We start from the raw sequence: 48,893 nt of genomic DNA, 5'->3' as shown, positions 1-48,893 counted from the left end.
TTAGCGGTAGTCGGAAACGTAGTGCGGTTGGCAGACCATTCAGCGCGTCTTTAGACGTGGGCCAGTAACCCAGCGTTTCACGCGCAGAGAAAACCACCAGTTCGACTGGTGGTTTTTATTAATACAATAACCAATCGAAATTATTGAACATTTGATGGCAAATGTATCTAATAACTGGATAATAATTATCGAAAAAACATATGTTATTTTTCCTAACATCACATTGCAATGAGACATAACATATATTAATATAAAAACATGAAAGGGAGGAGATACTAATGAGTCGAGAGTTTCGAAGAGCCATGCCGTTACTCCCTATAAGCATGGTAATGAAATTAACGGAGTTGAGTGCGCGGCAAATTCGCTACTACGAGGAACATAAACTTATAGAACCGGCAAAATCAGAAGGTAATAGAAGGATGTTTTCGTTAAATGATGTCGATGCACTGTTAGAAATTCGAGACCTCCTCAACCAAGGAATTAACATAGCTGGGGTCAAGAAGGTATTTGACATGAGAAGTACTGGTGGTGTCAAAACAGCTGACAAAGTATCGATTTCGGATGCACAACTTCGTTCAATATTGCGTGAGGAAATACAACAAGCGCAAATATTGGAAAAGGTTTCTTTAAGAAATGGGGATTTACCTCGCATTAAGGATGAATTTTAATTAATTAGGAGAGTGGATGTAATGGCTAAGTACACAAAAGAGCAAATTAAACAAATCGTAAGTGAAAAAGAAGTTAAGTATATTCGTCTACAATTCACGGATATCTTAGGAACAATTAAAAACGTTGAAATTCCAGTAAGTCAATTAGATAAAGCGTTAGACAATAAAATGATGTTTGATGGATCATCAATCGAAGGATTTGTACGTATCGAAGAATCAGATATGTATTTAAAACCAGATTTAGATACTTTTGTAATCTTCCCATGGACAAATGAAAAAGGTAAAGTAGCACGTTTCATTTGTGACATTGCAAACCCAGATGGCACACCATTTGCTGGTGACCCACGTTCAAACTTAAAACGCATCTTAGCTAACATGGAAGAGTTAGGCTTCACTAGCTTTAACTTAGGGCCAGAACCAGAATTCTTCTTATTCAAACTAGATGAAAAAGGGAACCCTACTTTAGAGTTAAATGATGATGGTGGTTATTTCGACTTAGCACCAACAGACCTTGGTGAAAATTGCCGTCGTGACATCGTGTTAGAATTAGAAGAAATGGGCTTTGAAATTGAAGCATCTCACCACGAAGTAGCACCTGGACAACACGAAATTGACTTTAAATATGCAAATGCAGTTGAAGCGTGTGATAACATTCAAACGTTTAAACTAGTAGTAAAAACAATTGCACGTAAACACGGCTTACATGCAACATTTATGCCAAAACCATTATTTGGTGTGAATGGTTCAGGAATGCACGCAAACCTTTCTCTATTCAGCGGTGATAAAAACGTATTCTTTGATGAAACTGCTAATTTACAATTATCAGATACAGCTCGTCAATTTATGGCTGGTATCATTAAACATGCTAAAGGATTCACAGCAGTTACAAATCCATTAGTAAACTCATATAAACGTTTAGTACCTGGCTATGAAGCACCTTGTTACATCGCATGGTCAGCTCAAAACCGTTCACCTTTAATTCGTATCCCAGCATCTCGTGGTCTTTCAACTCGTATTGAGTTACGTTCTGTAGACCCAGCTGCAAACCCATACTTAGCATTAGCTGTATTATTAGAAGCTGGTTTAGATGGAGTTCGTAACGGTTTAACACCACCAGCACCAGTTGACCGTAATATTTATGTAATGAATTCTTCTGAACTAAAAGAAAATGGTATCGAAAGCTTACCAGGTTCTCTATTAGAAGCATTAGCAGAATTAGAGAAAGATGAAGTAATCAAAGCTGCTCTTGGAGAACATATCTATTCTAACTTTAAAGAAGCAAAAGAAATTGAGTATGATATGTTTAGAACTGCTGTTCACCCTTGGGAGCGCGAACAATATATTAGAATGTATTAATATTTTCAAAGAGACATCCTTAGTGGTGTCTCTTTTTTCATAGACTCATATTTTCTTCATAAACTATAAAAGAAAAGGAGAGAAATATGGGTAAAAAAATATTATCGATTAGTTTATTACTAGTAATCTGTTTTGCGCTTATCTATTCTATATATTCACATATAAATGAACGGCAAATAACGGAATCGGAATATATGGATGAAGAATTGTTTATGAAATTATTACAAGAGCCTCCGAATGAACAGGATCAAGAACAGATAGAAAATCAACAAGTGGAATTACGTTACATTGATGAGGAAATATATGTTGAGGAGGGTGATCATGACCATATTCATTCTCATGAAGAAAGTGAACCAGATGTCATTGCGGCAAAGGGTAAAGCGATTAATTTTAATTTAACAACATTAGATGGGGAAAAGGTTAAGTTAAGTGATTACCTAGGTAAAAAAGTATTGATTAATTTTTGGGCAACATGGTGTCCCCCTTGTAAAGATGAAATGCCACATATAGAGGAATATTATGAAAAATATGCTGAGAAACATAACGTAGTCATACTCGGAATAAATACAACAGACCTCGAGAGTAACGTGAAAACGGTACAAAAATTTGTACAAGACCACGAAGTTACTTTTCCAATTTTGCTAGATGAAGAGGGAGAAGTTTCAACGAAATATGAAATTTTAACTCTCCCAACAAGTTTCATAATTGATGAGAATGGAAATTTGGTGGAACAGATTATTGGACCTGTTACGGATGAAATGCTTGTAGAGAAGTTCGGGTAAACAATAAAAAGGAGGTGTCCAAAAAGTAATAATTTTTGGACACCTCTTTTCTTTCTTGATAAATATCTCTTATGAATTATTGTTCCTGCGGTGGTTGTCACCATCCTCGTCACAAAGGAGTTGTCTCAAAATGAATTTTCAGACAACTCCTTCATTTTTTATCCCATAATATTGTAACCACAATCTACATAAATTGTTTCACCTGTAACACCACGAGATAGGCTACTTAACATAACAATTGTCATATCAGCAACTTCTTCTTGGTTTGTGTTGCGTTTTAATGGTGAATTTTCTTCAATTTGACGAAGGATTGTATTAAAGCTTGGTACACCTTTCGCAGCTAATGTACGAATTGCACCAGCAGAAATTGCATTAACTCGAATATTCTCAGCACCTAAATCAGAAGCTAAGTAACGCATAGCTGCTTCAAGTGCAGCTTTGGCAACACCCATTACGTTATAACCTTCAAGAACGCGTTCAGCACCTAAGTAACTCATTGTTACAATCGAACCGCCCTCTGTCATGTATGGACGAGCTGCATTTGCAACTGCTACTAATGAATAAGCACTTGTATCTTGTGCAAAGGCATAACCTTCACGAGTTGTTTCAACAAATCGATTTTTTAAATCTTCTGCGTGGGCAAAAGCAACGGAATGTACAATTCCGTGAATGACACCAAATTGTTCTCCAATTTGTGAGAATGCTTGTTGAATGCTTTCGTCACTATTTACATCACATTCGACAACAGCAGTTTTATATTCTGTATAATCAGCTAATACTTTTTCAATTTTACTTTTTGAACGTTCTTTTCGGTATGTGAAAATGACGTTTGCTCCTACTTCTAAAAGACGTTTTGCTACTCCCCAAGCAATACTACGTTCATTTGCAACGCCCATTACGACAATGTTTTTATCTTTTAATTGTAAAATGTCCATGTCATTCGTCCCCTTTTATATCAGTTATTAGTACCAACTACTAAATAAAAGTTTAACAGTAATTCCTGTAAAAATCAATCTTAATAGAAAACTGCGAAAGTTGTTTTTTGGGTGGTTGGCAAATAACTTGAGTAGAACGACAAATAATTGTTGTAGAAAGGCAAATAACCTTTCTGGAAGAGCAAATAGTTATTGAATCCAGGCAAATAACTTTCGGTAATACATCATACTTCATCAGTTTAAATAAGATTTTTCAAGGTGCACTTTTAAGTAGAAATTCATTTTTCTAATTTTGCAAATTTCCCTTGAAATTATGTACAGTGTTTTCAAGGAGGCGGAAAAATGATTTCGATAGAAAGAAAATATCCAAAGAAATTACTTATACTCGAATCTATACTCAGAAGACTACCTCAAGATAATCCTGAGTACGAAAAATATTTAAGACAATACAAAATTGCTAAACATGGATATGAGGGCGAACTTCGAGTTGATAGAGAATGGAAGGACATACAATTAGAATTGAAACATTTTTTATTACATAGTTATCAAACGATAAATGAACATGGCACCATACATCAGATTGACACGATATTTTTATCATGTCAGTTTGTTTTGTTATTAGAGATAAAAAATATTAGTGGTACTCTTGTATTTGATGAAGATAAATATCAATTTCTTCGTACGCAAGTAGATAATACAATAGAGAGTTTTTATAATCCAATTGATCAAATTGAAAGGCATGCAATACTCATTAAAACTATAATGAATAAAATGGATTTGTACATACCAATTGAAATAGCTATTGTGATTGCTAATTCTGCAACAATTATTGGTGTTAAACCGAGGGATACTTTGATTTTTCATGTAAGTGGGTTGCGTTCAAAAGTAAATAAATTAATCTTAAAACATCCTAAACCCCGAATTACTTTAGAGCAATTGGTAAGCTTCAAAGAAACTTTGCTTGAAATGTATTGTGATGTTGAATTGTTACCCAAGTTTGAGAAAAGTAATCTAGTAAAAGGAGCAATTTGTTCAAATTGCAATTCAAGTGTTCCTATGAAATATACACGGGGTGTTTTTTGTTGTAACCGATGTAATTTTACTAGTAGAAATGCTATTTTTGAAAGTCTTCATGATTATCGTCTATTATTCGATGAGTGGATTACAAATAATAGGGTGCGTCAATTTTTTGGCATAGAGTCCATTTATTCTGCTAATAAATTGTTGAAAAGAGCGAACTTAGTATCGTACGGAAATAATCGAGGAAGAAAATACCTTATACCAAATGATATTTTGGAGAAAAGCAAATAAATTAAATTAAAAAGCAAATAAGTCAACCATAAAAGCAAATAACTCCCATAAAAAAGCAAATAAAAACCCCGTTACTTAAGAACGGGGAATTAAAAAATACATTATTCAAATTTTAGTGGATCGCCATCAAATGATTCATCAGATACTTTGATAGAATCTGTTGGGCAACCTTCAAATGCGTCTTGCATGTCTTCTAATAGATCTTCTGGAACTTCTGCTGTTCCCATGTTATCATCTAAAATAACGAAGGCAATACCTTCATCATCGTAATCGTAAATGTCTGGGGCAGCTGCACCACAAGCGCCGCAAGCAATACATGTATCTTTATCAACAATTGTATATTTTGGCATTTCTTTCTCTCCTTTTTTGACCTGCTACATCAAAGCTTCTTTTTTATTCTAAATCTGTTTAAACTACTTTTCAACATAATACTACGAAATTGGAGGATTTGATATTGATTTTTCAACAAATTATTTGGCAAATTTTCCACAAATTAAAAGAAGAACGGACGATTTCAGCGCCATTCCATTTGCTGCGTGGTAAACGTTCAGGTCAAACAATTCAAGATGTTGGAATTTTTCACCTACATCAATATTTTGGTATTTTACCGAAACTATCTCGAAAAAAATATGATGAAGAGATTAATAAATTAATTGAACAGAATTTTATTACCGTTTTTGAAAATGGCGATTATACATTAGCAAATAACTTTATCAGTGACAACTTGTTACCCTTTGATGGCTGGCATTATCGAGGAAATGAACATCTATTTTTTGCGCGGCTCTCATTAATTGTTCAAAGTCTTTCCCATAAAGAAGCGGGTGTGATGGCATTTATCCCAATACAAAAAGACCCACAAGTTCAAAAATGGGTAAGAAATTTTCTTATTTCGAATGAATATCAAGGGGGGACACTTCAACAGCAATTATTGAATGAAATACTAATCAGTCTTGAACAAGCTGAAGCCGATACAATTGTAAAAGAGGTTTTAATAAAACGGCTTGCAGGTTATAAAATCCCGGGTTACACATGGCAGCAATTAAGTATTTACGAAAATAAAGATGAGATGGATATCCAATTGCTTTATATTTCTTGTTTACATACTTGGTTAAATATTATTACATTGAATGAAAAAGACTTTCCATTATTACATAAGATAGCCGAAGATATACGGATTCATATTCCTTTAAGTGACTCTGCTTTTCAGACAGCACAACTTTTCAAAGAAGGGCACTCGCTAGAGAATATTAGCCAATACCGAAGATTAAAAATGAGTACGATAGAAGACCATATTGTGGAATTAGCAATGAATGATCCACATTTTTCAATTAACCAATTTATTTCTAATGAAGAAATGGAGCAAGTATTAACTGCAGTAGAAGATTATGATACAAGAAAGTTGAAAGTATTGCGTGAAATTTTGCCACATCTATCTTACTTTCAAATTAGATTAGTTCTTGCAAGGGGGGATACGACTAGTGCAACTTGAATCCATATTACAACAACGATTTGGTTATTCCTCTTTCAGATCGGGACAAAAAGAAGTGATAGAACAAATCCTTAACGGAAAAGACGTAATCGCGTTATTGCCTACTGGAATGGGAAAATCATTATGCTATCAACTGCCAGGCTATGTACTAAATAAGACCGTTCTTGTAATTTCTCCTCTATTATCATTAATGCAAGATCAAGTGGACCAAATGAAATTATTTGGAGAAAAGAGAGTAATTGCACTTAACTCATTTTTAAATAAAGAAGAAAAAAACCGTGTAATTAATGGGCTAGAGCAGTACCGTTTTATTTTTATTTCTCCTGAAATGCTTGCACAAAGGCAAGTGCAACAAAAATTAAATCGTATAGAATTGTCTCTAATAGTAGTGGATGAAGCCCATTGCATATCACAATGGGGATTTGATTTTCGACCAGATTATTTACGGATTGGAGAAATGTTCGGAACCTCAAGATCACCAATACTTGCTTTAACTGCAACTGCTACAAATAAAGTGTTAGAAGATATTGAGCTATATTTAAATATGAAAGAACCGTTTAAATACATACATTCTGTAGACCGACCGAATATTCATCTCAGTAAAATGTCTTTTTCGAATCGGGAAGAGAAATTGGAATGGTTATTTCAACATGTGTCCAATACTGCGGGACCAGGGATTATCTATACTCAATCTCGTTCAAAAACACATAGTATAAGTGAAACATTATTGCAAAATGGTATTTCAGCTGCAAGTTATCATGGGGGAATGGACCTTTTAGATAGACAATTTATCCAGCAACAATTTATTGAAGGAACATTGGATTGGATAGTTGCAACGAATGCTTTTGGGATGGGGATACATAAACAAGATGTAAGGCAAATCATCCACGAATCAATTCCAAGTAATATGGCCAATTATATGCAAGAAATTGGACGAGCCGGTCGTGATGGGAATGATGCCGTTGCAATTTTACTTTATTCAGAACATGATGAAGAGCTTGCGAAATTTGTAGGAATAGATGATTTGCCACTGGAACAACATGTTGATATTTTTGAGGAGTATCAGAGAAATGGGCAAGATGCTACACAAATGCTAAAACAAGGAGAAATTTCAGAGACAGCATTCCGAGTATTAAATTATTGGATGGAACAAAAAACTCCAAACGAAGTAAAAACAATTTTTCAAAATATGAAGATTGAAAAGATGCAAAAAGTTGAAGAAGTGATGAAACTTATAACTTCAGATACTTGTATGAGAGAAACGTTAGTTCACTATTTTGGACAAACTTTAAATGACAAGCCAGAGCAATGTTGTATCAATTGTGGTCTTGATTTAGCACAGTTATTAATAGCAAAAGAAGAAAAAAATCTATCTTCTTTTTCTATGACTTGGCAAGAAAGAATTACAAATTTATTAACAAAAAAATCATAAACTTTGTTTAGTTTTCATGAATTGTCGACAAAAATCTATTAAAATATCAATTACCATCATTTACTTTTTCATGAAATTTCGTCATAATTATATAAGAAGTTACTATTTACACGAATATTATTGATACAATTCGGGTTTGAGAATTTTTACTGTTTGTTTTTGCGGGCTTAGATTGTTGGAGGTGGTATTTGTGAGTAAGGAAGATTATCGAGAAAAAATTGAAGAACATCGTCAATTAATCGAAATTGAAGAGAAAAACTCAAGAATGTCTCGTACACGCCGGAAAGTAAAAAAGAAAAAACGTAAAAACCCATTAATGTCTATTCTATTATTTATATTTATTGTTATCCCAGTGATGGTATTAGTTTATGTTACTTTCCTTTATAAACCAGGTGAACAGGAAGTTGCCAAAGTTGATAATGGCGGTTCTATCGTTGAGGTTCAAAAGAATGATTCACTCGCTTCGGGTGGTAAGGAAGATAAAAAGCCAGCCATTGAAGAGAATGAAGATAAAGAAGAAAGCAAAAAACAAACTGATAAAGAAAAAGAAAATGCTAAAACTGAAGATGCAAAACAAGCAGAACTTGAGGCAGCTAAAAAAGCTGAACAAGAAAAACAAAAAGCGTTAGCGAAAGAGAAAGAATTAGCGAAGCAAAAAGAGTTAGCAAAACAAAAAGAGATTGAAAAACAAAAAGAACTTGAAAAGCAAAAACAACAGGAACAGCAAAAAGCGTCTCAGCAAAGAGTACATACGGTTCAATCTAATGAAAATCTATTTAGAATCGCGCTGAAATATTATAACGATCCAAGTGGTGTTGAGAAAATTAAGGCTGCCAATGGGTTAGGTTCAGATAGCATTTCAGTAGGACAAACATTAATTATTCCGGAATAGTGTAAATATTTTCTTTTAAACATAAAATAAATTACAATGATTTCATTCGTTTGTGTGAATGAACCGGTTGAAGACGAAGGTTATTCAAAAAGCCTCGTCTTTTTGTTTTGGAACGGAGGAAATTTATGATTGTTCTACTTTTATTTCTTGTCGTTTGCTTAGGATTCCTTTTATACATGTTCAAGCAAGCGTTCGAAAATCATGTGTTGTATCATGAACTTCAATTATCATCCGGTAAGGAAGAACAAGTCACACTTTTTTTTATATCAGATATACATGTACGAAAAATTAACAGTAAGATGATTAAAAGCATTAACAAAAAGATTGATGCAGTCATTGTTGGAGGCGATTTTGCCGATAAACGTACACCCATTACTCGGATAAAAGAAAATATTGAATTACTTAAAACGTTGGGGCCAGTTTTTTTTGTGTGGGGAAATAACGATCGTGAAGTTGGGGAGGAAACTTTACGCCAAATTTTTGATGAAAAGGAAGTCCAAATTATTGAAAATGATGCGGTAAAGCTCCCTAATATTACAAATCGTTGTTGGCTAAGCGCGGTTGATGATACTTCATCAAGAAATGTACGGATTCATGACGCTTTAAAAAAATGTTCAAATGACGAGCTTGTTATATTTATTTCCCATAATCCAGAACAATTTGTGAAAGTAAAACAAGAAGAAAATATTAAGTTGAAGTTGGGTGGTCATTTTCATGGAGGGCAAATTCGATTTGGTCCCTTTGGAATGCATCAGCCTGGGTCTTTCAAAATAGAAAAAGGTGTGGCCACTTTAATTAGTAATGGGTATGGAACAACAATGATACCATTAAGACTTGGTGCAAAACCCCAGTGTCACATAATTGACTTAAATATTATGTAGTGAAAAAAGCCAATTTCCTATTATCTAGCTGTATAATTGATTTTGTGTAGTCGTTTTTAAGGAGATGTAATTATATATGCAAACTGTAGATGCAATTATTGTTGGTGGAGGTCCATGTGGTCTTTCTGCTGCAATTGAACTACAAAATATTGGTCTAAAACCTATCGTTATTGAAAAGGGGAATGTTGTGAATGCCCTTTACAATTATCCAACACATCAAACCTTTTTTAGTACTAGTGAAAAATTAGCGATTGGTGATGTACCATTTATTATCGAAGAACGTAAACCTAGAAGAAACCAAGCGCTTGTTTATTATCGAGAAGTTGTAAAAATGAAAAATATCCAAGTAAATCGTTTTGAAAAGGTAGAATCCGTTGTAAAAAAACAGGATGGAGCATTTGAAGTTCAAACTGATAAAGCAATTTATTCAACGCCGTACGTGATTGTGGCAACTGGTTATTATGATCAACCAAACTATATGAATATTCCTGGTGAAGATTTACCAAAAGTATATCATTATTTTAAAGAGGCACATCCTTTCTTTGATACTGATGTATTAGTAATTGGTGGCAAGAATTCAGCAGTTGATGCAGCCCTTGAGTTAAATAAAGCTGGAGCGCGCGTAACAGTTGTTTATCGTGGTAGTGAGTATTCTCCAAGCATCAAACCATGGATTCTACCAGAGTTTGTAGCCCTTGTACGTAATGAAGAAATCACGATGCATTTTAATTCCCATGTGAAAGAAATTCGTGAAAAAGAAGTGGTTGTTGAAATAAACGGTGAAGAATCCACTATTAAAAATGACTTTGTTTTTGCGATGACAGGTTACCATCCAGATCATGGTTTTATCCGTGCTATGGGTGTAAACATTGATGAAGAAACGGGAAGACCAACATATGATCTGGAAACAATGGAAACTAATGTAGAAAATTTATATATTGCAGGTGTCCTAGCAGCAGGAAACAATGCCAATGAAATTTTTATTGAGAATGGGAAATTCCATGGTGGATTCATCGCCGCAGATATTTTAAAGAAAATGAAATAATGGTTGTATATGGAGATAATCTCAGGTATGGGGTTATCTCTTTTTATTATCAAGTCTATGAAGGTCACTAGAATCACATTCAAGCAGATTTTGGCTTTCATCAATTCCAAGAAGTTTGCACTATAAAATCACTCTATCCAAGCATCCTAACAAAAAATCGACACGCCTCAACGTGCCGATTTTTCTTCAACATCAATTAAAAAACTCTTTTAAATCTAAACTTTCATTTTGTTGATTTAAGCCAATTAATAATTTAAGTCGTGCTTTTTGGCCACTAATTCCTGTTGCAAAAATAACACCTAAATCTTCTAAACTTTTCCCACCGCCGACATAGCCATATACACCTTCTGCAATTCCATTAAAACAACGGGAAACAAAGATGACAGGTAATCCCGCATCCAACAACTTTTTAATCGCTGGTACAACATCTGGAGGGATGTTTCCTTGACCTAATCCTTCTATCACTACGCCATCATAGTTACAATGTAAAATGGATTCGACTAAATCGCCTTCCATCCCAGCATATGCTTTTAATAACGCTACACGTTTTTCAATAGATTGAACTTCAACGTATCTTCTTCTTATTGGTGTTTGATGGAAATGGACCATTTTCTTTGTGATTAATCCAATAGGCCCGTATTGCGGACTTTGGAAAGTATTTACCGATGAGGTCGATGTTTTTGTACAATTAAATGCCTGATGCACCTCATCATTCATTACAACCAGCACGCCTTTTTCCCTCGCATCTGGATGGATTGCCACTCGGACTGCCTCAACTAAATTGTAGACCCCGTCTGCTCCTAATTCATTCGAAGAGCGCATAGCTCCCGTTAATACAATAGGAAAGTCAAAACGAGTCGTTAAATCTAAAAAATAGGCAGTTTCTTCTAAAGTATCTGTACCATGGGTAATGACAATTCCATCCACTTCATGTTGCTTTACAAACTCAACGATTTCGTTACGTAATATTAACATTTCCTTAGGCGTAATATGAGGGGATGGTAAATTGAATATTTCTTTTTCCGTAATTTTCGCCAATTTTGAAAGGTCATTACTAATTCCGAGGATGGCATTTCTCTCATTCGGGAGTACTGCTCCGGTTTGGTCATTTAAATTCATTGAGATGGTGCCACCTGTATGAAGCAATAATATATGTTTCATCGCTATAATTTCTCCTTAAACAATCAATTTATAAGGTAATTAATGTTATAATATCATTAATCTCTAACGAAAGGAGCGTATTCAAATTGATTTTACTCTTTTCTGCTGCTGTTGCTCCAGGATTAGCATTATTTAGCTACTTTTATTTACGTAACCAAATGGCAACAGAGCCGAGAAAAACATTATTTCAAGCATTTTTATTTGGTGCGCTCATTACGTTCCCGATTATGTTTATTCAATATGTGTTAAAAGAAGAGGCAACAATTACAAACCGTTATTTAACCGAAGTACTCGTATCTAGCGGGTTAGAAGAGTTCTTTAAATGGCTTGTTATCTTGTTAGTAATCTTTCGGCATATTGAATTTGATGACCCCTATGACGGAATACTCTATGGGGCAAGTGTTTCTTTAGGATTTGCAACAGTTGAAAATGTATTATATTTATTATCTTTCGGTATTGATACAGCAATTTTAAGAGCAATCTTACCGGTATCTAGCCACGCACTATTTGGTGTTGTGATGGGCTATTATTTTGGTAAGAGTAAGTTTGCAAAAAATGATAAAGAACGGGAATATTTATTCTTATCTATTTTTGCTCCGCTTATATTACATGTTACGTATAATTCCATTTTAAGATTTGAAGGATATTGGGTTTATTTAATAGCTCCATTTATGTTTTATTTATGGTGGTTAGCACTAAGGAAAGTGAAATTAGCCCACCAACATTTAGTGCAACATTTATATGAACAAAAATATCAATAAACAACTTTTATTTCTTCACTATTTATCGTGAAGAAAATAAAAGTTGTTTTTTTTCTTGAATTTTAGGAAGTCTCTCTAAATTAAAAACGTATAAAAGTTTTTGAATTTTACATGCTATGAGAAAGGAGTGAAATAAATGGTAAGAAGTATCTTTATGACAATCATTTTAACACTTGGTACTTTTGCTATTGTGAAACCAAGCGAAACAAGTGCATTTTCAAGTCAACTTATTGAACGAGGATCATTTGGAGATGATGTAATTGAATTACAGGCGAGGTTACAGTGGTTAGGGTATTACAATGGGAGAATTGATGGGATTTTTGGTTATGGTACTTACTGGGCCGTCCGTAATTTCCAAAAAGAATTTGGTCTTGATATAGATGGTGTAGTTGGTAGTTCAACGAAAAAGAATTTAGTGAATTCTACTGAGTATCATGAAGATTGGGTAAAACAACAAATTGATAGAGGAAATCAATTTACTCACTATGGTGGAACACCACTTTCTCAACAAGTAAAAGGTGGAGGTGGCGGTAGCGGTCAATCCAAAAGTTCGGATATGCAGTTACCAGTTAAGTATTCTGAACGAGACCTTCAACTAATGGCAAATGCAGTTTATGGTGAAGCGCGTGGTGAACCATATGAAGGTCAAGTTGCAGTAGCCGCAGTTATTCTAAATCGACTTGAATCGCCTGATTTCCCAAATACAATTTCAGATATCATCTTCCAACCAGGTGCCTTCACTGCAGTAGCAGATGGTCAGATTTGGTTGACGCCAAATGAACGTGCAAAACAAGCTGTATTGGATGCAATGAATGGGTGGGATCCAACTGAAAATGCTCTCTATTATTTCAATCCTCAAACAGCAACAAGTAAATGGATTTGGTCTAGACCACAAATTAAACAAATCGGTGATCATATATTCTGCTATTAAAGGAGGGAGAACATGAAAAGCGCAATATACTTACTATCCATCGCAGTTTTAGCTTTAGGTTTGTACTCTTATGAAGTAAGGCAAGAAAATACCAACTTACAACAAACAGTACATGCACAATATACAAATGCTCTTACAAATGCATCGGAAAGATTAACGAACCTTCAAGAAGCAATATCTCAATCTTTACTTTTCCAAGACCAAGTAGCATTAGAGGCTCAACTCGATAATATTTGGAGAATGAGTAATGAGTTTCGTTCATCGATTAGTAGTTTACCTTTAAGTACAGAAGTAGCGAACGATTGGTTACGGTATGTTGGAAATATTGGAGAAGAAGCAAAGTATGTTGCAGACAATGGTGATTTTGAAGAATGGCATAAAAAAATGGGTAAAATAAATGAGAATTTAAAAGCATTGTCTGATGAATGGACAGTGGCAACGACTAGATTTTATGAAAATGATGGAGATTTTAAAAAATGGGCTTCCGTTGCTACACAAGAAACAAAGGAATCACCATTTAAAAATGTTTCTGCAAATTTAAAATCCTACACAGAAACAGATTTTCCTTTAACAGCTAGTGAATCGGATTGGAAAAAGAAACAAGAGTTACAAAACTTAACAGATAAAGAATTAACGAAGGAACAAGCAATTGATAAGTTAGAGTTGCTTATCCCTGGAATTAAAGATGCTACGTATACAGTTACAAAGAGTAAAGAGACTGCTCCATACCCGTTCTATCATATTCAATTTGTAAAAGGAAGCAGAATTGGGTATGCAGATATTACTGTAAAGGGTGGGCACATATTATCCTTCTTATCTGAGCGACCTGTTCAAGAGCATACGGGAATTACTCAACAACAAATTAAGGATCGAGTATATCAGTTTTTAGGTAGAGCAGGCTATAAAGATTTACAACTAGTAGAAATGCGTGAAAACCATGAAGCATGGCATATCTCTTTAGCAAGAGTAGTAGGGAAAGATAAAGCCCTAGTATATCCGGATGGTGTTCAATTAAAGGTATCTAAAGACAGTGGTGAGCTGCTTGGCTTTAATGCAATGGAATACGTTCAGAAGGAAACTGTTGATGAAAGCCAACCAGTAAACCCTATCGATTGGGAGACGTTCTTCCGTCCAGGTACAATTGTTGAAGAAGAAAGATTGATTTATACAGAAAACGATGCATTCCAATTAAGAAAATGCTATGAGGTAATTGCACGTTTCGACAATAAATTAAATGAAACATTTAGAGTAGTAGTGGATACAGATAACCACGATGTAATCAAAGTTGAATATATGCCATAATTTTGAAAAAAACCTAGAACCTCCTAGAAAAATCACTCGTTTCGTGCAATAATTATATTATCTTATTGTGCGAGGCGAGGAATATGAAACTAAAAATCGGGACTTCATTAATCTTAGAAGCGACTAACACAGACAAAGATGTTGATAAGTTACGCTGTAGGGTTGTCGAACAGGTTGACAATGTAATTTATATTGATTATCCAGTTAATACAATTACAAATAAAACCGCTTTTTTAGTGGATGGTGCCCAATTCCGAGCGACTTTTACAACGGAAGATAAAGTTAGCTATGCATTTAATACTGAAGTGATAGGAAGAAGAAAATGGCACATTCCTACAATCATGCTTTTGTGTCCTCCCGCTGAGGAATTTGAAAAAATGCAACGCCGTCAATATGTTCGCATACGTACTGCTGCTGATGTTGCTGTCGAATACAATAATATCTTCTATCAATATGTTACAGAAGATATTAGTGCAGGTGGTATGGCTCTTAAATTAACATCTGCTCCACCCTTTGAAGCTGGTGAGCGAATCCATACAACTATTGTCCTTCCATATAACAATGGGGATATAAAATATGTAAAAACAGATGCAAATGTTATAAGAATTTTTGAAAAAAATAATCAAACATTAGCCTCACTTCAATTCACTGATACAGACGATATAGACAAGCAATATATTGTACGTTTTTGCTTTGAACGCCAACTTGCAATGCGTCGAGTAGAAGCGCAAAAAATATGAATTTAAAAAGCCCTATTTTCATAATAGTGGCTTTTTTTGTAGACAAGAAAGATACGATTTCCGTAAACGAATGGGAAAGCATAGAGAAAGAAAATTTATTACTTCCGGTCGGAGCTACGTAAATCAAAAAATCTTCCCATTATGGTACAATGTTGTAGGAAAGTAGGGATTTTATGGCTAAAAAAATTCAAATTGCAATCGATGGTCCTGCTGGGGCTGGGAAAAGTACAATTGCCAAAATTGTTGCTGAAGAATTAGGCTTTACTTATATCGATACAGGGGCAATGTATCGAGCAGTAACGTATAAAGCAATGAAAGAAAACATAGGATTAAGTGATGAAAAATCTTTAGAAAAAATGTTAATGAATACTTCAATTGTATTAAAGCCATCTCCAAATGGACAACTTGTCTTTTTAGATGGGGAGGATGTTTCTCAACAAATTCGTTCGAATGAAGTAACTGCAAATGTTAGTGAAGTGGCAGCACATCCAATTATCCGTGAAATCCTTGTAGCTAAGCAACAAGAGTTAGCAGCTAATGGAGGAATTGTCATGGATGGACGAGACATTGGTACCCACGTTTTGAAAGACGCTGAATTGAAAATTTTTATGTCTGCATCTGTAGAAGAACGTGCGAAAAGACGCTTCATTGATAATGAAAAACGAGGGATTCCTTCATCGATTGAAAGTTTAAAAGAAGAAATTGCAAAACGAGATAAACTGGATAGTGAAAGAGAAGCCTCTCCTTTAATTCAAGCTGAAGACGCAATCTATCTTGATACAACTCATTTAAATATAGAAGAAGCGGCTAATGAAATTTTAAAACTTGCAAATGAAATTATGGGATAGACTTACTTTTATAGGAAATAGTTATATATTTGTTTATATCAGAGGAAAATTTTTGTTTTTATAAACAATTTCGAATAAAATAGAAATTGGAAGATGCGAAGGAGGGTTACATATGTCTGAAGAAATGAACTTAGGATCAAACCAAGAATTTCGTGAAGGAGATATTGTGAAAGGTGTTGCTGCACAAGTAGATGATAAAGCAGTAACCGTATCTATTGAAGGTGCACCTTTTGATGGTATTGTGCCGATAAGCGAACTTTCAAGCTTGCATATCGAAAAAGCTTCTGATGTAGTATCAGTTGGTGACAAGTTAGAGTTAATGATTACTAAAGTGGAAGAAGAAAACTTTGTCTTATCTAAACGCAAAGTGGATGCATTAAAAGCTTGGGATAAACTCGAGGCACAGTTTGCATCAGGTGAAATTTTTGAAGCGGAAGTAAAAGATGTTGTGAAAGGTGGCCTAGTTGTTGATTTAGGCGTACGTGGCTTCGTTCCTGCATCACTAGTAGAAGATTATTTTGTAGAGGACTTCGAAGATTATAAAGGCAAAACATTAACATTTAAAATTACTGAACTTGATAAAGAAAAAGGTAGATTAATTCTTTCTCACCGTGCTGTTTTAGAAGAACAAAAAGCTTCTAAAAAGAAACAAGTAATTGAAAATATTAAGGCAGGAGACGTTCTTGATGGTACAGTTCAACGTTTAGTACCATTTGGAGCTTTCGTAGATATCGGTGGCATTGATGGATTAGTACACATCTCGCAAGTTTCCCATGAACATGTGACTGATGTAAGTACTGTACTTTCAGAAGGGCAACCTGTAAAAGTGAAAGTATTATCTGTTGATCCAGCTAACGAACGAATTTCTTTATCAATTAAAGATACATTACCTGGACCTTGGGCGAATGTTGAAGACAAAGTATCAAAAGGTTCTGTATTAACTGGTACAATTAAGCGACTAGTATCATTTGGTGCTTTTGTTGAAGTATTCCCAGGTGTTGAAGGATTAGTTCATATTTCTCAAATTTCACATAAACATATCAATACACCTCATGAAGTATTAAAAGAAGGTCAAGAAGTTGAGGTAAAAGTATTAGATGTAAATGCGAATGAGAAACGACTTTCTTTAAGTATTAAAGATCTTCAAGAAAATCCTGCAAAAGAAGAAGTAATTGATTACGAACTTCCAGAAGAAACAACAGGTTTTTCATTTAGCGATGTTATTGGAGATCAATTAAAACGTTTTTCTGAAAAATAATATTTAAACACGTAATGAAGTTCATTACGGGGCTGTAGTTGACGTATTCTAGTTGGCTACAGTTTTTTATTTTTATTGAAATTGTCGCTCTACAGATCCCTCTTAATCAATGAATTTCCTCCAAGTCACAATCCAGTCCTTCTGAATGTTCGATTCAAGATTCATAGAAACCAATAGTATACCTAATATGAAATGACTTAATATTGCCACGTTTATATATCCAAATAAATGTGAAAAAATGATATTGGCAATAATTTCGTGTATAATACAAAAGATAAGAATTTGGAAGGATGAAGTACAGATGACAAAACCAGTAATCGCCATCGTAGGTCGTCCGAACGTTGGAAAATCAACAATATTTAATCGTATTGTTGGAGAACGCGTATCAATCGTGGAAGATATTCCAGGTGTAACACGTGACCGCATCTACAGTTCGGCAGATTGGTTAACCCATGAATTTAACATTATTGATACAGGCGGGATTGAAATTGGTGATGAGCCATTTTTAGATCAAATTCGCCAGCAAGCAGAAATTGCAATCGATGAAGCAGATGTCATTATTTTTATGACAAATGGTCGTGAAGGTGTAACGTTAGCAGATGAACAGGTTGCTAAAATTTTATATAAAACGAAAAAACCTGTTGTCCTAGCTGTAAATAAAATTGATAACCCTGATATGAGAGAATTGATGTATGATTTCTATTCCCTTGGGTTTGGAGAACCTTTCCCAATTTCAGGGTCCCACGGTTTAGGACTAGGGGATTTACTTGATGAATGTGCGAAACATTTCCCGAAAGAAGACGAAGAACAATATCCGGACGATACAATCAAATTTAGTTTAATCGGCCGTCCAAATGTAGGGAAATCATCCCTTGTAAATGCCTTTTTAGGACAAGAACGCGTTATCGTAAGTGACGTAGCAGGTACTACTCGCGATGCGATTGATACACCGTATTCATATAATGGACAAGAATATGTGATTATTGATACAGCGGGTATGCGTAAAAAGGGGAAGGTGTACGAATCTACAGAAAAATATTCTGTTTTACGTGCATTAAGAGCAATTGAACGCTCCGATGTTGTGTTAGTTGTTTTAAATGGTGAAGAAGGTATTCAAGAACAAGATAAGAAAATTGCTGGATATGCCCATGAAGCAGGTAAAGCGGTAATCATTGTTGTAAATAAATGGGATGCAGTAGAAAAAGATGAAAAAACAATGAATCATTATACACAACAAATCCGTGAACATTTCTTATTCTTACACTATGCGCCGATTATTTTTGTTTCGGCAAAAACGAAACAACGTGTACATCAAATTTTAGATATCGTACAACGTGTAAGTGAAAACCACGCAATGCGTATTCAATCTTCTATTTTAAATGAAGTCATTGAAGATGCAGTTGCACGTAATCCAGCTCCAGCTGATAAAGGTCGTCGTTTACGTATTTACTACACAACACAAGTAGCTGTAAAGCCACCAACATTCGTTACATTTGTAAATGACCCTGAATTAATGCATTTCTCTTACGAACGTTTCTTAGAAAATCGTATCCGCGAAACGTTTGACTTTGAAGGTACGCCAATTCGTTTAATCGCACGTGCTCGTGAGTAACGAAATGAAGGGGGAATTGAAATGGAAAATGTAACGGTGTTAGGTGCTGGTTCTTGGGGAACTGCTCTTGCCATTGTTTTAGCTGAAAATGGACATCATACGCTTTTATGGACACATCGAGAAGAACAAGCAGTTGAAATTAATGAACACCATACAAACCAAAAATACTTGCCAGAAACAAACCTTCCTAACAATTTAGTTGCAACAAGTCACTTAGAAAAAGCGATTGACCATAGTGATGTTGTGGTAGTCGCTGTACCGACAAAAGCAATCCGTGAAGTTTGTGAAAAGATGATGACGTTTCTAAATAAAAAAGTTTTATTTGTTCATGTCTCTAAAGGGATTGAACCAAATTCATTAATGCGTATTTCGGAAATGTTGCAAGAGTCACTATCGGCTGATGTCATTGAAGAAATTGTGGTTTTATCAGGCCCAAGTCATGCCGAGGAAGTAGTTTTACATCACCCGACAACCATCACAGCAGCAAGTAAAAATTTATCTGCTGCTGAAAAAGTTCAAGATTTATTTATGAACCAATATTTCCGTGTTTATACAACGGATGATGTTGTGGGAGTGGAACTTGGCGGTGCATTAAAGAATGTTATTGCATTAGCTGCTGGGATTTCAGATGGGTTAAATTACGGTGATAATGCAAAAGCAGCCCTCATTACACGTGGTTTAGCTGAAATCACTCGTTTAGGTGTAAAAATGGGTGGTAATCCTTTTACATTTTCAGGTTTAACTGGAATGGGCGATTTAATTGTTACATGTACAAGTGTTCATTCCCGAAACTGGCGTGCTGGAAACATGCTTGGTAAAGGGATGAAATTAGAGCAAGTGCTTGATCAAATGGGAATGGTAGTTGAAGGCGTAAGAACAACCAAGGCCGCTTATCAGCTTTCTCAAGAGTATAAAGTTCCTATGCCGATTACTACTGCTCTCTATGACGTGTTATTTAATGATAAAGAGCCAAAAATTGCAGTGGACGAGTTAATGATTCGCACGAAAAAACGTGAAATAAACGATTTACAATAACAAGTGATAATTGTGGAGGTATGCAAGATTGTACCTCCTATTATTTTGATACTAATTTTTTTGAATACATAAAGTTTATCGAAAGGTGGTTTTCGTCAATGGATTATTTAATGCTTGCTTCAGCAAGAGGACCACTTGCAAGTATGCATGCCCTTGATGTGATGTGGGTTTCCTTTTATTCCATTGGTGCCATGTTAATATCCGTGTTAATCGTTACAGCAGCGCGGAAATGGGTGAATAATGGAGTATTATCATTTATTATTAGACTTTTTGCGTTTGGCTTATTTTCAGTAGGAACAATTTTAATGCTACTCGTTGTTCTTACATGGCCAAATTAATAAATAGAGGTGGAATATCTATGAGTAGAAAATGGAGCATGTTTTTAATGCTCATCGTTGCTTCTGTTTTACTTTCAGCGTGTATGTACCCGGAAGAAGAAAAGGCTGGGGCAAACATTCCATATGAAGACCAATTAGCTGACGTTCAAAGCGCAGTTGAAAAATACCAAGCTGATACAGGTGTTTTACCGATTCAAGACAGAGATATGGATACGGATATCTATATTAAGTACCCAATCGATTTCTCAAAATTAGTTCCGAAATATATGGCGAAACCACCAACGAATTCTTACGAAAAAGGTGGAATATTCCAATATGTTATTTGGGATGCTGAAAATAATCCAACTGTAAAATTAGTAGATTTACGTTCGGCAGAAACGATTCGTGATTTAAATATACGTTTTACAACAACAACATACCCGACTTATAAAGAACCAATTACAAATTATATCTATACAATTGATTTTAAAAAAGTTGGTTATAAAGAAGATGTAACGGTACCAAGTCCATATTCAAACAATCAACTTCCGTTAATCGTGACTACGGCCGGTAAAGTATATGTAGACTATTCAATGGATTTAAATCAATTTATTATGGACAATAACTTAACGCCTAAGCCAGGTGAAGATATTCGAAATCTATTAGTTGAGGCTTATCCGGTTCTTCCTGCTTATTCATTACCTTATACTGTCGATGAAAATAATGAACCTGTTTTTATGTATGAACCTACTAAAAAATAAACATGAACTAAAGCGTTTTCTACTAAGGTAGAGGCGCTTTTTTTACTGTCCAATCCGTAAAACTCAAGATGAGTTTCTCCCTTTTTAAAAGAAAAAATTTTTCTCTTAGTCTTATTATTGTTATATGCACATATACATTAAGAGAAATCTTATTATCTACTTCTTAGTTTTTGTCCATTGGCATTTCATATTTGATGATTTACACACATAAACTTAATTACGTAAAGGAGGAGCTACAATAGGCGAAGAAATCTTTCATCAAATAGCAGAGCGTACGAATGGGGATGTATACATTGGTGTTGTAGGGCCTGTGAGGGTGGGTAAGTCTACGTTAGTGAAGAAAATGATGGAGTCAATTGTACTCCCGAACATCACAAGTGAAGAAGACCGCAAAAGAGCACTGGACGAGCTGCCACAAAGTTCACCTGGTCCTGTTATAATGACAGCTGAACCTAAATTTGTTCCTGCACAAGGAACTGAAATTACAATTGGGGAAAGTGAAATTCCTTTCCGCATTCGTTTCGCAGATTGTGTTGGGTATATTATCGATGGGGTTAAAGGGTATGAAGATGAAAATGGTCCAAAATATGTTCACACACCTTGGCATAATGAAGCGATTCCATTCCAAGAAGCTGCAAAGATTGGAACTGATAAAGTAATTCGTGATCATGCGAACATCGGAATCGTTGTAACAACAGATGGTACTGTAAACGGTATTCATCGCGTAGCTGCTGAAGTGGCAGAGGAACAGATTGTGGATCAATTAAAGGAAATTGGAAAACCGTTTGTCATTGTATTAAACTGTCAAATGCCAAGCCATAGTAATACACAAGCATTGCGCAACCAGTTGCTAGAAAAATACAATGTACCAGTTATTCCAGTAGCAGTTGATCAAATGAATGCGAAGGATATGGAATACATTCTTCAAGAGGCACTTTATGAATTCCCGATTGAAGACATTGAAGTTGAAAAACCAGATTGGCTTGATGTGTTAGATTCTACACATCCATTAAACTTAACTTTAACAGATGCTGTAAGTAATGTATTAAATTCAGTAACAAAAATACGAGACGTTTCCCAAGCAGCAAACGAGCTTCGTGAAATTGATTTTGTTGAAGAAAGTGAAATCGAGCGAGTAGATGCTGGTCTTGGTGTTGCCACTGTTCGCGTTACATTAAAACCAGAAATTTATAAAGCGGTGTGTAATGAATGGCTTGACTCTCCGATTGACACGAAAAAAGACTGGCTGTTATTCATTAAAGAAGCAGCTGAAGCAAAACAAGCGCATAAACGTTTCCGTGAGGCTATTGAGGAAGCTAGTGAGCATGGCTATGGTGTTACTCTACCGACTATGGAAGAGTTCGAACCAAGTGAGCCAGAAATTATTAAACAAAACAACTTCTATGGTGTTCGAATGAAAGCATCGGCACCGTCCTACCACATTATTCGTGTGGATATGGAAACAGAGTTTGCTCCATTAATAGGTACAGAGTTTTATAGCCAACAGTTATTAAAAGATTTACAATATGCTTATAAACATGATCGTGAGCAACTATGGCAAACGCAACTCTTTGGTACAACTTTGCATGAGGTACTAAAAGAAGGTATTCGTTATAAAATGAATGCTGTACCTCTTAATGCGAAGAAAAGAATGCGTCAAACGATCGAAAGAATGGTTAATGAAGGTGAACGTGGTTTAGTAACTTTCATTATCTAAAATTGTATAAATTAACAAATTTTAGGTTAATCTAATAACAGGAACTTTTCATTTTTCGGGTGAAAAGTCCTGTTATTTGTTTTTTGTATGAAAAAATACATTTTTATAGCGAAAAACATGGACAAATACAGTTGCACCAAGGATTTCTATATGTTACTCTTTTTACATGATTTAGCTTCTACCCTTTGAGAGGAGGTGAATGGTGTGAATAAAACAGAATTAGTAAACTCTGTTGCTGAAGCTGCAGGTCTTTCTAAGAAAGACGCTTCTAAAGCAGTTGAAGCTGTATTTGATACAATTCAAGATGCTCTTGCAAAGGGTGACAAAGTACAATTAATCGGTTTTGGTAACTTCGAGGTACGTGAACGTGCAGCTCGTAAAGGACGTAATCCACAATCAGGTGAAGAGATCGAGATAGCTGCAAGTAAAGTACCTGCTTTTAAACCAGGTAAAGCTCTTAAAGATGCTGTAAAATAATTCAGTATTCGCAGTTACATAGGGCAGTCGTCATGGACAAGCATGATGACTGCTCTTTTTAAATGTTATTAGATTTAGTACTTACATAATAAATACATAGTCATCAGAACAAATTATTTACATAACAATTGATTTGAATTTTTCTATTAACTTAATAACCCCTTTTTGCGAATATAGAAGGGATATGCTACGATTCATTTTGACGATCATTGCATCATAGGTTTAGGAGGATATAATAATGTCGAATGTCGATTTAAATAAAATAGAAGAAGCTGTAAAAATGATTTTAGAAGCTGTTGGAGAAGATGTTAATCGTGAAGGATTATTAGATACACCATCACGCGTGGCAAAAATGTATGAGGAAATGTTTAGTGGCTTAAACGAAGATCCAAGAGAATATTTCAGCACAGTATTTAATGAAAATCATGATGAATTAGTACTAGTAAAAGATATCCCATTTTATTCAATGTGTGAACATCATTTAGTCCCTTTTTACGGTAAAGCCCATGTTGCTTATCTACCTAAGGAAGGAAAAGTAGCTGGCTTAAGTAAGCTTGGAAGATGCCTTGAATCCGTTGCACGTAGACCACAACTTCAAGAACGTATCACAGCAACTGTTGCAGATTCAATTATGGAAATGTTAGATCCATATGGTGTGTATGTTGTTGTAGAAGCAGAACACATGTGTATGACAATGCGCGGATTAAAAAAACCTGGTTCTAAAACAGTAACATCTGCGGCGCGTGGTGTTTACGAAACAGACGATGTTTTACGACGCGAAGTGATTTCATTTATTCAAATGTCTTAAAACTAGCTTTTGATTATGTTATGATGTACAAGAATATATTTAATGAGGAGAAAAGAATATGACAAATCCTGATTATATTATTATCGAAGCTGAAGAGGATGGCGTTCACGTTATCGGTTTAACAAGAGGCACAGATACGAAATTCCATCACTCTGAAAAATTAGATGCTGGCGAAGTCATGATAGCACAATTTACAGAGCATACTTCAGCAATGAAAATTCGAGGAAAAGCTAAAATTATTTCGGCTCACGGTATTGTAGAAAGTGGTTCGAAAAAATAATTATTTTATGACCAAGTTTTGATGCAATTGTACTGTTCAATTGCACTTAAAGTAGAATGGAGTAATATCTATGGATGCAACATACATTCAAGAGTCAATCGAACAATTAAAAACAAACATTTTCATGCATGTTCGTCATAGAACATTACTGCAATATACTGGAGAACCAGTTTTAGATGAAAATCAATTGTTTTATTTGTTAATGCCATTTTTAAATGGAGAAAAATGGAATGAACAAATTCATAAAAGTGCGATTACAGTTGGAATTGTACATGCCTCACTTTCTGAGCATGATAAAATAGATGAAACGAATGCAACGAGTAAAGAGCAACAATTAACAGTTCTCTCTGGTGACTATTATAGTGGTCGTTATTACGAGATTTTAGCTCAAGCTGGCAATATACCGCTGATAAAACAGTTATCGGAAGGTATAGCAGTTCGTTGTGAGCATCAAATTAAAGTATATGAAGTTAATTCATTAACTTTAGACAATTGGTACGAATCAATCTCAGTAGTAAAAACAGAGCTAATCAAACGTTTCTATCAAGTTTATGGATTTGAACAATATAGTACATTTATGCATACTAGCCTACTATTGATTCAATTACAAAAAGAACTCCGCAATTTACAACATGGGAATAAGTCTTTGATACTAGAGAAAATGGTAGAAAGTGCAGCAAAAGAAGGGCAACCTCTTGAGTTATTGTTACAGCAAAAAATAGATGTGCTAAATGATTTACTCCATGAATATCTTCGTTCGTCTACCATTAAGGACGAATTAAAGTTATACATAGAGCAACAAATTAGTAGTTGATGTGTAGAAAGGTTCTGAAAAAATGGCTAAATCAAAAGAAGAACACGTACACGAAGTTTTTGAAAGCATTTCCGAAAATTACGATAAAATGAATTCGGTGATAAGTTTTCAACTGCACGTAAAATGGCGTGAAGATACAATGAAAAGAATGAACGTAAAACCTGGTTCAAAATGTTTAGATGTTTGTTGTGGAACAGCAGATTGGACTATTGCTTTAGCACAAGCTACAGGTGAAAAAGGGGTAGTAAAAGGACTTGACTTTAGTAAAAATATGCTAAAAGTTGGAGAAAAGAAAGTTCAGCCATACCCTCAAATTGAGTTAATTCATGGAAATGCAATGGAGCTTCCATTTGAAGATAATACATTTGACTATGTCACAATCGGTTTTGGATTACGTAACGTGCCAGATTATATGCAAGTTTTACGTGAGATGAACCGTGTGTTAAAACCTGGTGGAATGGCGGTTTGTTTAGAAACAAGTCAATCTGAAATTCCAATCTATCGACAACTATTTCGTTTTTACTTTAAATATATCATGCCATTATTTGGTAAGCTAATTGCGAAAAGTTATAGAGAATATTCTTGGTTACAAGAATCTGCAAAAGATTTTCCGGGTATGAGAAAATTAGCGAAAATGTTTGAGGAAGCAGGTTTCCAAAAAGTAAGTTATAAAGGGTATAGTGGTGGCGCTGCGGCTATGCATATGGGCTTTAAAAAAGAAAACTAGGGGGAGAAGGTTTCACGCGTGGAAAAGATGAAGTTAAAATTGCTATATTCCGATTTAAAAGCGGATATAGACATCATCGAAAAAGAATTAGAAATAGCGTTAAACTCGTCTTCGCAATTGATAAATGATGCCTCTCTCCATCTACTACAAGCGGGCGGTAAGCGAATTCGCCCTGTTTTTGTTTTAATTAGTGCAAAATTTGGGCAATATAATATTGATCAAGTCAAAAATATTGCTGTACCGCTTGAATTAATTCATTCAGCGTCTCTAGTACATGATGATGTAATAGATGATTCTGATTTGAGAAGGGGAAGACATACTGTAAAAGCGCAATGGAATAATCGAGTTGCCATGTATACTGGTGACTTTATTTTTGCCCGGGCTTTGGAGTATGTCACATCGATCGAAAACCCACGTGTCCATCAAATTTTAGCCAAAACAATGGTTGAAATTTGTAATGGCGAAGTGATTCAAATAGAAGATAAGTTTCGTAGTAATCAAAACATTAAAGATTATTTCCGACGTATTAAACGAAAAACAGCTTTACTTATCGAATCTAGTTGTGAACTAGGTGCTGTAGTTAGTGGCTTGGATGATAAAAATGTGAGGCATTTAAAACAATTTGGCTATTTTGTTGGAATGAGTTATCAAATTGTTGATGATATTTTAGATTTTACTGCCACGGATAAAGAACTAGGTAAGCCTGCTGGAAGTGATTTATTACAGGGAAATATTACCTTGCCAATATTATTATTAAAGGATCATCCAACTATCTCAAAATTTATTGAGTTGGCAGCAAACGGAGAAGTTACTGAACAACAACGACTTGAAATGCTTTCAATCGTTCGTAAATCAGATGCAATTAAACAATCGATAAATGTTAGTAATCATTATTTGCGTAAAGCTTTGAAAGAAGTTGACGCATTGCCAAATCATCCTATGAAGAAAAAATTAAGAGACATCGCTTTATTTATTGGAAAACGAAAATTTTAATAAATTATGATGGCGTAAATTGTAAATAGTTGATGAATGAATGTTATTCTGGTAATATTTATCGGTAGGTGTAATACCTTATTCAAACTTAAGGAGTGTATATAGAAATGGCAATCGAAAGAACATTTTTAATGATTAAACCAGACGGAGTAAAACGTCAAGTAATCGGAGACATCGTAGACCGCTTTGAACGTCGCGGTTTTGAATTAAAAGGTGCTAAACTTATGGTAGCAACACGCGAAATCGCTGAAGCACACTATGCAGAACATGCTGACAAACCATTCTTTGGTGAATTAGTTGACTTCATCACTTCAGGTCCAGTATTTGCTATGGTATGGGAAGGCGAAAGCGTAATTTCATTAGCTCGTATCATGATGGGTGCTACAAAACCATCTGAATCACAACCTGGTACAATCCGTGGTGACTATGCAGTAACAATCTCTGAAAACGTAATCCATGGTTCAGATTCACCAGCTTCTGCTGAACGTGAAATCAGCTTATGGTTCGCTGGAGAATTAGTTTAATTTTCATTTTCATACAACAACGAGTAGCTATTACGAAAAGTGGTAGTTACTTTTTTTTTGGAAACTTTTAATGAGTTCGTACGTATTAAGGACAAAGGGGGATTCATATGGCAGATTACGTAATATTAGTTTTAGGTATCGTTTCCATTTCTTCATTAATTTCGATTGCTGGAATTGTATCCGCTCACATTAATAAACAGTCAAAACTGAAGTTAGAAGTGTTAAAACAAGAAATCGAGTTAGAAAAAATTCGTAAGGAAAGCTATATTATTGAAACGGAAAAATTACGATTAGAAATCGAACAAACAAGACTTCAATTATCTCTAGATTCACCTACCATTCAATCATCCTCTCAGCATTTTATAGATGATAAAACAAATTAAATTTATATGAAATCTCTCGAAATGATTTATTTAAGATTTCGTAATTTTCAGCTATAATAACATTAGGACAATGCTCTGTAACATATAATGGATGTTGCAATCGAGGGGAAAGATGGAGAATGTCAGACTATGTACAGTTTATCGAAGGTATAAAAAGAAAAACGGGAATTGACCTCGCCCTATACAAAGAAGCACAGATGAAGCGACGTTTAACATCGCTGTATGAGAAAAAAGGGTATCGAAATTTTATTGAGTTTTTACACGCACTTGAAAAAGATAGAGATTTATTAAATGAATTTCTAGATCGTATGACGATTAACGTATCAGAATTTTATAGAAACGGGAAGCGATGGGAAGTATTGCAAAACAAAATTTTCCCTTTACTTCTTCAATCAAATAAAAGACTGAAAATTTGGAGTGCTGCATGTTCTACAGGGGAAGAACCGTATACTATTGCAATGGTTTTATCCCATCATGTGCCACTTTCCCAAGTTCAAGTGTTGGCAACAGATATCGATGAAAATGTCATTCAAAAAGCAAAACTTGGCCTTTATCCTGATCGATCTTTAGCTGAAGTGCCAGTGGATGTGAAAAACAAATATTTTAATAAAGAAGGTCAGTTTTATAAAGTAAAAGATGAAATTAAAAGAACAGTAACATTTAAAAAACATAATTTGTTAAACGATCGCTATGAATCGAATTGTGATTTAATTGTTTGCCGAAATGTGATGATTTACTTTACTGAAGAAGCAAAGGATCAAATCTATCATAATTTTAGTAACTCCTTGCGATCGGGTGGTATTTTATTTGTTGGTTCAACAGAACAAATCTTCAATCCTGCACGTTATGGGTTTGAAGTGGAAGATACATTTTTCTATAGGAAAAAATAGACGAGAAAATACATTTAAATGTACTGACGCTTTTCGTTTACAAACGGGAAGCGTATTTTTTTAAATTCGTCTTTATACCTTAATTTTCTAGAATTTCAGAATATTCGATACTATATTGAATTACTTATCAAAAGACACTGTTTTTTAGGCTATAATATATGTTATGATAAAAAATACATACTTTAGCGAGTTGAAGGGAGAAAGTGTTTTATGCGTTACCTAACAGCAGGAGAGTCTCACGGGCCTCAACTAACAACAATCATTGAGGGATTGCCGTCTCTTTTACCAATAAGTGCAGAAAAAATAAACTATGATTTAAAACGTCGTCAAGGTGGACATGGCCGTGGAAGACGTATGCAAATTGAAACGGACACTGTAGAGATTGTAGGAGGTGTTCGTCACGGGAAAACACTTGGTTCTCCAGTAGCATTGGTTGTAACAAATGATGATTGGAAACATTGGACAAAAATTATGGGTGCAGAACCACTTCCAGAAGATGTGGACCCAAATGAAATTAAACGTCAAATTTCTCGTCCACGTCCTGGACATGCCGATTTAGTAGGTGGTATGAAGTACGGTCACCGTGATTTACGTAATGTACTAGAACGTTCAAGTGCACGTGAAACAACTGTACGTGTTGCGGTAGGTTCTGTAGCAAAAGCTTTACTAAATGAATTAGGTATTTCTGTAGTTGCTCATGTAACAGAAATTGCAGGTATCAAAGCAGATACTTCAAAGGTTGAAGGCAAATCAGCTGATGAAATTCGTGCAATTGTTGAAGAAGATCCATGTTATTGTGTGGACCCAGAGGCTTCAGAAAAAATGGTGCAAATGATTGACGATACAAAAAAAGCAGGAGATTCTATTGGTGGTGTAGTAGAAGTAATAGTAGAAGGACTTCCTGCAGGTATCGGCTCTTATGTTCATTACGACCGTAAATTAGATGGTCGTCTTGCTCAAGCAATGTTATCAATTAATGCTTTTAAAGGTGTAGAGTTCGGAATTGGATTTGAAATGGCTCGTCGTAAAGGGTCTGAAGTTCATGATGAAATATTATGGGATGAAGAAAACGGCTATACACGCGCGACTAACCGTTTAGGTGGATTAGAAGGTGGTATGTCTACTGGTATGCCAATTGTTGTACGTGGTGTAATGAAGCCAATCCCTACTCTATATAAACCATTACAAAGCGTAGACATTGAAACAAAAGAACCGTTTAAAGCAAGTGTAGAACGTTCTGATAGTTGTGCAGTTCCAGCTGCTTCCATTGTTGCGGAAAATGTCATTGCATGGGAGATTGCCAATGCAATTGTTGAACAATATCATAGTGATCAACTTCCTCAATTAAAAGCACAAATCGATGCAATGCGCGAGTACGCAAAGGGGTACTAAAAATGAGAATTCCTGTAAATACAGCATCACATCAATATGAAGTTGTCATTGGAAATGATATTTTAAAATCTGCCGTTCTTTCTTTTGAAGATAAGTTGCAAAAAGCTGACCAATTAGTCGTTTTTACGGATAAAAACGTATGGGAAGCACAAGGGGAGTATTTTAAGCAAAACTTCCCTTATGACTTTAAAGTATTCATTATGCCAGCAGGTGAAGAATGTAAAGGGTTTGAAAATTTCCAAAACTCTCATACATTCTTAATTGAAAACAATTGTACCCGTAAAAGTTTCCTTTTTGCCTTTGGTGGTGGCGCAGTTGGAGATTTAACTGGATTTGTCGCAGCTACTTTCATGCGCGGTATTCCATTTATACAAATTCCAACAACGATTTTAGCTCATGATTCAGCAGTTGGTGGTAAAACAGCGATTAATCATCCACTTGGTAAAAATTTAATCGGCGCTTTCTATCAACCTGAAGGAGTAGTTTATGATACAAATCTTCTACATTCTTTAAGTAAACGTGAGATTCGTTCAGGAATGGCTGAAGTGATTAAACATGCTCTCATTTCCAATGAAAATTGGTTGAAAGAGTTAATGAATACTCCTTCTATTACTGGAATTGATAATGATCAATTAGCCCTTCATTTAAAGGCCGGTATTGAAGTGAAAGCTGATATCGTTTCTAAAGACGAGACAGAACAATCTGTCCGAAAATTCTTGAACTTAGGGCATACGTATGGTCATGCAATTGAAGCTGCAGCAGGTTACGGAGGTTTAGCTCACGGTGAAGCTGTAGTCATTGGTATTGTTTATGCATTACTTTTAAGTGAACGATATGGTCAAATTAATAGACAATTTACAAAAGAATTTTTACAGTTCGCTCATCAAAATGGATATCCATTTGAGAAGCTTGAAGAATTCTCATTTGAAACGCTGGAGCAGTATTTAGTAAAGGATAAAAAGGTAGAATACGGGGAATTACAATTTGTGTTACTAAACAAAATTGGCGAACCATTTATTCAACCAATCGAACTATCAGAATGTAAAGAAGTAGATCGTGAATATCGTTCTCTTCTAATGGAGGTAAGTAAATGATACGTGGTGTTAGAGGGGCAACAACAGTAGAAGAGGATAAACCAGAATTAATATATAATGAAATTACTAGATTAGTATTACAAATTGTGGAGGAAAATAATATCCAACCTGAAGATATCGCTTCAGTACTGATTTCCACTACACCAGATATTACATCTGCCTTTCCTGCAAAAGCAGTCCGTTCTATCGAAGGTTGGCAATATGTACCAACTATGTGTACCCACGAAATGAGTGTTCCTGGGGCACTACCTTTGTGTATTCGAGTATTAATGCACGTGAATACACAAGTTCATCAAAAAGATATTCAACATATCTATTTAAACAATGCAGTTAGTTTACGACCTGACTTAGTCAAATAGCGGTTTAGGAGGAGAAATTTATTATGAAATGGAAACAACAACTTTTTGGCATGAAAGCATATCAGCCAGGTAAGCCAATTGAAGAAGTAAAAAGAGAATTTGGTTTAGATGAAGTAGTAAAATTAGCTTCTAATGAAAATCCATATGGTTTTTCTCCTAAAGTGAAAGCATTTTTAGAAACAGATTCAACAAATCATGCAATTTATCCTGATGGTTATGCTCAAGAATTACGTACAGCGGTAGCAAAACACCTTGGTGTAAAAGAGACTGAACTTTTATTCGGTAATGGTTCGGATGATTTAATCGCGATTTTAACTCGTGCTTTACTATACCCTGGTGTAAATACTGTAATGGCAGACCCATCTTTTTCTCAATACAGCCATAACGCTGAGATTGAAGGAGCAGAAGTACGAAAAGTTCCAACAAAAGATGGTAAACATGATTTACAGGCAATGCTAGCGGCAATTGATGAAAACACTTCAATCGTTTGGGTATGTAACCCAAATAATCCAACAGGAACAATTGTAAGTGATGATGAATTACAAAATTTCTTAAAGCAAGTGCCATCTGATGTGTTAGTAGTTCTTGATGAAGCTTACTTTGAATATATCAATGCACCAGAATTTAAAGATACATTACATTATGTGAAAGAGTATCCTAATGTAATCATCATGCGTACATTCTCTAAAGCATATGGTTTAGCATCATTCCGTGTTGGATATGCCTATGCACAAGAAGATGTAATTGCGAAACTTGATCCAGTACGTGGACCATTTAACAATACAGTTTTAAGTCAAAAAATTGCAGTTGTTGCTCTTGAAGATCAACAATTTATTCAAGAATGTCGCACGAAAAATGAAAATGGCAAAAAACAATTCGTTGAGTTTTGTAATAAACACGGCTTAAACTACTATCCTTCTCAAACAAACTTTATTTTATTTGAAGTAAAAGCGGATAGTGACGTTGTGTTCCAAGAAATGATGAAACGTGGATTTATTATTAGAAGTGGTAACGCACTTGGCACTCCTGGATATATCCGTGTAACATTTGGAACAGAAGAGCAAAACAGCAAGTTTTTAACATTACTTGAAGAAGTGTTAACAGAACAAGGAGTATTTGCATGACACAGAATGTCTTTGTCATAGGTTTAGGTTTAATCGGGGGGTCCATTGCAATGGCCTGTCAAAAGGCCCCCCATACTAAAGTTTACGGGTATGATGTAAGTCAACAAACCCGTGAACTTGCAAAATCTTTGCACGTTGTAAATGAAGTGGTTGATGAAATTATTGAAGGTGCAAAAATTGCAGATATCATCATCTTTGGAACACCAGTAAACGCAACATTAGAATGGTTAGAGGAATTAAAAGACTGGCCATTGAAAGAAAATGTCATTGTTACGGATACTGGTAGTACAAAAGGGTTAATTATGGCAAAAGGAAAAGAACTCCAAGAATGTGGTATTACATTTATTGGGGGACACCCAATGGCAGGTTCGCATAAAAGTGGAGTAAAAGCTGCAAAACCACACCTATTCGAAAATGCATATTACATGTTAACTCCTTTAAAAAACGAAAATGAAGAGAAAGTTCAAGAACTTGAACAGCTCTTAAAATATACGTTAGCGAAAATTGTGAAAGTGGATGCTCAAGAGCATGATCATATGACAGCGGTTGTTAGTCATTTTCCACACATCGTTGCAGCATCACTTGTTCATCAATTGGACGCGGAGCAAAGACATTATCCGATGACAACGCTACTAGCTGCTGGAGGTTTCCGTGATATTACACGTATTGCTTCATCAAATCCATACATGTGGAGAGATATCGTGTTGCAAAACCGCCAAGAGCTAATTAGTCAATTAGATTTATGGTTAGATGAAATGGACCGTGTGAAAAACATCCTTTTAAGCAATGAGCAAGATTCCATTGAAGAATATTTTGCAATTGCGAAACAAGTGCGAGATGATTTACCAATTACTACAGGTGCATTCTATACTACGTACGACTTGTATGTTGATATTCCGGATTACCCGGGGGTTATTTCTGAGGTTACAGGCTATTTAGCAGAAGAACATATCAGTATTACGAATCTTCGAGTTGTTGAAGCACGTGAAGACATTTTCGGTATCTTGGTAATTAGTTTCCAAACTGCTGAAGACCGAGAAAAAGCTGAAAAATGTATTAGTAAAAGAACAAATTTTGAGATATTTGCATCTTAATTACTGAAAGGGGTACTTAAATGTCTTCTACAAAAATTTTAGACTACACAAACCCACAATTGAACGGAACTATAATCGTACCAGGAGATAAGTCAATTTCTCATCGCTCTATTATGTTCGGAGCAATTGCCAAAGGGAAAACAACCGTTAGCGGATTTCTTCTTGGAGAAGATTGTTTAAGTACAATAGATTGTTTTCGTAAACTAGGAGTAGATATTACAGTCGAAGGTACAAATGTTACCATTCAAAGTGATGGAATGGATAATTGGCAAGAACCCAAAGAAGTTTTATATACTGGAAATTCCGGTACTACTACAAGATTAATGTTAGGAATCTTGTCTGGTACAAAATTACATACAGTGATGACAGGAGATGCTTCCATCGCGAAACGTCCTATGCGTCGAGTAGCAGATCCGCTTCGATTAATGGGTGCACAAATAGCTGGTAGAGAGAATGGTCAATATACTCCGTTAGCTATTCAAGGTACTCAACTAAAAGCGATTGACTATACAATGCCAGTTGCAAGTGCACAAGTAAAATCTGCAATTATTCTTGCGGGGTTACGTGCAGAAGGAACAACGATAGTTCGAGAAAAGGAAGTATCTCGTGACCATACAGAACGAATGTTGAGACAATTTGGTGCACAAATTACAGTAGAAGATGGTGTTGTCTATTTTGAGGGTGGGCAACAGTTAAAAGCTACCCATGTTAATGTACCAGGGGATATTTCGTCAGCTGCATTCTTCTTAGTTGCTGGTGCTATCGTACCTAACAGTAACATTGTGATGAAAAATGTTGGGGTAAACCCAACTCGTGCAGGAATCATCGAAGTCCTTGAAAATATGGGTGCTTCAATGAAAGTGGAAGTAGAAGATGAAACAGCAGCAGAACCAACTGCAACGATTACAATTGAAACGTCAAACCTAAAGGCTACTACTATTGAAGGGGACATCATTCCTCGCTTAATTGATGAAATTCCAATTCTTGCGTTACTTGCAACACAAGCAGAAGGAACGACAATTATTCGTGATGCGGAAGAATTAAAAGTTAAAGAAACAGACCGTATTACAGCAGTAGTGAATGAACTGAAAAAATTGGGTGCAAATATCGAAGCAACAGATGATGGTATGATTATTCATGGCCCAACAAAACTTCATGGTGGAAAACTACAATCTTATGGAGATCATCGCATCGGCATGATGGGAGCAATTGCTGCGTTAATAACAAACGAACCGGTAGAGATTGATGATACGGATTGTATTGCAGTTTCTTATCCGACATTTTTTGATCATGTAAACAGTCTTTTAAATAAATAATTTTTCTGTAAAAAATTTGGTCTTTGCCGCTTTCTGGCAAGGCCTTTTTCTTGTTTCTTAAGTTTTCGTCATGTAGCATATAATTACTAAAGGAAAAAAAGGTGAGCGATTTTGACAAATACAACGACTGAAATGTTACAAGCTATTCAAAATGGTGATTTACAACAAATTAATAATTCATTAGAGTCTTTCCTAATCAATGAACAACCAGACGTTCAATATGAATTTGCAGATTTATTTATGCAATATGGCTATTTGAATGAAGCAGATCGTGTATTTGAACATTTACAATTTTTATATCCAAATAATGTCCAACTTACAATAGACAGAGCTTCTGTATTGATTGAATTAGGTGAAGAAGACGAGGCATTGAGTCTACTAATGGAGGTAGATTCAGAAGCGCCAGAATATCCGCAAAGCTTGCTACTACTTGCTGATTATTACCAAATGCAAGGATTATATGAAGTTGCTGAACAACGAATTAATGAAGCATTAGAAATTTTGCCTACTGAGCCGTTATTACAGTTTGCAAAAGCAGAACTGCTATTCGAAACAGGTCGCTTTACTGAAGCGGTACGTATATATGAAGAATTACATGAAAAAGAAAAATCAATTGCGGGCGTTACATTAGCAACACGCTTAGCAGAAGTATACCGAGCTGGAGGAAGCTATGAAACGGCGCTCGATTATTATATGGAAGCCCTTGAAGAAACAGTAACTCCCGATTTATTATTCGGATCTGCCTACTCAGCCTTCCAATCTGAAAAATTTGAAATGGCTATTAAGCAATTAGAAGATTTAAAGGAATTAGATCCTGATTATTTTAGTGGTTATTTACTACTAGCTGAAAGTTATGCGATGGTAGAAGATAATAAAAATGCATATAAAGTAATATTAGAAGGAATTAAACGTGACGAATATGAAAAATCATTTTACTTGTTTGCAGGTAAAATCGCTCTGAAAAATGGATTAGTAAAAGAAGCAATAGACCATTTACAACAGGCAATTGCTTTAGATCCTGAATATATGGAAGCGTTAATTGTTTTAATGTCGATATATGCCAATGAAGAACGTTATGATGATGTCATTGATTTATATGAAAGTCTAAAAGGCGAAGATTTTGATTGGAGTGCTTTATACCCATTAGTTGCAGATGCATATCATCAAGAAGAAAATATGTTGCGCGCATACGAAATTTACAAGCAAGCATATAATGAGTTTAAAGAGGATCCGTCGTTTTTAAGTAAATATTGTTATTTCTTGATAGAGGATGGAAAACGACACGAGGCTCGGAGTATTGTTGAACAATTGATTACGTTGCAGCCTAGCGATCAGCAGTGGTTAGATTTGCTTTATACTCTTGAATAAAAGGAGGGATAGCTAAATGACTTCTTCCGTTCCGATTCTTGACAAGAAAACTTTTGTTCGTTGGTTTCTTAAGAATTTCCAATTAAAAAGGCGAGAGTGTGTGTGGATCTTAAATTATTTGTTAAGCAATGATAATTTACTTGAAAATATCCATTTCGTTGAAGAAGCGCATTATTGTCCAAGGGCAATTGTTATGTCATCTGTAGATTCTAGTGGAGTACCATTCCGATTTTATAAAGGGAATATAATGACTAGCGATGCAGAAAAGTCATTTCATGATTTAAGACTACATCCTAATGAAAGTATGTATATTCAACTTAATTTTCCTAATATACCACCAAGTCAGCAATATTTAGCGGTGTTAGAGGAAAACCCATACATGCCAAAATATCTTCATATTAATGAGAAAGATCGTTTAATAGCTGAAGAGATGTTAAATAATAGTCTGTTAGCATTCCAAAAAGAAAAATTGTTAAAAGAAATCGATGAAGCTTTAGATCAAGGCGATAAAGAGAGATTTTACCAGCTATCCGACTTACTTCAAGCATTGAAACAAACATCTAAAAACGTTTAACCTCAGGATCAGTCGATCAATTCGACTGAAATTGAGGTTATTTTTTTGAATACATACAAATGTCTAATTTTGTATGTTATGCTAAAGTAGTGACTGGACAAGAAGTTATTGTAAATACATAGTTTGATTAAATCCAATTAACTAGTTTTAAAACGAATTTTATTGGGGAATAGTAAATATTGTGTCAGTGGAGGTTGAAGAATGTATTTTAATGTAAAGGATGTGCAGCAATTTGAAGCACAAAAGGATTTTATCGATACAGCGATTGTTCCATTGCTGTCTTTAGATTTCCAAGAGCAATCTATTAAACAAAGCAGTTCAGCAGCTGAGTATTTAATGTCCCTAACAGCATTTATTGAACAGCAATTTAAAGGAAGATTAATGCTTGTCCCGCCGTTTTCTTACACAGAACAAACAAAAAGTGGGCTATTTGTTCCTCTATTAAAAGAGGAGTTGCATAATGCAGGTTTTAAACATGTAATCTTCGTAACTTGTGATCATTCTTGGACAAGCCTACAAGACCAAATAGATGTAATTTGGTTACCTGCGATTCCATTAGAATCAATGGATAAAGAAGTGAAGAAAAAGGTATTAGAAGATCAGTTAAAACAGGTAATTCCTATCCTTTCTTCCAAATGGTCTCAGAGTTAGAAGATTGTTTCATTGTTTCATTAAATGTTCACAAACTTGTCCAATCAATAACAATGCAATATTGACCAACCTATTTTATTGATATATCATAGATATGTCCTAGTAATTACTATTTGTAAAAGTATGTCCGTTGGGGCTGACCTTTTAGTTAGAGGGGGGAAAAGAATGAGTAACAATCGAGTTTCAAGACGCCAATTCTTAAACTACACTTTAACAGGTGTTGGAGGATTCATGGCTGCTGGTATGTTAATGCCGATGATTCGTTTTGCAATTGACCCAGCTTTACAAACTAAAGCTGAAGGGGATTTTGTACAAACAAGCCAAAAAATTGATGAAATCACAGAAGAACCAATTAAAGTTGACTTTACATTTGAACAAGTTGATGCTTGGTACAAATCTGATGTTACAGAAGCTGCTTGGGTTTATAGAGATGGTGATGCTATTATCGCCCTTTCACCAGTATGTAAGCATTTAGGTTGTACTGTTAACTGGGCTGGGGATTCTGCTCACCCAGATCAATACTTCTGTGCATGTCATGGTGGACGATATGAGAAAACTGGTAAAAACGTACCGGGTACACCACCAACTGGTCCATTAGATGAATATGAAGTAGCAGAAAAAGATGGTTTTTTAATGCTTGGGAAGAAAATTCCAAATACTTTAGGTTAATAGTTAGGGGGTAGACAATTGTGCTAAATAAAATTTATGATTGGGTCGATGAACGATTAGATATCACTCCAATTTGGCGTGATATTGCCGACCACGAAGTGCCAGAGCACGTTAACCCTGCACATCACTTTTCAGCATTCGTTTACTGTTTCGGTGGTTTAACATTCTTCATTACAGTAATTCAGATTTTATCCGGTATGTTCTTAACAATGTATTACGTGCCAGACGTAGAGAATGCTTGGAAATCAGTTTATTATTTACAAAACGAAGTAGCTTTTGGTGAAATCGTACGTGGTATGCACCACTGGGGGGCTTCATTAGTTATCGTAATGATGTTCTTACATACGCTTCGTGTATTCTTCACAGGTTCATATAAGAAACCTCGTGAATTAAACTGGATTGTAGGCGTTGGGATTTTTTGTGTAATGTTAGGTTTAGGTTTCACAGGATATTTACTTCCTTGGGACATGAAAGCGGTATTCGCTACTAAAGTAGGTATTCAAATTGCGGCTTCTGTACCATTTATTGGTGAGCTTATTAAAATTTTACTTGCCGGTGATGCAGAAATCCTTGGTGCTCAAACGTTAACACGTTTCTTCGCAATTCATGTATTCTTCTTACCAGCTGTGTTATTCGCTTTACTTGCAGTACACTTTATTATGATTCGCCGTCAAGGTATTTCAGGACCGCTATGATTTAGCGTGTTTTTTATGATTTATTAAAGGAGGGGACACTATGCATCGCGGAAAAGGGATGAAATTCGTAGGTGATTCGCGCGTTAAAATGAATGACCGTATGCCGAATATTCCGAAAGATTATTCCGAGTATCCAGGTAAAACTGAAGCTTTTTGGCCTGATTTCTTATTAAAAGAATGGATGGTTGGTGCGGTTTTCTTAATTGGATATTTACTATTAACTGTCGCTCATCCTTCACCACTTGAAGGTCCGGCAGATCCTACAAATGCTTCATATATTCCATTACCAGACTGGTACTTCTTATTCTTGTACCAATTATTAAAATATACTTATGTATCTGGTCCATATAACGTAATTGGTGCTGTTATTATTCCAGGTTTAGCAGTTGCGGCATTAGCACTTGCGCCATTCTTAGATAAAGGACCAGAACGTCGTCCATCTAAACGCCCATTACCAACAGCATTTATGTTATTAACACTTGCATCAATGGTATACTTAACTTGGGAATCTGTAGCACACCACGATTGGGAAGCTGCAAAAGCTCAAGGTGTTATTACAGATAAAGATTTAGGATTATTACCAGATGTTGAAATTGATGAAACATCACCTGGTTATGAGATTTTCCAATCACAAGCTTCATGTATCGGCTGTCACGGTGGTGACTTAGCAGGTGGTACAGGTGCTCCTATGTTATTAGGTAACGAATTAACTGCAGAAGAGGTTGCAGAAGTTATTAAAAATGGTCGTGGAGCAATGCCAGCTGGAGTATTTGAAGGTACAGATGAAGAACTTCAAATTTTAGCTGAATTCATTGCAAGCTTAAAAGAAAAAGAATAATCTATACTTAAACAAGAGAGTCAGGCAACTGGCTCTCTTCTATTCTTTTAAGAATATTTCTATATTTATTACATATGCTAATTTAATCGAACATAATACATAAAACTTTTATTTTTTTAAAGGAGTAAACAGTATGATGTCTTTTTTGGCTCGAGCTTGGTATCTTTTAACGCACCGATCATTTTTAACACTATTATTTATAATAAATTTTCTTGGTACTGTTTATGGGTATTATTGGTATAAATGGCAGTTAGCTGTAACAGATCCACAGTTTTTAATCTTTGTACCTGATAGTCCAACAGCAAGTTTATTTTTTTGTATCGCAATCATCGGCTGGATTATAGGAAAAAACTTTAAGTTAATTGAAGCTTTAGCGTTAATCACATTAGTAAAATATGGTCTTTGGGCTGTTGTAATGAATTTATTAACATTGGTTGAAAACGGGGCAATTGGACCTGCTGGCTGGATGTTAGTTGCTTCTCATTTTTTAATGGCAGTAGAGGCGATTTTGTATTTTGGAAAATACCGATTTGGCACTATACACATTATTATAGCAGCAATTTGGACATTGCATAATGATGTAATAGATTATGTGTATGGACAAATGCCGACATACCGTAGTATCGAACAATATGCACATCATATAGGCTATTTCACATTTTGGCTTTCAATTGCGTGCATCTTACTAGCATATCTTGTTTATAATAAGCGTGAATATTTGCACAAACTATAATAATTCATTAAAATTATTATTATATTAGATAGTAAAGAGAGGGAGATAGTAAATTGACAACCGGAATGTATATTATTTACTTTCTGATTATTTTAATTTTGCCGATTTATGCCCAAATTAAAGTCAAAAGAACGTATAATAAATTTTCAGATGTTGCGGCAGCAAAAGGTTTGACAGGTGCTCAAGTAGCACGAATGATATTAGATCAACATGGGTTATTTGATGTACGAGTAGTACCAACACAAGGCGTATTATCAGATCACTATAACCCTGCAACGAAAACAGTTGCACTTTCTGAGGCGAATTATTATAATGCTTCAATTGCAGGAACAGCGGTAGCAGCTCACGAAGTTGGTCATGCGATTCAGCATAAAGAAGCTTATTCATTCTTAACATTACGTTCAAAATTAGTTCCAGTAGCAAATATTTCATCAAATGCTTCATGGATTTTTGTTATGATCGGTATTTTTGCTTCTAGTACAGGCTTCTTATTATTAGGTATTCTATTACTAGCAGCGGGAGTTTTATTCCAAATTGTAACTTTACCAGTAGAATTCGATGCATCAAGAAGAGCAATGAATGAAGTTGTTCAGCTAGGAATTATTTCAAATAGCGAAGAGCGCAGTGCAAAAAAAGTATTAAATGCAGCAGCAATGACATACGTTGCAGCAGCAGCAGTTGCTGTACTTGAGCTATTACGTTTAATTCTAATCTACACAAACATGAGCTCGGACGATTAGAAAAGCGGAGAACGCTCGCTCAGCTCCGACAACAACTGGAAGAATCGGCAAAAGGGCGCTTTTTGCCCTTGAAGATGATTCTGAAGTTGTCGAGGAGCTAGCGTTCGTAGCTAGACAATAGAAAAGCGAAGCGCGTTCGTTCAGCCGTGAAAGAAACTGGAGACTTCTGACAAGTGTGCTCGCACACGCAGAAGGAAGTCGAAGTTTCCGAACGGCTAACGTGCGTAGCTAGACAATAAGAAAAGCGGAAGCGGCTCACACAGGCTCGACTATGCTTGATTTATTTACACATACAAAAAACTGATCCTATTTTGGGATCAGTTTTTTTATTTTGCAGGAAGGTTAAAAAATATTTTTTTATCAAGAATACTAACTTGCCCATTCAATTAATATGATGTTAAAAATGAACAATTTTATGACAGTTCACTATCACTAACAAGGGGTGGAGAAATGAATCTTAGCTTTTCAAAAATGCTCTTGTTTGGGTTTTTCATCGTTCTGATGCTGGTGTTTTTTGCAGTGTATTCCATTGTCTTAACGAATAACATTATGGATGAGTATTATAATGACAACGTTCAATATGAAAGATATCAAATCGAATAATAGTAATATATTATCTTAAAAAATTGAGTATAGTTAGAATGTTTTTTCATGTTTCTGAATTAAGAAAAAGTACAACTATTAATCAGTTGTACTTTTTTACTTTAAACTGCTTTAATCAATTTTAAATCCTTCACCAACGACATCCTTCACTTCAATAATGGATACGAAAGCTTTCGGGTCGATATGATGGATCATAGATTTTAAACGAACAATTTCTCTACGACCTACGATACAATATAAAACATCCTTAGATTGCTTTGTATAATGGCCGTAAGCATGGAATACGGTTACCCCACGTTCCATTTGTTCTGTGATATATGTTGCAATTTCTTCAGATTGATTCGAAATAATTAGCGCAGCCTTTGCAGAATATGCTCCCTCTTGCACCATGTCAATCACTCTTGCACCGACAAATACAGCAACTAACGTATACATCATTGAGCGTGCATCTAAGAATGTAAGCAATGAAGCTAAAAGAACGGTAACATCAAATAAAAACATTGTGCGGCCCATACTCCAGCCTAAGTATTTATTTGCAACACGGGCAATAATATCTACACCACCAGTTGTCCCACCAAAACGGAAAATAATTCCTAGACCGATACCAACAAACACCCCTGCAAATAATGAAGCTAAAAATAGATCATGTTGCAAGTTTAATTCAATCTCATAGTGTTGAAAAATTCTTAGAAAAATGGAAACGGAAACTGTTCCAATAATTGTATAGATAAATTCTCGTCTAGGAAACTGTTTCCAACCAATAATGAACATAGGAATATTTAAAATAATATTTAAGATTGCGGGATCCCAATTCAAAGTAAAATACAAGATAAGGGTAATTCCACTAAATCCACCTTCACCTAGCTCATTTTGCATATTAAAATGAACAAAGCCAAAACCTAATATTGCTGCACCGAAAATTATTCCTAAAATATTGCGAATTTTTAAATCCTTCAACAAAAAGCCCCCATTTCATGCTGAAAAAATCTTTCTATTTTAGCAACTGTGCTGTACGATTTATTATGTTTTAATTTTCATCTTTTGACAACTCTAGACTAAATTATATACGATAATATAGGAGTGGGAAAAATGTCAAACGAGTTAACGCTGAACCAATTACAGGAAAAAGTCGATCGTTATATAGGACAATTTAAAGAAGGGTATTTTCCTCCTTTTGAATTAATGGCTAGGTTAACTGAAGAGATAGGGGAATTATCGCGAGAAGTACAACATGTCTATGGTCAAAAGAAGAAAAAACAATCCGAAAGTATTAATAGTATTGAGGAAGAATTAGGAGATTTATTCTTTGTAATAGTTTGTTTTGCAAATTCTCAAGGTATCCGCTTAGATGAAACATTATTAAAAGTAATTAATAAGTACGAAACGAGAGATAAAGATCGTTGGACACGAAAGGACGAGTAATATGACAATACGAGTAGCAATCGCAGGCGCGAGAGGTAAAATGGGTTCAGAAGCTGTAAAAACGGTATGTAAACATGAGGGAATGGTCTTAGTGGCTGCATTAGACTACAAACATGTTGGGGAAAGTCTTTCACAGCTTGAAATGTTTCCTCCAAATTTAGATGTACCGATTTATACAAACTTAAGTCAATTAATTACTGAGACTAACCCAGATGTATTAATTGATTTGACAAATCCTCATTCGGTTTATGAACATACGAAAGAAGCCATGTTACATAATGTTCGCACTGTAGTTGGTACTACTGGTTTTACAGATGAACAACTTGAAGAATTAAGTTTGTTAGCAAGAGAGAAAAAATGTGGTTGTATTATTGCACCAAACTTTGCAATTGGAGCTATTTTAATGATGAAATTTGCAAAAGAAGCTGCAAAATACTTACCACATGTTGAAATTATTGAATTGCATCATGATAGAAAACTGGATGCTCCTTCAGGTACAGGTAAGAAAACTGCTCAAATGATTGCAGAAGTTCGTGAAGCAAGTAAACAAGGCCATCCAAATGAGATTGAAACGATGATGGGGGCAAGAGGTGCAGACTTTGAAGGCATGCGTATACACTCAGTTCGCTTACCTGGTCTAGTTGCACACCAAGAGGTCATTTTTGGTGGTGACGGTCAAATGCTGACAATTCGCCATGACTCATTTAACCGTGAATCATTTATGAGTGGTGTAGTATTCTGTGTTGAAACTGTTATGACTATGGAAGAATTAGTTTACGGATTAGAAAACATCCTATAAGAAATGGAATGGTTGAAATGAAAATCGCATTAATAGCCCATGACCGAAAAAAAGACAGTTTAGTTGAATTTGCAATCGCCTATAAAAATATACTACAACAACACCAACTTTTTGCTACAGGTACAACAGGACAACGTATTCAAGAAGAAGTTGGCCTTAAGGTGACACGATTTCGTTCAGGTCCATTAGGTGGAGATCAACAAATCGGTGCAATGATTGCAAATAATGATATGGATATGGTGTTTTTCTTCCGAGATCCATTAACTGCACAACCACATGAACCAGATGTTACGGCATTAGTCCGTCTATGTGATGTGTATCATATTCCACTAGCTACAAATATGGGAACTGCTGAAATTCTGTTAAAAGGTTTACAAGAAGGTTTTGTAGATTGGAGATTAATCCAAGAAAGAAGGAAAGAATAGCTTTTTTAAATCTTCTGACGGGTGTGCGCTTATATTTTGGCAACAACAAAATTGAGTGAAACTTCAAAGAGTAGAGTTTCTTTCCCACTTATATAAGTGGGAGACTACTACCCGATAATACGGGGAAAAGAAGTTATAATTACATTTATTTGATTAATTTAAATCGTTATATTGCTTAAAACAATAAATGAAGTAAATAATTAAATATTTTGTAGAGAAGGGATGAACGTCGGATGAAAAAATTAAAAATTGGTATTACATGCTATCCAACAGTAGGGGGTTCTGGTGTACTTGCAACAGAATTAGGGAAAATGCTTGCAGAACGAGGTCATGAAATTCATTTTATCACCTCGAGTGTACCATTCCGTCTAAATAAATTATATCCGAACGTATTTTTCCACGAAGTACAAGTTAATAATTACTCAGTGTTTCAATACCCGCCGTACGATTTAGCATTAGCAAGTAAAATGGCAGATGTTATTCGAGATGAAAAACTTGACGTATTACATGTACATTATGCTATTCCACATGCAGTTTGTGCAGTTCTTGCTCGTGATATGTGTGGAGAAAATATTGGAATTGTCACAACTTTACACGGAACAGATATTTCAATTTTAGGGCAAGATTCCAACCTTGCTCAAGCAATTAAGTATGGTATAGAAAAGTCAGACATTGTCACAACAGTATCAAATTCTTTAAAAGAGCAAACTTATGAAATCATTGGGACAACGAAAGAAATTGAAACGGTCTATAATTTTGTAGATGAATCCGTATTTAAACCAATCGTTGATACGAATTTAAAAGAGCAACTTGGTATTGCCGAAGATGAGCGTGTGCTAATTCACGTTTCCAATTTCCGTAAAATTAAGAATTTACCGGATGTAGTGGGGACCTTCTTAAAGGTTCGAGAAGAAATGCCAGCGAAACTATTATTAGTTGGTGATGGACCGGAAAAGCAACGTGTGTTAGAACAAATACATTCTTCACCATTTAAAGACGATATTTTATTTTTAGGGAAGCAAGAAAATATAGCGGAATTATTTAGTATAAGTGATTTAAAATTATTACTTTCTGAAACGGAATCATTTGGGTTAGTTCTACTAGAAGCGTTAGCTTGTGGAGTGCCAGGAATTGGTACGAATGTTGGTGGTATTCCTGAAGTAATCGATCACGGTGTAAACGGCTTTGTCGTAAATCTTGGAGATGTGGATGAAGCAGCACAATATGCGATTGAATTATTAAAAGATGAAGAAAAATTGATCCGCTTCCGTCAAGCAGCCATTAATACAGTACAAACAAAATTCCTTGCGAAACCAATTATAGATCACTACGAACAATTATATGAGCGATTGGTGGCGTTACGCGTATGAAGATAAGTGAAGATTGGGACTTTGCCATTAGAGTCATCGAAAAAATTGAAAATGCCGGATTTGAAGCGGTCATTGTCGGTGGTGCTGTTCGAGACCACTTGTTAGGAATAAAAGGTAATGATGTTGATGTGGCAACAAATGCTTTACCTAGTGAAGTAAAACGCATCTTTTCCACCACTGTCGATATTGGCATTGAACATGGCACTGTGCTAGTACTTGATGAAGGTCAACCAGTAGAAGTAACAACATATCGTACGGAAAGCGATTATAGCGATTATCGTCGGCCAGAACAAGTAATATTTGTTCGTACATTGGATAAGGATTTACAAAGACGTGATTTTACCATCAATGCAATGGCCATGACAAAAGATGGTCAAATTATTGATTTATTTGGTGGACAGCAAGATATTGAAAATGGTGTCATCCGTTCAGTAGGCGATGCAACCGTACGATTCCGAGAAGATGCATTACGCATGCTTCGGGCAATTCGATTTAGTGCGCAATTGGATTTCACAATAGAGGAAAAAACATTAAAAGCGATACAACAAGATTGCGATCTAATAGAATTTATTGCCCATGAAAGAATAGCAATGGAATTGTCGAAGTTGTGGAAAGGCAAGAATGTGTATGGTGGCATTCAAGCTTTAGGTGAAAGTCATTTAGATAAATATTTAATTGGTAACTATAAGGCTAACGAACAGCATTGGGAAAAGTTCCATACAACAAAATCCGAAGTTGGTTGGGCATACCTTTGTCTATTAAATCGTGAAGAAATTCAAGATATTTTTGATTTTTACCGACTTTCAAATAAAGACAAAACGTTTATTCGTAATGTCATGAATGCATACAATAGCTTGTTAAAAGAATGGTCTATTATGGATTACTTTACGAATGATTTAACGGTTTTAGAAACTGCCTATGATTTTGCAGTTTGGCAACGACAAAACATTCCTTTTGAGAAAACAGAAATAAAACGAGTGAAGGAAAATTTAAATATTCAATCAGTAGATGAACTCGCAATTAATGGGAACCACTTAATAGAATGGACTTCTAAAAAACGGGGACCTTGGATCAAAGTAGGATTAGATGCAGCAATCATAGCCGTACTGAATGGTTATGTAAAAAATGACGAACAGACGTTGAAGGAATGGTATTTAAATGAATTTACCAATGAAGGATGAAATATTAAAACGTTTTCTACTTGCAAAGGATACGCCAATTTCTGGTCAATCTCTAGCAGATGAACTGGGTATTTCTCGTACTGCAGTTTGGAAACATTTGCAAACTTTACAAGAGGAAGGCTATGTTTTTGAAACAATTAAGAAAAAGGGCTATGTATTAAAAGGTAAACCCGATAAGGTAGACCCAGCGCGGATTACCTCTTTCCTTACGACACAACGCTTTGGACGAAATATTCAATACTTAGATGAAGTGACATCAACACAAAGCGTTGCACACGAGTTAGCTAGGGAAGGCGTACATGATGGGACCGTTGTGATTGCCGAAACGCAAACAATGGGGAAAGGTAGAATGGCCCGGCCATGGGAATCTACAAAAGGAAAGGGCGTTTGGATGACGGTGGTTATTCGTCCAGATGTACCACCATCCCAAGCTCCACAATTTACTTTAGTGGCAGCAGTCGCGATTGTTAATGCAATTAAGTCAGTGTGTAAAAACTTTACACCAACGATTAAGTGGCCAAATGATATCTTAATCAATGGGCGGAAATGTACAGGAATTTTAACGGAAATGCTCGCTGAAATGGATCGTGTGGAAGCATTACTAATCGGAATCGGTATTAACGCAAATCAACAGATGGAAGATTTTCCACCTGAGCTTCAAACGATTGCAACATCATTATCGATAGAAGAGCAAGCTGAAATTAATCGTCCACAACTAGTGGCAGAGTTACTAAATTATTTAGAACTTTATAGTAATCTATACATTAAGGAAGGTTTTAAACCAATCAAAGCGTTATGGGAAGAATCTTCTGGCACAATTGGAAAGCAAATAAAGGCGACTACTTTAAGAGAAGTAATCGAAGGAAAAGCAATTGGCATCACTGAAGAGGGTGTCCTTGAAATTCAGTTAGACAATGGCGAAATCAAGGGTGTTTACTCTGCGGATATTGAGATTATGTAATTTTAGCGAGGATCTTTGATTTTTTAAGATTATAGTTGTTTGAAACTTTAACTTCTACCGGTCTTTGGATGGTAAAAGTTTTTGATTTTTTTGGAGCTGAGCGAGCCGCCTCCGCTTTTCTAGTTGTCTAGCTGCGGCGGCTAGGCTCTCGCGACGCTTCAACTTCTCCTACGAAGGCAAAGAGCGCCTTCTCGTCGAAGTCTCCAGCGCGTGTCGAGCCTGAACGAGCCGCCTCCGCATTTCTAATTGTCTAGCTGCGAACGCTAGCTCTTCGACAACTTCGGGGCAGTCTGCAAGGGCAAAGAGCGCCCTTTTGCCAACCCCTCCAGTTGTTGTCAGAGCTGAGCGAGCGTTC

At 35.4% G+C, this 48,893-nt stretch carries 54 protein-coding genes; 50 read left to right on the top strand and 4 right to left on the bottom strand.

Features of this window, described 5'->3' with window-relative positions; translation table 11 throughout:
- The first annotated feature begins 278 nt into the window (after positions 1 to 278).
- The 3 genes from D8M03_RS10645 to D8M03_RS10635 all read left to right on the top strand — a co-directional run bounded on the left by D8M03_RS10645 (position 279) and on the right by D8M03_RS10635 (position 2,806).
- Positions 279 to 668 (top strand): MerR family transcriptional regulator, encoded by a 390-nt coding sequence (locus D8M03_RS10645; protein ID WP_121214757.1) that lies wholly within the window; start codon positions 279 to 281, stop codon positions 666 to 668.
- Between the two features lie 21 nt (positions 669 to 689).
- On the top strand, positions 690 to 2,024 hold the full coding sequence (gene glnA / locus D8M03_RS10640) for a type I glutamate--ammonia ligase (RefSeq protein ID WP_121214756.1): 1,335 nt from the start codon (positions 690 to 692) through the stop codon (positions 2,022 to 2,024).
- Between the two features lie 86 nt (positions 2,025 to 2,110).
- On the top strand, positions 2,111 to 2,806 hold the full coding sequence (locus D8M03_RS10635) for a peroxiredoxin family protein (protein ID WP_121214755.1): 696 nt from the start codon (positions 2,111 to 2,113) through the stop codon (positions 2,804 to 2,806).
- 158 nt (positions 2,807 to 2,964) lie between these two features.
- Here the strand turns inward: D8M03_RS10635 and D8M03_RS10630 are convergent, their stop codons facing one another.
- Positions 2,965 to 3,741 carry an enoyl-ACP reductase FabI gene (locus D8M03_RS10630; RefSeq protein WP_121214754.1) on the bottom strand — a complete coding sequence of 259 codons (777 nt, stop codon included), beginning with the start codon at positions 3,739 to 3,741 and terminating at the stop codon, positions 2,965 to 2,967.
- 342 nt (positions 3,742 to 4,083) lie between these two features.
- Here D8M03_RS10630 and D8M03_RS10625 point away from each other — a divergent pair, with 342 nt between their 5' ends.
- A complete protein-coding gene (locus tag D8M03_RS10625) occupies positions 4,084 to 5,052 on the top strand; it encodes a nuclease-related domain-containing protein (protein WP_121214753.1) in 969 nt (322 codons plus the stop codon).
- Between the two features lie 101 nt (positions 5,053 to 5,153).
- Here D8M03_RS10625 and D8M03_RS10620 read toward each other — a convergent pair whose 3' ends face one another.
- The gene (locus D8M03_RS10620) at positions 5,154 to 5,402 is read right to left on the bottom strand and encodes a ferredoxin (RefSeq protein WP_121214752.1); all 249 of its coding nucleotides are present in this window, start codon (positions 5,400 to 5,402) and stop codon (positions 5,154 to 5,156) included.
- A gap of 104 nt (positions 5,403 to 5,506) precedes the next feature.
- Here D8M03_RS10620 and D8M03_RS10615 point away from each other — a divergent pair, with 104 nt between their 5' ends.
- From D8M03_RS10615 to D8M03_RS10595, 5 genes are all read left to right on the top strand, one after another.
- Entirely contained in the window at positions 5,507 to 6,541 is a 1,035-nt protein-coding gene (locus D8M03_RS10615) for a YpbB family protein (protein WP_121214751.1), read from the top strand.
- Positions 6,531 to 7,973, top strand: a complete 1,443-nt coding sequence (locus tag D8M03_RS10610; RefSeq protein WP_121214750.1) for a RecQ family ATP-dependent DNA helicase — start codon at positions 6,531 to 6,533, stop codon at positions 7,971 to 7,973. The genes D8M03_RS10615 and D8M03_RS10610 overlap by 11 nt, the downstream gene beginning before the upstream one ends.
- Positions 7,974 to 8,163: 190 nt before the next feature.
- Positions 8,164 to 8,865, top strand: a complete 702-nt coding sequence (locus D8M03_RS10605; RefSeq protein WP_121214749.1) for a LysM peptidoglycan-binding domain-containing protein — start codon at positions 8,164 to 8,166, stop codon at positions 8,863 to 8,865.
- A gap of 125 nt (positions 8,866 to 8,990) precedes the next feature.
- Positions 8,991 to 9,746 carry a metallophosphoesterase gene (locus tag D8M03_RS10600; protein WP_121214748.1) on the top strand — a complete coding sequence of 252 codons (756 nt, stop codon included), beginning with the start codon at positions 8,991 to 8,993 and terminating at the stop codon, positions 9,744 to 9,746.
- A gap of 76 nt (positions 9,747 to 9,822) precedes the next feature.
- Positions 9,823 to 10,791, top strand: a complete 969-nt coding sequence (locus D8M03_RS10595) for a YpdA family putative bacillithiol disulfide reductase (protein ID WP_121214747.1) — start codon at positions 9,823 to 9,825, stop codon at positions 10,789 to 10,791.
- A gap of 192 nt (positions 10,792 to 10,983) precedes the next feature.
- Here the strand turns inward: D8M03_RS10595 and D8M03_RS10590 are convergent, their stop codons facing one another.
- Positions 10,984 to 11,952 (bottom strand): asparaginase, encoded by a 969-nt coding sequence (locus D8M03_RS10590; protein WP_121214746.1) that lies wholly within the window; start codon positions 11,950 to 11,952, stop codon positions 10,984 to 10,986.
- Between the two features lie 86 nt (positions 11,953 to 12,038).
- On the opposite strand from D8M03_RS10590, the gene prsW reads away from it, so the two are divergent.
- From prsW to D8M03_RS17715, 35 genes are all read left to right on the top strand, one after another.
- A complete protein-coding gene (prsW, locus tag D8M03_RS10585; RefSeq protein WP_121214745.1) occupies positions 12,039 to 12,713 on the top strand; it encodes a glutamic-type intramembrane protease PrsW in 675 nt (224 codons plus the stop codon).
- A gap of 136 nt (positions 12,714 to 12,849) precedes the next feature.
- Positions 12,850 to 13,644 carry a spore cortex-lytic enzyme gene (gene sleB / locus D8M03_RS10580; protein ID WP_121214744.1) on the top strand — a complete coding sequence of 265 codons (795 nt, stop codon included), beginning with the start codon at positions 12,850 to 12,852 and terminating at the stop codon, positions 13,642 to 13,644.
- A gap of 12 nt (positions 13,645 to 13,656) precedes the next feature.
- On the top strand, positions 13,657 to 14,946 hold the full coding sequence (locus tag D8M03_RS10575) for a PepSY1/2 domain-containing protein (RefSeq protein WP_121214743.1): 1,290 nt from the start codon (positions 13,657 to 13,659) through the stop codon (positions 14,944 to 14,946).
- An 83-nt stretch (positions 14,947 to 15,029) separates the two neighbouring features.
- Entirely contained in the window at positions 15,030 to 15,686 is a 657-nt protein-coding gene (locus tag D8M03_RS10570; protein ID WP_121214742.1) for a flagellar brake protein, read from the top strand.
- A gap of 173 nt (positions 15,687 to 15,859) precedes the next feature.
- Positions 15,860 to 16,534: a (d)CMP kinase gene (gene cmk / locus D8M03_RS10565; RefSeq protein ID WP_121214741.1), complete on the top strand. Its 675-nt coding sequence runs from the start codon at positions 15,860 to 15,862 to the stop codon at positions 16,532 to 16,534.
- 112 nt (positions 16,535 to 16,646) lie between these two features.
- On the top strand, positions 16,647 to 17,792 hold the full coding sequence (rpsA, locus tag D8M03_RS10560) for a 30S ribosomal protein S1 (protein ID WP_121214740.1): 1,146 nt from the start codon (positions 16,647 to 16,649) through the stop codon (positions 17,790 to 17,792).
- Between the two features lie 301 nt (positions 17,793 to 18,093).
- A complete protein-coding gene (der, locus tag D8M03_RS10555; RefSeq protein WP_121214739.1) occupies positions 18,094 to 19,404 on the top strand; it encodes a ribosome biogenesis GTPase Der in 1,311 nt (436 codons plus the stop codon).
- Positions 19,405 to 19,425: 21 nt separating this feature from the next.
- Positions 19,426 to 20,439: an NAD(P)H-dependent glycerol-3-phosphate dehydrogenase gene (locus D8M03_RS10550; protein WP_121214738.1), complete on the top strand. Its 1,014-nt coding sequence runs from the start codon at positions 19,426 to 19,428 to the stop codon at positions 20,437 to 20,439.
- Between the two features lie 98 nt (positions 20,440 to 20,537).
- On the top strand, positions 20,538 to 20,777 hold the full coding sequence (locus D8M03_RS10545; RefSeq protein WP_121214737.1) for a DUF2768 domain-containing protein: 240 nt from the start codon (positions 20,538 to 20,540) through the stop codon (positions 20,775 to 20,777).
- Positions 20,778 to 20,797: 20 nt separating this feature from the next.
- Positions 20,798 to 21,517: a hypothetical protein gene (locus D8M03_RS10540; protein WP_121214736.1), complete on the top strand. Its 720-nt coding sequence runs from the start codon at positions 20,798 to 20,800 to the stop codon at positions 21,515 to 21,517.
- Between the two features lie 238 nt (positions 21,518 to 21,755).
- Entirely contained in the window at positions 21,756 to 23,234 is a 1,479-nt protein-coding gene (gene spoIVA / locus D8M03_RS10535) for a stage IV sporulation protein A (protein ID WP_121214735.1), read from the top strand.
- 204 nt (positions 23,235 to 23,438) lie between these two features.
- The gene (locus tag D8M03_RS10530) at positions 23,439 to 23,711 is read left to right on the top strand and encodes an HU family DNA-binding protein (RefSeq protein ID WP_053994313.1); all 273 of its coding nucleotides are present in this window, start codon (positions 23,439 to 23,441) and stop codon (positions 23,709 to 23,711) included.
- Between the two features lie 238 nt (positions 23,712 to 23,949).
- Complete coding sequence (gene folE, locus D8M03_RS10525; RefSeq protein WP_121214734.1) at positions 23,950 to 24,519, top strand: GTP cyclohydrolase I FolE; 570 nt, start codon at positions 23,950 to 23,952, stop codon at positions 24,517 to 24,519.
- A gap of 58 nt (positions 24,520 to 24,577) precedes the next feature.
- A complete protein-coding gene (gene mtrB / locus D8M03_RS10520; protein ID WP_121214733.1) occupies positions 24,578 to 24,799 on the top strand; it encodes a trp RNA-binding attenuation protein MtrB in 222 nt (73 codons plus the stop codon).
- A 70-nt stretch (positions 24,800 to 24,869) separates the two neighbouring features.
- Positions 24,870 to 25,613 (top strand): heptaprenyl diphosphate synthase component 1, encoded by a 744-nt coding sequence (locus D8M03_RS10515; protein WP_121214732.1) that lies wholly within the window; start codon positions 24,870 to 24,872, stop codon positions 25,611 to 25,613.
- A gap of 22 nt (positions 25,614 to 25,635) precedes the next feature.
- Positions 25,636 to 26,340: a demethylmenaquinone methyltransferase gene (locus D8M03_RS10510; RefSeq protein ID WP_121214731.1), complete on the top strand. Its 705-nt coding sequence runs from the start codon at positions 25,636 to 25,638 to the stop codon at positions 26,338 to 26,340.
- Positions 26,341 to 26,358: 18 nt separating this feature from the next.
- Complete coding sequence (gene hepT / locus D8M03_RS10505) at positions 26,359 to 27,333, top strand: heptaprenyl diphosphate synthase component II (protein ID WP_121214730.1); 975 nt, start codon at positions 26,359 to 26,361, stop codon at positions 27,331 to 27,333.
- Positions 27,334 to 27,440: 107 nt separating this feature from the next.
- A complete protein-coding gene (ndk, locus tag D8M03_RS10500) occupies positions 27,441 to 27,857 on the top strand; it encodes a nucleoside-diphosphate kinase (protein WP_121214729.1) in 417 nt (138 codons plus the stop codon).
- A 107-nt stretch (positions 27,858 to 27,964) separates the two neighbouring features.
- Positions 27,965 to 28,240 carry a hypothetical protein gene (locus D8M03_RS10495; protein ID WP_121214728.1) on the top strand — a complete coding sequence of 92 codons (276 nt, stop codon included), beginning with the start codon at positions 27,965 to 27,967 and terminating at the stop codon, positions 28,238 to 28,240.
- Positions 28,241 to 28,359: 119 nt separating this feature from the next.
- The gene (locus D8M03_RS10490) at positions 28,360 to 29,130 is read left to right on the top strand and encodes a CheR family methyltransferase (protein WP_121214727.1); all 771 of its coding nucleotides are present in this window, start codon (positions 28,360 to 28,362) and stop codon (positions 29,128 to 29,130) included.
- A 210-nt stretch (positions 29,131 to 29,340) separates the two neighbouring features.
- Positions 29,341 to 30,522, top strand: a complete 1,182-nt coding sequence (aroC, locus tag D8M03_RS10485) for a chorismate synthase (RefSeq protein ID WP_121214726.1) — start codon at positions 29,341 to 29,343, stop codon at positions 30,520 to 30,522.
- A 2-nt stretch (positions 30,523 to 30,524) separates the two neighbouring features.
- Positions 30,525 to 31,616 (top strand): 3-dehydroquinate synthase, encoded by a 1,092-nt coding sequence (gene aroB / locus D8M03_RS10480; RefSeq protein WP_121214725.1) that lies wholly within the window; start codon positions 30,525 to 30,527, stop codon positions 31,614 to 31,616.
- Positions 31,613 to 31,975, top strand: a complete 363-nt coding sequence (gene aroH / locus D8M03_RS10475; protein WP_121214724.1) for a chorismate mutase — start codon at positions 31,613 to 31,615, stop codon at positions 31,973 to 31,975. Before aroB ends, aroH begins: the two co-directional genes overlap by 4 nt.
- 23 nt (positions 31,976 to 31,998) lie before the next feature.
- Complete coding sequence (hisC, locus tag D8M03_RS10470; RefSeq protein ID WP_121214723.1) at positions 31,999 to 33,099, top strand: histidinol-phosphate transaminase; 1,101 nt, start codon at positions 31,999 to 32,001, stop codon at positions 33,097 to 33,099.
- Positions 33,096 to 34,193, top strand: a complete 1,098-nt coding sequence (locus tag D8M03_RS10465; protein WP_121214722.1) for a prephenate dehydrogenase — start codon at positions 33,096 to 33,098, stop codon at positions 34,191 to 34,193. Before hisC ends, D8M03_RS10465 begins: the two co-directional genes overlap by 4 nt.
- Positions 34,194 to 34,213: 20 nt before the next feature.
- Positions 34,214 to 35,509, top strand: a complete 1,296-nt coding sequence (aroA, locus tag D8M03_RS10460; protein WP_121214721.1) for a 3-phosphoshikimate 1-carboxyvinyltransferase — start codon at positions 34,214 to 34,216, stop codon at positions 35,507 to 35,509.
- Positions 35,510 to 35,641: 132 nt separating this feature from the next.
- The gene (locus tag D8M03_RS10455) at positions 35,642 to 36,877 is read left to right on the top strand and encodes a tetratricopeptide repeat protein (RefSeq protein WP_121214759.1); all 1,236 of its coding nucleotides are present in this window, start codon (positions 35,642 to 35,644) and stop codon (positions 36,875 to 36,877) included.
- A 16-nt stretch (positions 36,878 to 36,893) separates the two neighbouring features.
- Positions 36,894 to 37,451: a ReoY family proteolytic degradation factor gene (locus D8M03_RS10450; protein WP_121214720.1), complete on the top strand. Its 558-nt coding sequence runs from the start codon at positions 36,894 to 36,896 to the stop codon at positions 37,449 to 37,451.
- 201 nt (positions 37,452 to 37,652) lie between these two features.
- Positions 37,653 to 38,102, top strand: coding sequence for a YpiF family protein (locus tag D8M03_RS10445; RefSeq protein ID WP_121214719.1), 450 nt, complete (start codon positions 37,653 to 37,655; stop codon positions 38,100 to 38,102).
- A 165-nt stretch (positions 38,103 to 38,267) separates the two neighbouring features.
- Complete coding sequence (locus D8M03_RS10440; protein WP_121214718.1) at positions 38,268 to 38,771, top strand: QcrA and Rieske domain-containing protein; 504 nt, start codon at positions 38,268 to 38,270, stop codon at positions 38,769 to 38,771.
- 20 nt (positions 38,772 to 38,791) lie between these two features.
- A complete protein-coding gene (gene qcrB, locus D8M03_RS10435) occupies positions 38,792 to 39,466 on the top strand; it encodes a menaquinol-cytochrome c reductase cytochrome b subunit (protein WP_121214717.1) in 675 nt (224 codons plus the stop codon).
- Positions 39,467 to 39,506: 40 nt separating this feature from the next.
- Positions 39,507 to 40,304, top strand: coding sequence for a menaquinol-cytochrome c reductase cytochrome b/c subunit (locus D8M03_RS10430; protein ID WP_121214716.1), 798 nt, complete (start codon positions 39,507 to 39,509; stop codon positions 40,302 to 40,304).
- A gap of 133 nt (positions 40,305 to 40,437) precedes the next feature.
- A complete protein-coding gene (lhaT, locus tag D8M03_RS10425) occupies positions 40,438 to 41,037 on the top strand; it encodes a lipoprotein heptaprenylglyceryl N-acetyltransferase LhaT (protein ID WP_121214715.1) in 600 nt (199 codons plus the stop codon).
- Positions 41,038 to 41,102: 65 nt separating this feature from the next.
- Entirely contained in the window at positions 41,103 to 41,777 is a 675-nt protein-coding gene (locus D8M03_RS10420; protein WP_121214758.1) for a zinc metallopeptidase, read from the top strand.
- Between the two features lie 450 nt (positions 41,778 to 42,227).
- The gene (locus D8M03_RS17715; RefSeq protein ID WP_170148428.1) at positions 42,228 to 42,380 is read left to right on the top strand and encodes a hypothetical protein; all 153 of its coding nucleotides are present in this window, start codon (positions 42,228 to 42,230) and stop codon (positions 42,378 to 42,380) included.
- A 111-nt stretch (positions 42,381 to 42,491) separates the two neighbouring features.
- On the opposite strand, the gene D8M03_RS10415 is transcribed toward D8M03_RS17715, so the two are convergent.
- Entirely contained in the window at positions 42,492 to 43,340 is an 849-nt protein-coding gene (locus tag D8M03_RS10415; RefSeq protein ID WP_170148427.1) for a YitT family protein, read from the bottom strand.
- A gap of 129 nt (positions 43,341 to 43,469) precedes the next feature.
- On the opposite strand from D8M03_RS10415, the gene D8M03_RS10410 reads away from it, so the two are divergent.
- The 6 genes from D8M03_RS10410 to D8M03_RS10385 all read left to right on the top strand — a co-directional run bounded on the left by D8M03_RS10410 (position 43,470) and on the right by D8M03_RS10385 (position 48,538).
- Positions 43,470 to 43,802 (top strand): nucleotide pyrophosphohydrolase, encoded by a 333-nt coding sequence (locus D8M03_RS10410; RefSeq protein ID WP_121214713.1) that lies wholly within the window; start codon positions 43,470 to 43,472, stop codon positions 43,800 to 43,802.
- A 1-nt stretch (position 43,803) separates the two neighbouring features.
- The gene (gene dapB, locus D8M03_RS10405; RefSeq protein ID WP_121214712.1) at positions 43,804 to 44,601 is read left to right on the top strand and encodes a 4-hydroxy-tetrahydrodipicolinate reductase; all 798 of its coding nucleotides are present in this window, start codon (positions 43,804 to 43,806) and stop codon (positions 44,599 to 44,601) included.
- Positions 44,602 to 44,618: 17 nt separating this feature from the next.
- The gene (gene mgsA / locus D8M03_RS10400; RefSeq protein ID WP_121214711.1) at positions 44,619 to 45,026 is read left to right on the top strand and encodes a methylglyoxal synthase; all 408 of its coding nucleotides are present in this window, start codon (positions 44,619 to 44,621) and stop codon (positions 45,024 to 45,026) included.
- 233 nt (positions 45,027 to 45,259) lie between these two features.
- Positions 45,260 to 46,396 (top strand): N-acetyl-alpha-D-glucosaminyl L-malate synthase BshA, encoded by a 1,137-nt coding sequence (gene bshA, locus D8M03_RS10395; protein ID WP_121214710.1) that lies wholly within the window; start codon positions 45,260 to 45,262, stop codon positions 46,394 to 46,396.
- Positions 46,393 to 47,577 carry a CCA tRNA nucleotidyltransferase gene (locus D8M03_RS10390; RefSeq protein WP_121214709.1) on the top strand — a complete coding sequence of 395 codons (1,185 nt, stop codon included), beginning with the start codon at positions 46,393 to 46,395 and terminating at the stop codon, positions 47,575 to 47,577. The genes bshA and D8M03_RS10390 overlap by 4 nt, the downstream gene beginning before the upstream one ends.
- A complete protein-coding gene (locus D8M03_RS10385) occupies positions 47,555 to 48,538 on the top strand; it encodes a biotin--[acetyl-CoA-carboxylase] ligase (RefSeq protein WP_121214708.1) in 984 nt (327 codons plus the stop codon). The genes D8M03_RS10390 and D8M03_RS10385 overlap by 23 nt, the downstream gene beginning before the upstream one ends.
- Positions 48,539 to 48,893 lie beyond the last annotated feature (355 nt).

It is taken from the genome of Ureibacillus endophyticus, assembly GCF_003628435.1.
Taxonomy (GTDB): Bacteria; Bacillota; Bacilli; order Bacillales_A; family Planococcaceae; genus Ureibacillus; species Ureibacillus endophyticus.
This window is presented reverse-complemented; position numbering and strand designations above follow the sequence as displayed.

What these genes read in the sequence shown, in the direction of transcription:
- mgsA (WP_121214711.1), top strand. Translation starts at nt 44,619, where the DNA reads ATGAAAATCGCATTAATAGCCCATGACCGAAAAAAAGACAGTTTAGTT.
- D8M03_RS10590 (WP_121214746.1), bottom strand. Translation starts at nt 11,952, where the DNA reads ATGAAACATATATTATTGCTTCATACAGGTGGCACCATCTCAATGAAT.
- ndk (WP_121214729.1), top strand. Translation starts at nt 27,441, where the DNA reads ATGGCAATCGAAAGAACATTTTTAATGATTAAACCAGACGGAGTAAAA.
- bshA (WP_121214710.1), top strand. Translation starts at nt 45,260, where the DNA reads ATGAAAAAATTAAAAATTGGTATTACATGCTATCCAACAGTAGGGGGT.
- D8M03_RS10545 (WP_121214737.1), top strand. Translation starts at nt 20,538, where the DNA reads ATGGATTATTTAATGCTTGCTTCAGCAAGAGGACCACTTGCAAGTATG.
- lhaT (WP_121214715.1), top strand. Translation starts at nt 40,438, where the DNA reads ATGATGTCTTTTTTGGCTCGAGCTTGGTATCTTTTAACGCACCGATCA.
- D8M03_RS10450 (WP_121214720.1), top strand. Translation starts at nt 36,894, where the DNA reads ATGACTTCTTCCGTTCCGATTCTTGACAAGAAAACTTTTGTTCGTTGG.
- D8M03_RS10645 (WP_121214757.1), top strand. Translation starts at nt 279, where the DNA reads ATGAGTCGAGAGTTTCGAAGAGCCATGCCGTTACTCCCTATAAGCATG.
- D8M03_RS10390 (WP_121214709.1), top strand. Translation starts at nt 46,393, where the DNA reads ATGAAGATAAGTGAAGATTGGGACTTTGCCATTAGAGTCATCGAAAAA.
- D8M03_RS10410 (WP_121214713.1), top strand. Translation starts at nt 43,470, where the DNA reads ATGTCAAACGAGTTAACGCTGAACCAATTACAGGAAAAAGTCGATCGT.
- D8M03_RS10540 (WP_121214736.1), top strand. Translation starts at nt 20,798, where the DNA reads ATGAGTAGAAAATGGAGCATGTTTTTAATGCTCATCGTTGCTTCTGTT.
- D8M03_RS10575 (WP_121214743.1), top strand. Translation starts at nt 13,657, where the DNA reads ATGAAAAGCGCAATATACTTACTATCCATCGCAGTTTTAGCTTTAGGT.
- D8M03_RS10620 (WP_121214752.1), bottom strand. Translation starts at nt 5,402, where the DNA reads ATGCCAAAATATACAATTGTTGATAAAGATACATGTATTGCTTGCGGC.
- folE (WP_121214734.1), top strand. Translation starts at nt 23,950, where the DNA reads ATGTCGAATGTCGATTTAAATAAAATAGAAGAAGCTGTAAAAATGATT.
- der (WP_121214739.1), top strand. Translation starts at nt 18,094, where the DNA reads ATGACAAAACCAGTAATCGCCATCGTAGGTCGTCCGAACGTTGGAAAA.
- hisC (WP_121214723.1), top strand. Translation starts at nt 31,999, where the DNA reads ATGAAATGGAAACAACAACTTTTTGGCATGAAAGCATATCAGCCAGGT.
- D8M03_RS10625 (WP_121214753.1), top strand. Translation starts at nt 4,084, where the DNA reads ATGATTTCGATAGAAAGAAAATATCCAAAGAAATTACTTATACTCGAA.
- D8M03_RS10495 (WP_121214728.1), top strand. Translation starts at nt 27,965, where the DNA reads ATGGCAGATTACGTAATATTAGTTTTAGGTATCGTTTCCATTTCTTCA.
- glnA (WP_121214756.1), top strand. Translation starts at nt 690, where the DNA reads ATGGCTAAGTACACAAAAGAGCAAATTAAACAAATCGTAAGTGAAAAA.
- D8M03_RS10550 (WP_121214738.1), top strand. Translation starts at nt 19,426, where the DNA reads ATGGAAAATGTAACGGTGTTAGGTGCTGGTTCTTGGGGAACTGCTCTT.
- aroB (WP_121214725.1), top strand. Translation starts at nt 30,525, where the DNA reads ATGAGAATTCCTGTAAATACAGCATCACATCAATATGAAGTTGTCATT.
- D8M03_RS10490 (WP_121214727.1), top strand. Translation starts at nt 28,360, where the DNA reads ATGTCAGACTATGTACAGTTTATCGAAGGTATAAAAAGAAAAACGGGA.
- aroH (WP_121214724.1), top strand. Translation starts at nt 31,613, where the DNA reads ATGATACGTGGTGTTAGAGGGGCAACAACAGTAGAAGAGGATAAACCA.
- D8M03_RS10635 (WP_121214755.1), top strand. Translation starts at nt 2,111, where the DNA reads ATGGGTAAAAAAATATTATCGATTAGTTTATTACTAGTAATCTGTTTT.
- mtrB (WP_121214733.1), top strand. Translation starts at nt 24,578, where the DNA reads ATGACAAATCCTGATTATATTATTATCGAAGCTGAAGAGGATGGCGTT.
- D8M03_RS10455 (WP_121214759.1), top strand. Translation starts at nt 35,642, where the DNA reads ATGTTACAAGCTATTCAAAATGGTGATTTACAACAAATTAATAATTCA.
- D8M03_RS10515 (WP_121214732.1), top strand. Translation starts at nt 24,870, where the DNA reads ATGGATGCAACATACATTCAAGAGTCAATCGAACAATTAAAAACAAAC.
- D8M03_RS10440 (WP_121214718.1), top strand. Translation starts at nt 38,268, where the DNA reads ATGAGTAACAATCGAGTTTCAAGACGCCAATTCTTAAACTACACTTTA.
- cmk (WP_121214741.1), top strand. Translation starts at nt 15,860, where the DNA reads ATGGCTAAAAAAATTCAAATTGCAATCGATGGTCCTGCTGGGGCTGGG.
- D8M03_RS10430 (WP_121214716.1), top strand. Translation starts at nt 39,507, where the DNA reads ATGCATCGCGGAAAAGGGATGAAATTCGTAGGTGATTCGCGCGTTAAA.
- D8M03_RS10445 (WP_121214719.1), top strand. Translation starts at nt 37,653, where the DNA reads ATGTATTTTAATGTAAAGGATGTGCAGCAATTTGAAGCACAAAAGGAT.
- D8M03_RS10510 (WP_121214731.1), top strand. Translation starts at nt 25,636, where the DNA reads ATGGCTAAATCAAAAGAAGAACACGTACACGAAGTTTTTGAAAGCATT.
- D8M03_RS10630 (WP_121214754.1), bottom strand. Translation starts at nt 3,741, where the DNA reads ATGGACATTTTACAATTAAAAGATAAAAACATTGTCGTAATGGGCGTT.
- aroA (WP_121214721.1), top strand. Translation starts at nt 34,214, where the DNA reads ATGTCTTCTACAAAAATTTTAGACTACACAAACCCACAATTGAACGGA.
- aroC (WP_121214726.1), top strand. Translation starts at nt 29,341, where the DNA reads ATGCGTTACCTAACAGCAGGAGAGTCTCACGGGCCTCAACTAACAACA.
- D8M03_RS10570 (WP_121214742.1), top strand. Translation starts at nt 15,030, where the DNA reads ATGAAACTAAAAATCGGGACTTCATTAATCTTAGAAGCGACTAACACA.
- D8M03_RS10385 (WP_121214708.1), top strand. Translation starts at nt 47,555, where the DNA reads ATGAATTTACCAATGAAGGATGAAATATTAAAACGTTTTCTACTTGCA.
- D8M03_RS10595 (WP_121214747.1), top strand. Translation starts at nt 9,823, where the DNA reads ATGCAAACTGTAGATGCAATTATTGTTGGTGGAGGTCCATGTGGTCTT.
- rpsA (WP_121214740.1), top strand. Translation starts at nt 16,647, where the DNA reads ATGTCTGAAGAAATGAACTTAGGATCAAACCAAGAATTTCGTGAAGGA.
- D8M03_RS17715 (WP_170148428.1), top strand. Translation starts at nt 42,228, where the DNA reads ATGAATCTTAGCTTTTCAAAAATGCTCTTGTTTGGGTTTTTCATCGTT.
- D8M03_RS10600 (WP_121214748.1), top strand. Translation starts at nt 8,991, where the DNA reads ATGATTGTTCTACTTTTATTTCTTGTCGTTTGCTTAGGATTCCTTTTA.
- dapB (WP_121214712.1), top strand. Translation starts at nt 43,804, where the DNA reads ATGACAATACGAGTAGCAATCGCAGGCGCGAGAGGTAAAATGGGTTCA.
- D8M03_RS10420 (WP_121214758.1), top strand. Translation starts at nt 41,103, where the DNA reads ATGTATATTATTTACTTTCTGATTATTTTAATTTTGCCGATTTATGCC.
- sleB (WP_121214744.1), top strand. Translation starts at nt 12,850, where the DNA reads ATGGTAAGAAGTATCTTTATGACAATCATTTTAACACTTGGTACTTTT.
- D8M03_RS10465 (WP_121214722.1), top strand. Translation starts at nt 33,096, where the DNA reads ATGACACAGAATGTCTTTGTCATAGGTTTAGGTTTAATCGGGGGGTCC.